Raw genomic sequence first — 57,671 nt, forward strand, 5'->3', positions numbered from 1 at the left:
GGATATCAAGAGATGGCATTGCTTCATCAAGGCTGTCCATTTCCACAAATTCAATGTTGTTGGCTTTTAACACATCTTCACGGATGTATTCAGGTACTCGCAGTTCCGGGGGAGAAATCAAGATGAATTTAATGTTTTTGTAACGTACAAGAGCATTAATCAGAGAGTGAACCGTGCGGCCGAATTTCAAATCACCGCAGAGGCCGATGGTCAGATCATTTAAGCGGCCTTTTAAAGAACGTATGGAAAGAAGATCAGTCAGAGTCTGGGTCGGATGCTGGTGGCCTCCGTCTCCGGCATTGATTACCGGTATGCTGGAATGGTTAGCCGCTACCAGCGGAGCCCCTTCCTTGGGATGTCTCATGGCACAAATGTCTGCGTAGCAGGAAATGACCCGAATGGTGTCAGCAACACTTTCTCCTTTTGCGGCAGAACTGGAGTCGGCAGAAGAAAAGCCTAGTACACTGCCGCCCAGATTCAACATGGCAGCCTCGAAACTCAAACGAGTTCTTGTACTTGGCTCATAAAATAATGTCGCTAATTTTTTTCCATCGCATACATGAGAATATTTTGGAAGATTTTCTTCGATATCTTTGGCCAGATTTAAGAGCTGCCCTGTCTCTTCCACACTAAAGTCTAACGGGTTAAGTAAATGTCTCATAAGAATCTCCTTTATCCACTAAATTAAGGTTTAAAATTCTATCCCATCTACTATACAGTATTAGTTAAAATATTTCAACACTTTTTTAAAAATTATGGTATAATTTAGGCCTGAAACTTTTTTCCAGAAGTTGGATGGAAACCCCTGTAAGGAATATTTAAGGAAGTGTAAGAAAATAAAGAATGACCGATGGAAATGTCTTGTTGTATAATGTGTATGCAAAGTCAAGTGTCTCGTGGTAAGCTGCAGGATATTTGATCTTTGCAGCAGTTGCCAGTTGCAGGCGTGCTTACATTCCTGTGCCTGGCTCATTGCTTGCAAAAATAAAGAAAGGAGGTGTCTGTTTTGGCGGAAGGAAAGACACCTATGATTCAGGTCAAGAATCTTTATAAGGTGTACAAAGTGGGAAACACAAAGGTCTATGCGTTAAATGGCGTGGACTTTACTATATATAAAGGGGAATTCTGTGCGATCGTAGGCCCCTCCGGTTCCGGTAAATCCACTCTCTTAAATATGTTGGCCGGCCTTGAGAAGCCATCAAAGGGAGAGATTGTCATCGGCGGGAACCATATAGAAAAGCTTTCGGAAAATCAGCTGGTATCATTCCGCAGAAAGCATGTGGGTTTTATTTTCCAGTCCTATAATCTTTTAAAGACCATGAATGCAGTAGAGAATGTGGCCTTGCCTCTGTCATTTCGGGGTGTGCCAAAGAAAACAAGGAATGAAAAGGCAAAGGAGTACATAAAACTGGTAGGGCTTGAGAAGCAGATGAAGCATATGGCTAACGAGATGTCGGGAGGTCAGCAGCAGAGGGTCGGCATTGCAAGAGCTTTGGCAGTAGATCCTAAGATCATCTTTGCGGATGAGCCCACTGGTAACCTGGATTCCAAGACTACCAGGGAAATTTTAAGCTTAATGCAGAAAATCGTGAGGGAGCAGAATCAGACCCTGGTCATGGTTACTCATGATAATTATATTGCAAAGTTTGCAGACAGACAATTCCATATAGTAGATGGAAAAATCTTTAAAATTGAAGAACAGCATCATGAGTATACGAAGGAGGATATGGGAAATGAAGAAGGGTAGGAAAGGATTTTTATGGCTGCTTGTGGCCTTTATAATTATTTCTGCTGTGCCGGGGCAGGCTTTTGCATGGCAGGGGGATGATCGCTGGATTGATGTCAGCAAGACCCCAACCGGAAAAACAGGGCAGAGCATGACCATTCATATGGTTTTGACAGAACGGGATGGCATTGATCACAAAAATGTGGCAATCCGCTTTGAAGAAGGACTGGCAAATCAGGAAAGCGATGCAAAAGAAAACGGAGAAGAATATTCAGGAAGTATTTTCCCTTTTGAGATTACTTCCGGCATCTTTGACAATAAAAAGATAGGCAATTTAAAAAGTGATAGTACTAAAAACGTATCTCTTACCGCAATGGTGCGCAGAGACATTCCAGACGGATATTATTCAGTACCTATAGAGATTGTAGCAAACGCAACGGTAAAAAACGACGGTTCGCCTATTGCTCATGGAAAAATCAACATCTGGATCACAAAATCCGCTTCAACCACGGAATCCGGGAAAGACGAAGGAACTATCCAATTTGAGCTGGGAGAAAACCAGAACACGCCTTTTGGCATTTATCCAGATACCATGAATTTCAATATAAATGTCCGGAATTCCTCCAAGATTACGGCTTTTGATGTAGACATCCGGATGGGTCTGAGCCAGGACAGCACCAAGTTCCCTTTTGATATTAATGATGGAAACTACACCCGGCATTATGACCGGCTTGGCGGGGGCGAGACCGTGGAGATTCCCTACAGCATGAATATCCGCAAAGATGTTTACAGCGGATACTATCCCATCGCCTTTATCATCGAATACCGTGACAGCACAGATGGAGACATCCACAAAGCAGAAGAGACCTTCTATGTCAAGGTTCAGAATAAAGACAAGGAAGAAGAGACCGGTGATTTCAATGCCAATGACAGGACAAAGGCAAGAATTATTGTGGATGGCTTCCAGACGAATCCGGAGACCGTCTATGCCGGGGACGAATTTGAAATGATCCTTCACATGAAGAACGCATCCGAAAATGTTGCGGCAAGTAATATCCTCTTTAACCTGGAATCTGAAAAAGTTACGGACAGTGCGGTATTTACCATGGATTCCGGTTCCTCCTCCATTGTTGTGAATTCTCTTGCCGCGGGCCAGACTACAGATATAAAGGTGAAGCTTCGGGCAGGAGCCTGGGTTGATCAAAGAACCTATGCCATCACCATCAATGAAAAGTATGACAGCCCTGAGTTTAAAAATGCGGAAGAAAAGGTGACGGTGAACATTCCTGTCAAGCAGGTCTCCCGGCTGAACACGGGGACAATTGAGATAATGCCGGATTCCATTTCCGTGGGTTCAGAGACAAATGTGATGTTTCCCATTAATAACACGGGAAAGGTTCTCCTCTATAACGTAATGGTGGCCTTTGTGGGAGATTCCATCCAGCAGACCAACAGCTATGTAGGAAATATAAAGCCGGGAGAGTCCGGAAATGTGGATGCCATGATCTCAGGAACAACTCCATCTACAGATGATGGGAAGGTCAAGGTTTTGATCACCTATGAAGATGAAAATGGGATAGTCAGCGATCCCATTGAAAAAGAGATATCTTTAACGGTAACAGAACAGGAGGACTTGGATTCCGGAATGGATGGTATGGGAGATTTTCCGGCAGGAACAGAGCCGGAAGGCTCGTCCAAATACGGAAAAATCGTTATTCCGGCGGTGATTGCTGTTTTGCTTATAGGAACCATTGGTACTGTAATTGTGCTTAAAAAGCGAAAAAAGAAAAAAGAAGCAGAAGCATTAGAAGCAGATACATTAGAGGCAGATACATTGGAAGCAGAAACATTAGAAGCAGATGTATTAGAAGCAGATGTATTAGAACCGGAAGCATTAGAACCAGAAGAGGAAAAAAACAATGAGATTTAGCGATTTGCTTTCCATGAGTGTAAATAACTTAAGACGCAGGAAGCTAAGGACATTTTTAACGGTTCTGGGAGTTTTGATCGGTACGGCTTCCATTGTTGTCATGGTGTCCTTGGGGATCGGTTTTAATGAACTTACTATGGAACAGATCGCTTCCTATGGAAGCCTTACGGAAATTTCCGTATATTCCAACGCTATGTGGGGAGGAAATGACAGCAGCAAGGATCCTAATTACATGACAGATGATGTGATCTCACAGTTTGGGCGGATCGAGCATGTTACCACAGCTTCTCCCCTTTTGGAGACCAATGTTTTGATGACCCAGGGTGCTTATCGGGGATACATCAACCTTATTGGCGTTTCCCAGGAGTATATGAATAAAATTCCGTTAAAGGAAGGCAACATCCCGGAGTCGGGAAAAAGAGACCTCCAGATGGTTGTGGGAAATATGGTCGCCAGGAATTTCAGCAATCCCAAAAGCAATCGTTACGACTATTATGATGATCCCTCCAGCATTCCTGACATTGATTTTATAAATAGGCCCCTGTTTGTGATTTTTGATATGGATGCCTACTATCAGTCACAGGGCGGGGGGACAGGTGATGGAGGCGCATCGGTTAAACCTCCTAAAAAGTATCTTATTCCAACGGCCGGACTGGTGGCAGGAGGGCCGGAGGAATGGAATAGTTACAGCTACAACGTTTATGTGGATATAGATGCCTTAAAATCCCAGTTGAAACAGATTTTTAAAAAGAAAGCCATTCCCAATCAGCCTACCAATAAAAAGGGGAAGCCCTATAACTATTTTATTTACCAGCAGGCGGTTGTGGAAGTGGATGATATGAACAATGTAATGTCAGTACAAAAAGCCATTTCAGATATGGGCTTTCAGGCCAACAGCAATATGGAGTGGCTGGAACAGTCCCAGAAACAGGCCAAGATGGTTCAGGCTCTTCTGGGAGGGATCGGAGCCGTATCCCTGTTTGTAGCTGCCATCGGCATTGCCAATACCATGATGATGTCCATTTATGAAAGAACAAAAGAGATCGGAATCCTTAAGGTTCTGGGCTGCGATATGAATAATATCAGAAACATGTTTCTTCTGGAATCCGGCTTTATAGGCTTTTTAGGGGGAATCACAGGGATTCTGTTCAGCTACGGGGTTTCATTCCTGATTAATAAGTTCCTTTCAGGCAGTTTTATGCAGGGCATGCCCGGCGATCTTTCAAGGATCCCTCCATGGCTTTCCCTGGCGGCCGTGGGCTTTGCTGTTTTTGTAGGAATGGCCGCAGGATTTTTCCCTGCCTTAAGAGCCATGAAGCTGAGTCCTCTTGCAGCCATAAGAAATGAATAGCTGTTTTTAAAAAGAGGGCTTGCATTTCTCCGGAGAATATTATATGATGATGTACAAGGTACGTGCGACTGGCGGATGAGTGGAGTTTTACCACGGGGAGCACGATACGAAAAAGCCGACCGCCTGGGTGCCCTATGGGATGCCCAGGCGGTTTTTTACGTGAATAACCAGCCAAATGAGCATGTTTTCATTCAGAAAGGAGACCAGATCTCATGAATTTGATTTCTTTACAAGACGATTTAAGGAGCAATTCCTATCCGGGAAGAGGTATTATAATGGGAAAAACACCGGATGGAACAAAGGCGGTTGCCGCTTATTTCATTATGGGGAGAAGCGAAAACAGCCGCAACCGTGTATTCGTAGAGGAGGGGGAAGGAATCCGTACCCAGGCCTTTGACCCTTCAAAGGTCACGGACCCAAGCCTTATTATTTATGCTCCTGTGCGGGTTATGGGGAATAAGACCATTGTGACAAACGGAGATCAGACCGATACCATTTATCAGGGAATGGATATACAACTGACCTTTGAACAGTCCTTGCGATGCAGGGAATTTGAACCGGATAGTCCCAATTACACGCCCCGTATTTCCGGGATTATGCATATAGAAGACGGACGCTTCAATTACGCTATGTCCATCATAAAGAGCAATCATGGGAATCCGGACGCCTGCAACCGCTATACCTTTGCTTATGACAATCCGGCACCAGGAGAAGCCCATTTCATTCATACCTATATGCATGATGGAAATCCCTTACCAAGCTTTGAAGGGGAGCCAAAGCTGGCGGATACCCTTGATGATCTGGATGAATTTACTTCCATGATATGGGAAAGCCTCCATAAGGAGAATAAGATCTCTCTCTTTGTAAGATATATTGACATAGAATCCGGAGCTTGTGAGACCCGGATCGTAAATAAAAATCAATGACAGGAGTACAGAAGATGAATGAGCTGGAATTAAAATATGGCTGTAACCCCAATCAAAAGCCCTCAAGGATTTTTATGCCAGACGGGAAAGAACTTCCAATCCAGGTTTTAAGCGGCAGACCGGGATATATCAATTTCCTGGATGCCTTTCATGGCTGGCAGCTTGTAAAGGAGCTAAAGGAAGCGACTGGCCTTCCGGCAGCAACCTCCTTTAAACACGTGTCCCCGGCCGGTGCAGCAGTGGGACTGCCTCTTGACCCGGTACTTGCACAGATTTACCGGGTAGAGGATATGGAAGACCTTTCTCCCCTGGCCTGTGCCTATGCAAGGGCAAGAGGCGCTGACCGTATGTCCTCCTTCGGGGACTTTATTTCCCTGTCAGATATCTGTGATGCGGATACTGCAAGGATTATCAAACGGGAAGTATCAGACGGCGTCATTGCTCCAGGATATGAGCCGGAAGCACTGGAAATCTTAAAGTCCAAGAAAAACGGCAATTATAACATCATCTGTATTGACCCGGATTACCAGCCGGAGGCTCTTGAGAGAAAACAGGTTTTTGGAATCATGTTTGAGCAGGGAAGAAATGAAGGGAAAATTGATGAGGAGCTTTTAAAGAATGTTGTGACAAAGAACAGGGAAATCCCCCAATCAGCAAAAATTGACTTAATCATTTCCCTTATTACTTTAAAATACACCCAATCCAACTCTGTCTGCTTTGCAAAGGGCGGACAGGCCATTGGAATCGGAGCAGGTCAGCAGTCCCGCATCCACTGCACCAGACTGGCAGGAAATAAGGCGGATAACTGGTTTCTTCGTCAGGCACCTAAAGTCCTTGACCTTTCTTTTGTAGACGGCATTGGCCGTGCAGACCGGGACAATGCCATTGACGTCTACATCGGAGAAGATTGTATGGATGTAATTGAAGACGGCAGATGGGAAAATATTTTCAAGATAAAACCAACCGTATTTACAGCAGAAGAAAAGCGGGCATGGCTTAGCCGGCTGACAGAGGTTTCTCTGGGATCTGATGCCTTCTTTCCATTTGGTGATAACATTGACCGGGCTTACAGAAGCGGTGTGAAGTACGTTGCCCAGCCAGGCGGATCAGTTCGGGATGACCAGGTAATTGAAACCTGTGACCAATACGGAATGACCATGGCTTTTACCGGAATCCGTCTGTTCCATCATTAAGCGCAAAAGGGAAATCCAGGATAAATGTGGCCTGTATTGCTTGTTTTACGGTGAAAAAGGAAAATAAGTACCAGCCTATATTTTTTGTAAAAGCACTTTAGAGAGAAGGGCGGCATAAAATAAGAGTAAGTAAGTTTAAGGTGGCTTTCTTTGAAAACTTTTCCCAAACCTTTAACTGCGCGAGAAGAACGAGAGTGTCTGGAACGATACCAGGAAGGGGATCGGGAGGCGAGAGCCACACTCATCGAGCGGAATATGCGCCTGGTAGCACATGTGGCAAAAAAATATCAGAATACGGATTACGATATGGAAGACCTTCTTTCCGTAGGAACCATTGGACTTATTAAAGCCGTCAATACCTTTCATCCAGACAGAGGCTCCAGACTGGCCACTTATGCGGCCAAATGTGTGGAGAATGGTATCCTATCATAACGGCTCCAAAGGTGCCAAAATCAAGGGAACCGGTGTATGCCTGTAACAGCAGGGCGTGCACCGGTTCCTGTTGTGTTGTAACCTTTCCGCCAATATTCCTCCCCGGTAAAGAATATTTGATTATGTCCAACATATATATTGATAAATAACTAATTTAGAGAAGGAGGCAAGGATATGGTGAAATTAGTTGCTATTGGCAACCGGTTTATGAAGGATGATGCCATAGCAATCAGAGCCGCCGAGATATTGGAAGACCATCTGAAATGCCAGGATATTCATGTAATCATTGGTGAAACTGATTTTCAAAGCTGCTTTTATTTACTGGATAAGGATGACTTTGTTTTTATACTTGATGCATTTTCCTCAGGGGCGGAGCCTGGAAGTATTCATATGTTCCGTCTGGAAGATGTGATGTCACAGCCTTCTTTATTCTCCATGCACCATGATTTGAGCATGGTGGAACTCATGAAGCTATATGGCAGTCAGTTTAAGGGCTATCTGCTGGGCATTGAAGTCTTTGAAATCGGGTTTGACCAGGAGCTGAGCACTGTTTTAAGGGATAAGCTGCCCCGGATCTGCAGAGTAATCGAATGCGCAATTAAAAAAATCATATCGGAGGAAGTCACTTATGCAGGGAAAATTCCATTGCGAGAATTTTGAAACTGACAATTACCGTACATACAAACAGCCATATAAGTGAGGACAGCATTCGTGAACAATTTTCGGAAAGAAAGAATACCCTTATTGGAGACTGGACAAACATATTGGTCAATAAGCGAGAAATAGAACCACTTACTGCAATTATCGACAGTATTGACGGCGAAAAATTCCAATGAGAAAGGCCTGATTTCTATCCGGCAAAATATAACAATTATTCTGTATTTTATTTTGGGAGGTTTTTTCATGGAATTAAATCTGTTTTTGGATTATATCGGGAACTGCGTCAGGCACATTAACGAGGATGTAGAAAGGCTTCACTCCAAACAGTACAACGATAGCGTTGTATTAGACCATTTGAGCAGTGAAGTGATCATGCTGGAAAGTCATATCAAATATTTCACTCAGTCAAACCGACTGGCCATGGAAGAGATAGAATATCCGTATCAGACCAGCTATGTAAATCAGACTCAGGTGGAAGCTCCTCCAAGATATTTTACACTGGAAGAATTATCACAGTATAATGGAAAGAACGGAGCTCCGGCTTATGTTGCGGTAAATGGAGTGGTGTATGATGTGACAAATAATTCCGTCTGGAGAGGAGACAGCCACTTTGGCCTTAATCCTGGAAATAATTTATCAATAGATTTTGCAACATGCCATCCAGGAGCAATGGTTTTAACCAGATTGCCCATAGTCGGTTATTTAGCCACAGAGTAAAGCTGGTGATGAATTTGGATTGTTCAGGCTTTCAATGTCCTTATGAGGAAAGCAGGTTAAAAACAATGGAAAGTCTTGTGAACCGGGTAAAGGATGATATCGTAAGTGGTGTACGCCAAAAACGGAATCTTGTCTGGCTTGAATTAAATGGCTGCTCCGGAAATACCATCTCCCTTCTTAACGGCCAAAATCCGGATTTCCAGTATCTGCTGACTCAAATGACCAATTTTATATACAGCAACAGCCTGATGAATCAGGCAGGAAACAAGGCTATGGATCAGTTGTTTGATGTATTAGGCAGTGATTATATCCTGGCTGTGGAAGGAGCGGTCTCTTTAAAGGACAATGGTTCTTACCACATCATTGGCCGGTATGACGGCAGGGAGATTACAGGATATGAGGCAGTTAAAAGACTGGGAGAAAATGCGGCTCATGTGATTGCCGTGGGAGCCTGCGCTTCCCATGGAGGCGTGTCGGCGGCAAGACCAAATCCAACCCAGTGTGCGGGAATACAGGATGTCTTGCAGAAAAAGGTGATTAAATTAACGGGATGTCCTTGTCATCCGGACTGGTTTATGGGCACTTTGGCTTATCTGATATTATATGGGGAGCCTCCTCTTGACAGCAGGGACCGTCCCCTGATGTTTTACAGCATTACCATTCATGACAGATGCCCGAGAAGGTCTTATTTTGACAGCGGCATCTTTGCCACAAAGCTTGGGCAGGAGACCTGCATGTACATGATGGGCTGCAAGGGCCCGATTACCCAGATCGACTGTCCAATCCGCCAATGGAACGGGCATGTTAACTGGCCCATAGGTGATGATTCGCCCTGTATTGGCTGTGCCCAGTTTGGATTTCCTGATGCAATGGAGCCTTTTATTACTTATGACACCATGGGAGGGGAGTAAATATGGCGGATAGAATAACCATAAATCCTGTTACCCGTATCAGCGGTTTCATGGAAATTGATGCTGATATCGGAGAACAATCGGTGGTGGATGCGAAAATGAGAGGCTTGATGTTCCGGGGGTTTGAAAAAATGCTCCAGGGAAGAAGTCCTTTTGACGCCGTTTATTTTACGCAGCGTATCTGTGGAATCTGTTCGACCGCTCATTCCATAGCCTCTGCCCTTGCCCTGGAAGAAGCGTTGAATATTGTCCCCTCTGAACAGGGAAGGTATCTAAGAGATTTGCTTCATGCATGTGAGTTCCTGCAAAATCATTTAAGGCATTTTTATCAGTTTACCCTTCCGGACTTTGTAAAGCTTCCTGAGGATTATCCTCTGTTTAAGGCAGATCATAATGATTACAGGCTTCCAAAGGACATAAACGATAAAATGGTAAACGATTACTTTGAATCCCTTCAGTTCAGCCGGGATGCTCATCAGATGCTAGCCATACTGGGAGGAAAAGCTCCTCATAATCACGGAATATTCATCGGAGGGATCACGTCGCCGGTCTCGGCAGATAAGATTATCAGCATAAAATCCATTTTATATAACACAGGAAAGTTTATTGATGAAAAAATGTTGCCTGACGTATACGCAATCGGAACCTATTATCCGGAGTACTATCATATGGGCGGAGGCTACGGCAACTTATTGTCCTATGGGAGCTTTAACAATTATAAGAATTTAGGAACTCTCTATGTGGACCCTCTGGTTTATTCAAATGGCCAGACAGCCCCCTTTGATCCTGCTCTCATCACTCAGGAAGATGAATATGCATGGTTTAACGAAAATAATGAACCGGACAGAAATAAGCCCCAGGCATATTCCTGGATAAAAGCGCCGAGATACAATAATATTCCCTATGAGGTAGGGCCGTTAGCGAGACAGTGGCTCTCCGGCGAATACAAAAACGGGATCTCTGCCATGGACCGGACCATTGCAAGAGTGCTGGAAGCTAAGAAAATTGTGGAAATTATGCAGACTCTTATAGATAATCTGACTCCCGGAGTATCCATGCAGAAGGAATATACGATTCCTGTTCAGGCATCGGGAAAGGGACTGGTGGATACGACACGGGGGGCTCTTGGCCATTGGCTGTACATTGAAAACAGTGTAATAGCCTTTTACCAGATCATAACCCCGTCTGCGTGGAATCTGTCAACACAAACAAATGGGATGAAGGGAACAGGGGAACAGGCTCTGATCGGGTCGCCTGTAAAAGATGTAACGGCGCCTGTGGAAATCGGCAGGATCATACGGTCTTTTGATCCCTGCGTGTCCTGCGCCACTCATGTTTACTCAGACGGGAAGCATATGAATACAATTCAGGTTGTGTAAAGCTCTTCTATAAGAGCCTGTTTTTGATCATTGGGGCAGGGTAGCTGCTGGATATATTGAAGGACTGCCTGGCTATGCAGGATGGCGGATTTTTTTTCCAATTCTTTTCTGCCTTCTTCTGTTTTGGGATGATATACGATCATATTCATGACAAGGACCTGATATAGACTGTTATTATAATGTATGATGCCTCCCATGTCCCGTATGTTTGGGAATAAGAGGGCAAAATCAGGCGTCTGCCTTAATAAGGAGGAAGGTTTGGGTGGAACCCGGGAAAGAGCGGTTTGCGATTTATTCAAGAAAGTCAAAATTTACCGGAAAGGGAGAAAGCATCGGCAACCAGATCGAGCTGTGCAGGCAATACATTTCTGCACATTATGGAGGGTGTTTCGCTGACAGCGCCTGCGTATATGAGGATGAGGGGTTTTCCGGAGGAAACCTGGAGCGGCCTCAGTTTAAAGTCATGATGCAGGAGGCAAAAAAGAAGAAATTTACAGCGGTGGTATGCTACCGTCTTGACCGGATAAGCCGTAATATCGGTGATTTTGCAAATCTGATTGAAGAGCTTAATGAGCTTCATATTTCCTTTATCTCCATAAAAGAGCAATTTGACACCTCCTCCCCCATGGGGCGGGCCATGATGTACATTGCTTCTGTCTTTTCCCAGCTAGAGAGAGAAACAATAGCGGAACGAATCCGTGATAACATGCTTGAGCTTTCTAAAAGCGGAAGATGGCTGGGAGGAAATACACCTACGGGTTATACGTCGGAGAGCGTGTCTTCTGTGACCATAGACGGTAAGGTGAAAAAGGCTTTTAAGCTTAAGCTGATTCCGGAAGAAGCAAAGCTGGTCAAGCTGATTTACGAGAAATTCTTAGAAACCGGATCGCTGACCCAGACAGAAACCTATTTGCTCCAAAATGGTCACAGGACAAAATACGGCCGCCTGTTCAGCCGTTTTGCAATAAAGGGAATACTGACCAATCCGGTCTATATGATTGCAGATCAGGAAGCCTATGAATATTTGCGGAAAAAAAAGGTGGATCTGTTTGCAGAAAAAGAAGTTTTTGACGGAAGCCACGGAGTGATAGCATATAACCGCACTCTTCAAAGGGCAGGAAAAACCCACGAGATGAAAGATATGGAAGAGTGGATCGTGGCGGTCGGAAAGCATAAGGGAGTGGTTTCAGGTTCCATGTGGGTCAATGTTCAGCAGCTGTTGGACCAAAATAAGTCAAAAAATTACCGGAAGCCCCGCAGCAATGTGGCATTGCTGTCCGGAATTCTCTTTTGCGGCGGCTGCGGCGATTACATGCGGCCAAAGCTGTCCGGCCGGTACAATGACAAGGGAGAGCAGATCTATTCCTATTTATGCACCATGAAGGAAAAAAGCCGTATGAAATGCTGTGGGATGAAGAATGTAAATGGAAATATGCTGGATCAGATGGTACTGGAGGAAATCAAAAAAATATCTGAGGATACCGGTGAATTTCAAAAGCAGCTGTGCCGTAGCAAAAAAGAAGTGGAAGAGAGCAGGCAGGAAGTGGAATGGGATATATCCCGTTTAAAGGAGGAACTTAAGAATACCGAAGGAGAGATAGCCGGACTGGTGGCTTCCCTTGGAAAAGCCGGAGGTACCGGAGCGGAGGAATATATCATTCAGCAGATTGACGGACTCCATAAAAGAAAAGGGGAAATAGAGAGACGGCTGGGGGAACTTTCCCTTGACCCGGGAAATCAGAAGCTTTCCGGTCAGGAGCTTCAGCTGTTAAAGCAGACCCTGTCTTCCTTTCAGAATGTAATCGATCTTATGGATGTCCGGCAAAAGCGTGCGGCGGTCCGCACTTTTGTAGATAAGGTCATATGGGATGGGGAGAATGTCCATCTGTACTTATTTGGCTCAAAGGAGCCTGAATTGCCGGAGCCGCAAGGTGACTATAGCAAATGAAATCCTCATGCTTCTTCGTGCAAATAAGAAATATTCAAAAGAGGTTTCTCTATTTGAACCCATCGGCGTAGACAAGGATGGAGAGACTGTGAGTCTGGTAGATGTCATTGAAATGGAAAATAAGGAGACATTGGAAACCATTATTTTAAAACAGGATATTAAGGAGCTGTATGAGGCCTTTGACAGCTGCCTTAAGGAAAATGAAAAAACCATAATCAGAATGCGGTACGGGCTGCATGGAGGAAAGGAATATACGCAGCGGGAGATAGCGGATGTAATGGGAATATCCAGGTCCTACGTATCCCGGCTGGAAAAAAAAGCTTTGGAGCGGCTGAGAGACGAACTTAGAAAAAATAGTATCTAAGAATGAAATTATAAAAAATATGTAAAATGAATAAAATTTCATTGACTTTTTAGAAAAAAACTGGTATAGTTCAAATAAGGATATATTAAGTGGATTGTTACTGGAAAGCAGGCAAAACCAATTTTGATCATGGAAAATGGAATTCTTTTTTCGTGATTAAAGTTGGTTTTTTATTTTATAGGATGGGACATTGTATGAAAATTGACAAAATAATCAATAACAATATTGTCAGTGCTCTGGAGCCGGATGGAAAAGAAATTATAGTCATGGGCAGGGGGATCGGATTCGGCATGAAGCCGGGGAAGGAAATCCCGGAAGGCGCAGTTGAAAAGGTATTCCGTCTGGACAGCCAGAACAATGTTGACAAATTTAAAGAATTGCTGGTGAACCTTCCCCTTGAGCACATCCAGGTTTCTGCGGAAATCATAAATTACGCAAAAAGCGTATTAAACAGGACTCTTAATCAAAACATATACATAACGCTGACAGATCACATCAATTTTGCCATTCACCGATTTAAGCAGAAAATGAAATTCTCAAACCCTCTGCTTAATGAGATAAAGACCTTTTACAAAGAGGAGTACCTGATCGGTGAATATGCCATAGCATTAATTGACCGCAGGATAGGGATATCCCTTCCTGTTGATGAGGCAGGGTTCATTGCGTTTCATATCGTCAATGCGGAATTCAATACCGCCATGCGCGATACCATTGATATCACGAACCTGATTCAGAATACGGTAGGGATAGTGAAAGATTATTTTTCAATGGAGCCTGATGAAATGTCCTTAAACTATCAGCGGTTTGTTACCCATTTAAGATTTCTGGCACAAAGAATCGTTACAAAGGAGCTGTTGAACAGCGGAAATGGTGAATTTAACCATCTGATATCCCAGATGTATCCGGAGGAATACCGGTGCAGTTTAAAAATCAAGGATTATATAATGGAAACCTACCATCACGATGTAACGGAAGAAGAAACCGCATATCTGGCGGTTCACATCAAGAGAATGAGGCTGTAGAAGAAAGGAGAATCACTATATGTTTGATTCATTAAAGAAAATTTTCGGAGGAGGCGGTGAAAAAGAGAGAGAGAAGATTCTGGCCCCGGTTGAAGGAACGGTAGTACCCTTAAGCGAAGTGAATGATCCCACATTCAGCCAGGAGATACTTGGAAAGGGAGTTGCCATTGTTCCGGCAAAAGGAAGAGTTGTGGCTCCGGCCGACGGAATCCTGACAGTGGTATTTGAGACAAAGCATGCTGTCAGCATTACGACCCCGGAAGGTGCTGAGATTATTGTCCATGTAGGGCTTGATACGGTCAATTTAAAAGGGGAGCATTATACTGCATACAAAAAACAGGGAGACAAAGTGAAAGCAGGGGAGCTTCTTTTGGAATTTGATATGGAAGCCATAAAGGAAGCCGGATATGAAGTGATTACGCCGGTAATCGTTTGCAATACGCCGAATTATCCGGATATGGTATGCCATACAGGAATGCAGGTAAAGGAACTGGAACCAATCATTGAACTGTAGGTATCAAAATGAGGGAGTATTTGTATGAAATAAAAGATCCCCTGGGACTTCATGCAAGGCCGTCTTCCGTGATCTTCATGGAAGCCAGGAAGTATTCATGCAGCATTGAAGCCCAGTGGGAATCAGACAAAGCGGATTGTAAAAGCCTTTTGGCAATCATGGGGCTTGGAGCCAAAAGAGGCAGCATCATCCGGTTCCGGTTTGACGGAGAGGATGAGGATGCGGCCGTGACTGGGCTTCGCACCGTTTTGGAAGAAATGTGATCTGAGCCTGCCTGGCAGCAGGAATGGATAAAAAATGTCCGATAGGACAAAAAGAAAGGGGTTTCTTTATTATGATGAAGTATTTGCAAAAACTAGGTAAGTCCTTGATGCTTCCGGTGGCATGTTTGCCTGCGGCGGGCATCCTGATGGGGATCGGTTACTGGTTCGACCCCACCGGCTGGGGCGCAAACAGTGCTTTCGCTGCCTTTTTAATCAAGGCAGGGGGCGCCATCATTGATAACATGGCAATTCTGTTTGCTATCGGTATTGGCGTTGGTATGGCAGATGACCATGAGGGTACTGCAGCTCTGGCGGCCATTGTTTCCTGGCTGATGATTCAGACGATTCTTTCGCCTGGAGTGGTTGCCATGCTGAAAGGAATTGATGTAAGCGAAGTAAATCCTGCTTTTGGCAAGATTGGAAACCAGTTTATCGGTATCTTATCCGGTATCATCGGTTCCAGCTGCTATAACAGGTTTAAAAATACCAAGCTTCCGGATGCGCTGGCATTTTTCAGCGGCAAACGGTCTGTAGCAATTGTCACCGCTCTTGCCTCTTTGGTGGCCTGCCTTGTTTTATTCTTCATATGGCCGGTTGTATATTCCGGATTGGTTATATTTGGTAAAGGCATCCTGGGACTGGGCGCTATTGGAGCCGGTATCTATGGTTTCTTCAACCGTCTTCTGATTCCGGTAGGTCTCCATCACGCACTGAACTCCGTATTCTGGTTTGACGTTGCAGGGGTGAACGACCTTGGTAATTTCTGGTCAGGAAATGGTGTTCTGGGCCAGACAGGTCAGTACATGACAGGCTTTTTCCCGGTTATGATGTTCGGTCTTCCAGCCGCAGCTTTGGCTATGTATCATACCGCAAAGCCTGGTAAAAAGAAAAATGCATATGGTTTATTGCTTGCAGCAGCAGTATGTTCCTTCTTTACAGGCGTAACAGAGCCTCTGGAATTTGCTTTCATGTTCCTTGCTCCAGGCCTTTATTTGATCCATGCGCTTTTAACCGGTATTTCCTTAGCGATCTGCTCCCTGCTTCCCGTACGTGCAGGCTTTAACTTCAGTGCAGGTTTCGTTGACTGGGTCTTGAGCTTTAAGGCACCGATGGCTGTAAATCCACTGTTTATTATCCCGCTGGGTCTTGTTTATGCGGCTGTTTACTACGTGGTATTCCGCCTTGCAATCAAAATGTTTAACTTTAAGACTCCGGGACGGGAAGATGATGATCTGGATGAAAACACAGTTACTCTTTCCAATAACAACTATACCGCTGTAGCTGCCATCATTCTGGAAGGACTTGGCGGTAAGGATAATATCACCAGCATTGATAACTGCATTACAAGATTAAGACTGGAGATCAAGGATTATACTCTTGTAGATGAAAAGAAGATCAAATCCTCAGGTGTTGCCGGTATTATCAGGCCAGGCAAGACCAGCGTACAGGTTATTGTAGGACCTCAGGTACAGTTTGTTGCAGATGAATTTAAGAAGCTTTGCCAGTAATGAACAGGCAAAAAGCAGGGACAGATCATTGTCCCTGCTTTTTGTCCTTGAATGAGGCCTAAAAAATCCGGCTGCCTTTGGGGTCCCAAACAGGACTTGAATGAATATATTAAAATAAAAAGGTAAGATTCCGGGATATGCGTGATATATTAATTCTTGTGCTGGCACTTAGCACCGACACCTTTGTTGCCAGCATTGCTTATGGGGCAAACCGCCTGAAGATTTCCTGCGGAAAGGTTATTGCAGTGAATATGATCTGCAGCGGCTGTCTGGGGGCTGCTCTTATATTTGGAAGCGTGATCAGCGGATTGGTGCCGGAAGGTTTTGCAAAGGGGGCGGCATTTTCCTGCCTGTTTCTCCTGGGGGTGATAAAGCTTCTGGACTATACCATAAAAAAATATATTAACAGCCATGTGAATGTTCACAAGAATCTGACATTTTCTATTTCCGGTCTGAGTATCATCATAAATATTTACGGGAATCCTCTGGCTGCAGACTGGGATGATTCCAAGTCCCTGTCCTGGAAGGAAACCGTAATGTTTTCCCTGGCAATGTCTCTGGACAGTCTGATAGCCGGGGCTTTATCCGGATTTTTGATGATACCTCCGGGACTTACGACCCTTTGCGCCCTGGTTGTGGGGACTGCCGTCATGTATATCGGCCTGTTTCTGGGACATAAGCTTGCTGCGTTAAAGGGCTGGGATTTGTCCTGGCTCAGCGGCATACTGTTTTTGTTCCTTGCATTTGGAAAATTATGATGATCTGATTTAAAAATGGGGTACACTCTTTTAAATGGGTTGCACCCCATTTTTAAATGCGGTATAATCGTTATCAAAAAACAGGAGTAATCATTTATGCAGTTTACCATACCTCATTATTATAATAAATTCCGCTGTGTAGCCGGAGAGTGCCCGGATACCTGCTGTGCAGGCTGGGCCATCATGATCGATGATCTTACAAAAAGACGATACCAAATGCGAAAGGATGCTTTTGGCAGAAGGCTTAACCATTGGATTGACTGGAAAAATGGCTCCTTTAAGCAGTGCGGCGGCCGGTGCGCGTTTCTTAATAAGGACAATCTTTGCGATATCTATAAGGAGGCCGGCCCGGGAATGCTTTGCAAAACCTGCCGGGATTATCCAAGGCATATAGAAGAATTCGAGGGAGTCAGGGAAATCTCCTTATCTTTATCCTGTGAGGAAGCTGCAGGATTGATTCTTGGCTGTGAAGAACCTGTCCGATTTCTCACGAAAGAGGATGAAAGGGAGGAGTCCTATCCTGATTTTGACTTCCTTTTATTTACAAAGCTTATGGATGCAAGGGATCTGATTTTATCCTTCCTGCAGAACCGGGACTTGGACTGCCGGCTGCGCATTGCCATGGCACTGGGTTTTTCCCATGACATGCAAAGGAGGATCAATGAGGAAAAGCTGTATGAGCTGGATGAATTGATGAAACGGTATCAGGGGCTGTCCGGAGTTCAAATCGTGGAAAAGAAGATGGCTGTCCGCAGGATAGAAGACAGGATCCGTTATAAAAAGATAAAGAACTGGTTTTCTCTGTTTGGAAAGCTTGAAGTACTTAACGAGAGCTGGCCCCAATATATGGAAAATCTTAAAAGAATACTGTTTGACGCCGGTGCAGAAAGCTATGAGGAGAATAGAAAAGCCTTTCACCGGTATTTGATGGAAGAGGAGGGCCGTAAGCGCCAATGGGAGCAGTGGAGCGAACAGCTTATGGTGTACTTTATCTTTACCTATTTCTGCGGGGCTGTTTATGACGAACAGCCTTATGTAAAGGCAAAGCTTGCCGCAGTGAACACCCTTCTCATTCAGGAAATGGCTCAGGCAGTTTTTAAAAGGAATGAAGGCAGGCTGGATTTTAAGGAATTTGTACATCTGGCCCACCGGTTTTCCAGAGAGGTGGAGCATTCGGATGTGAATCTCAATACGCTGGAGGAAATATTCAGGACTGATAAACGCTTTGGTCTGGGAGAGATCCTTGGACTGCTATAGGAAATAGGGAGATAAAACGGAGATTGCCGAAGTGATTCAGGTTTTTATGGCCTGAGTCATTCCGGCAGTCTTTTTTATTTTGCTATTTTACCAGTTTTAATACTGGATCCTGTTCCTTTACGCCATCAAGGGCAAGAGACTGTACCTCCCGGTAGTTGGCCGTATTGGTGATGAGCACCGGCGTCACCACCGGATAGCCTTCTTCCTTAATCTTGTCAATATCAAATTCCACCAGCAAATCGCCGGCATTTACCTTGTCACCCACCTGGACATAAGTCTTATAATGTTTTCCTCCAAGCTGGACGGTATCCAGTCCTATGTGGATCAAAACCTCTGCTCCGTTTTCCGAAGTGACGGCAATGGCGTGTTTTGTATCAAATACAACAGAAACCGTTCCTTTTATAGGAGCTACGGCACGTCCTTTTGATGGTTCAATGGCAATTCCCTTTCCAAGCATTCCGGAAGAGAACACGCTGTCGCTTACAGATTCCAGAGGGATTGCGGTGCCTTCTATGGGAGAGCATACGATTTCTTCCAAAACTGCTTTTTCCTCAGCCGCTGCCTTTTCCTGTACTGTTTCCTTTTGGGCAGGAGAGCTGTCAGGTACGTGACCGGCTGCCTCATCTTCTTCATTGTGTCCTCCATCTAAAAGATAATCTTCCAGATTGGATTTAATGACAGTCACCCGGGGACCGTAGATTACCTGAATACCGTTTCCCTTTTTAACAACGCCGGCAGCGCCGCTTTGCTTCAGCAAGTCTTCCTGAACCTTACCAGGGTCATGTACTGTGATGCGCAGCCTGGTAGCGCAGCAATCCACATCACTGATATTGACGCTTCCTCCCAGTCCTTTCACAATAAGGGCTGAAGTTGCATCTTTTTCGGAACCGGAATCTTCCCCTTTGGATTCTTTGGAAGCATTGTAATCGGCTCTGGTGTAAAGCTTTGTTTCCTGGTCATCGTCTTCACGGCCAGGGGTCTTTAAATTTAATTTTGTGATCATGAACTTAAACAGGAAATAGTACACGATAAAGTAGACAATACCTACAAAAACAATGTTGATCCAGTTGGTTTTGGCATTTCCCTGTAATATTCCGAATAAGAACATATCAATAAAACCGCCTGAAAAGGTCATGCCTACGCCCACATTTAACATATGCATCAGCATGTAGGCTGCACCTGCAAAAACACAGTGGATTCCATAAAGGATCGGTGCAACGAAAAGAAAAGTGAATTCAATTGGCTCCGTAATGCCGGTCAGCATGGAAGTCAGTGCAGCTGACAGCAAAAGCCCGCCTACCAGCTTTCTTTTCTCCGGCTTTGCCGTATGATACATTGCAAGGGCAGCGCCTGGAAGGCCAAATATCATTAAGGGGAACTTGCCGGACATAAACCTGGTCGCGGACACACTGAAGTGACTGATTCCCTTTGTGCCTAATTCCGCAAAGAAAATATTCTGGGCGCCTTCCACCATTCGGCCTCCGACTTCTGCAGTTCCACCGACTGCTGTCTGCCAGAAAGGAAGATAGAACACATGGTGCAGGCCAAAGGGAATCAAGGCCCGTTCCATAATGCCGTATAACATGGTTCCGCCGTATCCGGAGCCTCTTACCAGATCCCCCACTGCATAGATTCCCTTCTGAACCGGAGGCCAGAGATAGAACATCAGGATACCTGCCAGCATATAGGTTACAGCAGAAATAATGGGCACAAACCGGGTTCCGCCGAAAAAGGACAGGACCTGGGGCAGTTGTATCTTATAGTAGCGGTTATGCAGGGCAGCCACACCAAGGCCCACGATAATACCTCCGAATACACCCATTTGCAATGAGTTGATTCCAAGAACAGATGCCGTTGATCCAGGCAGCATGTTTTCGGAACCGCCGCGTATGGTGATCATGGCTCCAATGGAAGCGTGCATGATAAAAAAGGCAATAGCACCTGCCAGTGCGGCTACTTCCTTTTCTTTTTTAGCCATTCCAATGGCTACTCCGATTGCAAATATTAAAGGCAGGTTTCCGAATACAATATCCCCTGCGGCTTTTAATACCGTAAGAAAAGCATAAATAAAAGTTCCCTGACCCATGACCTTGGTCAAATCATAGGTTTCCAGCATGGTCTCATTTGTAAAGGAACCGCCTATCCCTAAAAACAACCCTGCCACCGGCAAAATTGCAATGGGCAGCATAAATGATCTTCCAACACGCTGTAAAACACCAAATATCTTATCTTTCATACGCATCCCTCCATCTTCAATGTATTTAATAAAAAAAATCTCCGCATAAGGCAGATATGATCAGCCGGCTTATCTTTTTAGTGGGATAAGGCCATTGATCCAAAATCCCGGAAAGCAAAAGAGAGGGGATTTCTCATATCTATTATACACCCAAAATCTGTCCTTTTAAACAGATAATTTCATGTTTTTAACTAAGATATCAAAAAAGTCTTTGACTGCTTACAGGAAATTCGAGAAAACAGAAGCAAATAAAACAGTACAGAGCCCGGAAGTTGCAATGGCCAGGCTGCTCATGGCCCCTTCGATTTCTCCCATTTCTATGGCTTTTGTGGTCCCGACGGCATGGGAAGCAGCACCAATGGCAATGCCCTTGGCAATGGGTTCCGTGATTTTAAATACCCTGCATACGGCCTCCGCAATGATGCTTCCCTGGATGCCTGTGATAATGATGCTGGCAACCGTAATGGTCACATATCCTCTCATTTCCTCTGAAATGCCCATCGCAATGGCGGTTGTAATGGATTTTGGCAAAAAAGTCACGTACTCTTGGTGATTTAAACCAAAGATCAGGGCCAGCAGCAATACGCTGCTCATTGTGGTGAGAACTCCGGTCAGTGTTCCGGCTATGATGGCCTTAGAGTGTTTCTTAAGAAGTTCCAGCTGGCGGTAAAGGGGAACTGCAAGGCAAATGGTGGCCGGAGTGAGAAGATAGCTGATGTATTTGGCGCTTTTGTTGTAAACCTCATAATCAATGTGAAATGCGGATAAAAATGCCATAACAACACAAATGGAGATTAAAAGGGGATTGAAGACAGCCCATTTGAACCTTTTCTTCAAACGAAGTCCCACTTCATAGCCTAAAAGGCTTAGAACCGCGCCAAAAAACAAAAAATCACTTACTGTATTACTCATCTTTTTCTGCCTTTCTATTGCTGTCGTTTTCGATGAAAAACTGGGTTACTTTTCCGGTGATCACCATGACGATGACTGTGGAAACCAGGGTAATGACCAGAAAAGGGATCAAAATAGGCCGAAGGACTCCCCAGGAATCCAAAAGTCCGACGGCCGCCGGAATAAACATCAATGGCATAATGTCTATCAGAAATGTGCTGGCCTCCTCAACCGCCTCCAATGGAATCCATCTTTTCCTTAATCCGATCAGCATGATCAACAGGCCATAGATACTTGCGGGCACCGGAAGGGGAACAAGCAGATGGATAATTTCTCCCGCCAGAGATATAAAAAGAATAATGCTAAATTGTCTGATGTATTTCATTACAAGGCCTCCTACGTTTCCTTCCTGAATTTCAACTATGGTATATCCTAAACTTAAATACATGGCTTGTCAAATGTTTTTATTGCCATAATTTATTTTTTATTGGCAAATTTAACGTTGCAAGGTATAATAAGAGCATGAATAGAAAAGGAGCAAAAAAGCATAATGCCTGGCATAGAATTTGATATTTTATATTTTTTACAATCAATACATACTCCCTGGCTGGATGTGTTTATGAAGCAAATAACCGGTCTGGGAGATCACGGGATTTTCTGGATACTCACCGGTGTTATTCTACTGTGTTTTAAAAAGACAAGAGTCATGGGTCTTTGTGTTATTTTATCCCTGGCAGCCGGCTTATTGGTGGGAAATGCATTCTTAAAGAACATGATTGCCAGAGAAAGGCCCTGTTGGATCGATAACAGCATCCCCCTATTAATTAACAATCCCAGAGATTATTCCTTCCCCTCCGGGCATACCCTGGCTTCCTTTGAAGGAGCGGTAAGCATCTGGCTTTATAACCGGAAATGGGGAACTGCAGCTCTGGTTCTGGCGGCACTCATCGGTTTTTCCAGAATGTACTTATTTGTCCATTTTCCCACTGATGTACTGGGAGGGCTGGTACTTGGCGTCCTGATCGCTGTTTTGGTCCACTTCTTGGTAGAGAGAAAAATTTCTGAAAAAAATACTTGCTTTCCAGGGAATCTATGATATACTGATTGCGTTACAAATACAATATTATAAGTCGCAGAGTAGACCCGTGTGCGTTAAGTGCCGGCTGAACAGGGAGTTGTCAGCCGGACGAAAAGATTTTCTTGCGGTACGCCGGTCGCATCCCGCTGCATCAGAAGATAGCCATATTATCTCCGGTTGTAGTTTGAGGTCTGCAAAGGAGGTATTTTTTATGAAAAAATTCGTCACTTTGTTCACCGATTCTTACAGAGAGCTGAAGTCTGTAAGGACCATTACCACCTCAGCCATGTTTGGCGCAGTAGCAATTGTTTTGGGTATGTTTTCCATTAACATGGGAAATTACATCCGGATCGGTTTTTCTTCCATTCCCAACGGAATCGTTTCATATCTGTTTGGTCCGGTAGTAGGAGGCCTGTTTTCCGGAAGCCTGGATGTGCTTAAATATTTATTAAAGCCTACAGGCGCATTTTTTCCGGGACTGACTCTGGTAACCGTTTTGGCAGGTATCATGTATGGCTGCATGTATTACAGAAAGCCTGTCACCTTAAGAAGGGTTCTGGTTTCCAAGCTTCTGGTCATGCTGGTCTGCAACGTGATTCTCAATACTATGTGTCTTTCTATTCTGTACGGAAAGGGCTTTATGGTGCTTCTTCCTGCAAGGGCACTGAAAAACCTGGTCATGTGGCCAATTGACTCCATGATTTTTTATACCATGGCAAAAGCGCTGGATACCATGGGGGTCTTTAGAACAATCCGTAAGACCCAGACTGCGGGAATAAAATAAAAATTAAGGCCTGTGGCGTCAATAATGACCGCACAGGCCTTTTTTAATGAAATTCTCAGACAGTACCTTTCTTTCATAATCGGAAGGAAGGGGTATAAAGCAGCCATTTTTATGGAAACTTGCGTTGCAAGTTCCGGTAAGCTATATTATAATCTTAAGTGTTTGCATGATATGGCAATGCCGGATCAGAATAATCAGATTAAGAAGGAATGATGGAAAAATGGAAAAAAAGATAAAGGCCATTTTTTTTGATATTGATGGTACGCTTCGGGATTTTCAGACAAAACGGATTCCTGACAGCGCAAAAGAGGCACTTATGGAAGCCAGAAGGGCAGGAATCCTTCTGTTTATTGCAACGGGGCGCCATAAGCTTGAAATGGAACAGGAAGACCTTCTGGAGGGGATCCTCTTTGACGGCTATGTGACGTTAAACGGCCAGTATTGTTATTGCGGGGACAGGATCATTTATGATCTGCCCATAAATCCTGACGAAGTGGAACGGACCTTGGCGTTTTTGGAGGAGGAGCCATTTCCCTGTATGTTTATGGAAGGGGACCGGATGTACATCAATATGGTGAATCATGCGGTGGAAAAGGTCCAGATGGATATCGGAACCAGGCTTCCTCCGGTTTTAAATGTGGAACGGGCCAGAAACCAGCGTATTTACCAGATAATACCTTACGTATCATACGACATGGAACAGAAGCTAAAGAACCATCTTTGCGGCTGCGAATTCATACGGTGGCACGACGAGATGGGCTGTGATGTGGTTCCTGCAGGCGGAAGCAAGTGGAACGGGATTATGAAGATGGCAGAGCATTACGGTTTTTCTGCCCATGAGATGGCTGCCGTTGGTGACGGCAATAACGATATTTCCATGATATCCGGTGCAGGTCTGGGAATTGCGATGGGAAATGCCTCTGATGAGGTAAAGGGCGCTGCCGGATACATTACGGATTCGATAGAAACAGACGGCCTAAAAAAGGCTGTCTTCCATATATTAGACTATAATTCATTAGGAGGAATGACCAATGAGTGAAGCAAATTGTACTCATAATTGTAATACCTGTCAGGAGAATTGTGGCAGCCGGGAGGAACAGGTAAGCTTTTTAGAGCCACTTAACCCTGCCAGTACAGTAAAAAAGGTAATCGGCGTTGTAAGCGGAAAGGGCGGTGTAGGCAAGTCCCTGGTAACTTCCATGATGGCGGTAGGCATGAACGGGAAAGGCTATAAAACGGCCATTCTGGATGCGGACATCACCGGCCCCTCCATCCCAAAGGCATTTGGCCTTTCGGATTATGGTGTGGGCATGATGCCCAATGGCCTTATGATCCCTGCAACCACTGCAACGGGAATTGAAGTGATGTCGGCGAACCTGATTCTGGATCATGAGACGGATCCGGTCATCTGGAGAGGTCCTGTCATTGCGGGCGCAGTCAAGCAGTTCTGGCAGGAAGCCCTTTGGGATGGCATTGACTACATGTTCGTGGACATGCCTCCGGGAACCGGAGATGTGCCCTTAACCGTGTTCCAGTCCCTTCCTGTGGACGGAATTATCATTGTGACCTCTCCTCAGGAGCTGGTTACCATGATTGTTGAAAAAGCGGTAAATATGGCGAAAAAGATGAATATACCCATTCTTGGACTGGTTGAGAATATGAGTTACTTAATTTGCCCGGATTGCGGCAAGAAGATTTCTGTGTTTGGAGAAAGCCGCGTTGATGAAGCGGCAAAAGCCAATGGACTTACCGTTCTGGCTAAAATCCCCATTGATCCCCGGATCGCTGCCGCAGTGGATGGCGGTACGGTCGAGTATTTAGAGGCAGCCTGGCTTGAAGGGGCAGTTTCAGCAGCAGAAAAAGCTTAAGGTAATATACGTTATGATACGTTACGAGGGATAAGAATGAATATTAATATGAACCCCAATAGTGAATTGAACCAGTCCATTGTGAATGTTCCCAATCTGGTTCAGGTTCCAGACCCGCTTTTAAAGCAGGCATACCAGTTTCAGGAAGCTATGATGATGTATACCTGTGCCATTCGGGAGATCAAGACAAAGCTGGAGGTTTTAAATGACGAGCTGTCAGTAAGAAACTCCAGAAACCCCATTGAAATGGTTAAATCCAGAGTAAAAAAGCCCATAAGCATTGTGGAAAAACTGCAGCGCAGAGGGCTGCCGGTTTCCCTGGAATCCATGATGGACAATCTGGATGATGTGGCAGGAATCCGCGTAATCTGCTCCTTCCTTGATGATATTTATGCGGTGGCAGATATGCTGGCCCGCCAGGATGATGTGCATATCATTGCCATAAAGGATTATATCTGCCATCCCAAAAAAAACGGGTACCGCAGCTACCATATGATCGTAGAGATCCCCGTATTCTTTTCCGACCAGAAAAAATGGATGAGGGCAGAGGTCCAGATCCGCACCATTGCAATGGATTTCTGGGCCAGCCTGGATCACCAATTGAAATATAAAAAAGAAGTGGAAGAATATTCCCAGGAAATCAGTACAGAACTGCGGGAATGCGCGGATGTGATCGCACAGACCGATGAAAGGATGCTTAATATCAGAAAGAGGATTGAGGATCATGGAGTTACAATTTCCAAATAAATAATTGAAGGGAGTAATTGGGTAAAAAACCACAATTGCTCCCTTTTCTAAGTTTTGTTTAAATGCTGCCGGGAAGAAATGGGAAGGCTGACAGTAAAAACGGTTCCTGTTTCAAGGCTGCTGGTCAGGCTGATTTTCCCCCTGTGGTGGTCAATAATGGTCTTTGCAATGGAAAGGCCAAGTCCATAGCCTCCTTCCTTGCGTACTCTTGACTCATCTGTCCGGTAAAACCGTTCAAAGACATGGGCCTGGTCTTTTTCAGGAATGGGAGTTCCCGTATTTTGAACGGTCAGGACGGCATTATGGGAAGATTTCTTTAAGCGGACAGATACGGATCCGTTTTTTCCTGCGTATTTGCAGGCATTGTCTAAGAGAATGGTGATTACCTGCTTTAGCTGTGGTTCAAAGCCTTCCAGGATAATGCCCTGGTCAATCTCATTTTCCAGCTTCACCTTATTTTCAAAGGCAATGGATTCAAAAAGCAGGACTCCGTTTAATACCATGTCACTGAAATCCAGGGCAGCCTTTGCAGCCTGGGAGGCCTGGACGGCTCCGGTATCGGACCGGGCCAGAAAAAGCAGCTCTTCCACAAGCTGTTTCATGCGTTCTGCTTCTTCCTTTGTGTTGTCCAGCCATTTCTGCTGGTCCATGATGGTGCATTCCCTATGATGAGAGAGGATCTGCAAATTAGCCAGGATTACAGTAAGAGGTGTTTTTAGTTCATGGGATGCATCGGCAATAAACTGGTTTTGCAACCGCCATGCATTTTCCACAGGCCTTAAAGCCAGGCGGGAAAGGAAAATACTAAGGATCAAAAAAAGAAAAACCGCCACAAGAAAGACAAGCAGACAATTGATCAGCAGGGTCTTTAAATTATTCCGTTCATATCTTTGGTCTGCAAATACTATTTTCGTGCCCTCCGTGGAGGGAACCTTAAGGTAACGGAGGGAATAGTCCTTAAGTTCCCCCTGGAGAGAATCCTCCGCCTTTGTCAGCTCTACCAGAGTGGTAGCCAGGTCCTTAGTAATGGTTATGTTGTTTTCCCTTATATTTTCTATGGAGTTGCGGCTGTTTACGGTCACTACGAAAGCCGGGACAAGAGATGGCAGATTTTTTGGAGGCCTGCGGCCAAATTCCACTTTATCCGGCAGCCGGTCCGGCAGGTTTCGGTCAACGGCCTGATAAAGAGCCATGACGGTCTGCCGTTCCACACGCTTAAAGTTGGCGTAGTAAAATATGCCAAGAACAGCGGAAAGAATGCTTATCACAAAAGCCATGTTAATCAAAACAAATCTTCTTCTTAATTTTTTTATCATAACCTTTCCTCCAGGCGGTATCCGACCTTGCGGAGGGTGTTTATTTCTACCTTTGATCCCACAAAATACAGTTTTTTTCGTAAAAAGGAAATATAAGCCTCCACATTGTTATCCTCTGCGTCAGAATCACTGCCCCATACCCTTGAGATGAGGGCTTCCTTTGAAACGATTCTGCCTGAATTGCCTATAAGGATTTTTAACACCTCAAATTCCTTATATCCAAGATGAATGGATTTGGAGCCGCAGCATAAATCATTGACAGACAAACTAAGGGTTAAGTCTCCGAATTTCATTTCTTCTACGATCACTTCTCCCTGACGGCGGGATAGGGCCCTGATGCGGGCTAACAGCTCTTCAGGAATAAACGGCTTTGTCATATAGTCATCAGCCCCCCGGTCAAGTCCGGTTACCTTATCCTGAATGTCATCCCGTGCGGTCAGCATGAGAACAGGAGTCTGTATGCGGGCATCTCTCAGTTTTTTTACCACATGAAAGCCGTTTTCTCCCGGAAGCATTACATCTAAAACAATGACGTCATATTCCCCGGAAAGACCGCAGGATAAGCCGTCAGTTCCATTATACACAATATCAGCCTGGTAATGCTGCTCCTTCATAATCTGTCCCAAAGCATCGGCCAGTCTTACTTCGTCTTCTACAATCAGTACCTTCATGGTTAGATTCTCCCATAACTATTATTATGAACCTGTTATCATCTATTATAAGTTGAGATTGCTTATTAAGCAATCCTGCATTTTATGCGGGCAATGAGGAAATACCCGCAAAGCGTTTTTTTCTTAGTTGTATCAATCATAATGGATTAAGCTTAAAATATGCTGAAATCTCATGGTAAGAGACTGCTTTGGTTAAGGGATTTCAGGTTAATTTCAGCTTACTATCACAAAACCGACATATGAGCCTGTTAAAATAAGCATCAGATTTGAATAATGAGAGGAGAAACTGGATGAACAGACGGAGAATAGCGGCTTCCCTGGCTTTTGCAATGGCGGCGACGGCAGTCAGTCCTATGATAACGGAGGCATCAAGTAATTTTGATTTAAGGAAAAAGGTAATCGGAGTCTCGGGAATCATGAGTGTTGGGAATCCGGATCTGTCAGTAACGCGGGGGGAATTTGCCGGTATGCTGGTAAATGCCTCTTCCTATCGAAGCACGGCCGGCAAAACCAGCAACACTTCCGTATTTGCCGATGTGCCAAGAAACCATGAATATGCGGCCCAGATCCGGATTGCAGCGGAACAGGGGTGGATGAACGGATATCTGGGCGGAAATTTCAAACCAGACGAATCCATAACACTTCAGGAGGCGGTAAAAGGAGTTCTGGGACTTTTAGGATATGTAAATTCTGATTTTACCGGTGACCAGTCCGGTTCCAGGCTTTCCAAATATCATTTTCTGGAATTAGATGAGAATCTGAATAAAGAGGCTTTGGAAATCTTAAATAAATCGGATTGTATCAATCTGTTTTATAATTTGTTAAAAACAGATACAAAGTCTGGAACCATGTTTGGAAAAAGCTTGAACTGCGAATTGACAAGTGATGGTGAGATCGATCCGTTTACAATGGTCGACAACAGCATCAAGGGACCGAAAATTGCAAAAAGCAAGAGCAGACTCAACTCTATTTTACCTTTTAAGCTTAGTGATGCCAATATTTATCTTGACGGAGAACCTGTTACAAATTCCAGTGATGCAATTGATGTTTCCCTGGAAAGCTCAGATGGAGTCCTGGTATATTATCATACGATTTCTAAAACCGTGTGGCTTTATACCGTTGGAAATGAAAATGAAAACGGACGTTCCGCCGTATTTGGAGAAATTACCAACGTGGTCTATGATTCTGCGGATTTAATGACGCCGGGAGCAATCATACTGGATGACGGCAACACCTATGAGCTTACCAGCACTGAGATGAAGTTTGCATTTTCTTCCTATGGGGACTTAAGGGTAGGAGATACCGTGAATCTGGTCTACACCCTGTCTGTAGACAAGGATGGAAATGAAACCCGGACTGTCATTGATTATATAGAATAGAAGATTAACAGGAGAAGCCGGAATGAAAAAAATCATTCAGAAATTATTTTCAAAAGAAAAAAGAAAAGGCCGGATAAAGGGAAAAAAAGTTTTGGTTTTTCTGATCATAATCCTTGCGGTGCTGGCCGGAGTCATGGCGGCCGCAGGCTTTAAAAAGTCAAAGGCAGCATCAGCCACTGCAAAGAGCATAAGAACTGCAAAGGTAACAAAGCAGGATATCGTTTCTGAGCTATCCTCCTCCGGAACCATTTCTCCCCAGAATACCTATGACATAACCTCTTTGATTGAAGGAGAAGTCATTGCAGCTGATTTTGAAGAGGGAGATGAGGTGGAAAAGGGACAGATCCTCTATCAGATCGACACCTCATCCATGGAATCAGAGATGACATCTGTAAACAACTCCCTTTCAAGAGCCCAGGAAAATTATGAAGCAGCATTGGATGATTATAATTCTGCCTTAGGTGATTACAGCGGAAACACCTATAAATCTACTGAGAGCGGGTACATAAAGTCTCTTTCCATTAAGGAAGGGGATAAGGTGGGAAACAATACGGAAATTGCTTCCATCTACGATGATAAGACCATGAAAATCAAGCTTCCGTTCCTTTCCGGGGAGGCTTCCCAGATAACGACAGGACAGGAGGCGGGTTTAACTCTTACTGATACAGGAGAACAGATCCAGGGTGTGGTCACTTCCGTCAGCAATATGGATGTAACCTTAACAGGCGGACGCATCGTCCGTTATGTCACCATTGAAGTGACAAATCCAGGCGGTCTTACCACGGAAACCCCGGCTACGGCCACGGTCGGTGATTATGTGTGCAGTATGGAAGCGGCCTTTGAGCCGAAGCTTGAGACGACCATAAAAGCAGACCTATCTTCCGGCGTAGAGGTTGGAACTCTGCTGGTTCATGAAGGGGACTATGTAACAAAGGGAACTCCGCTTTTTACAATGGAAAGCAAGTCTGCGGATAAGCTGCTCCGCACTTATAAAGATACTTTGGAAAAGGCCCAGGAAGCTTTAGAAGGAGCAAAAAGCAAGCTGGAGAGCACTCAGAATACTTATGATAATTACACCATCACTGCTCCCATATCCGGAAAGGTCATTACAAAAAACGTGAAGGCAGGAGATAAGATCACCAAAAGCTCCAGCGGAAGTACAACTCTGGCAGTCATATACGATATGTCAGGCTATACCTTTAAAATGTCTGTGGATGAATTGGATGTCAAGTCCGTTAAAGTGGGTCAGGAGGTAATTATTACGGCGGATGCCGTAGCCGGTAAAACCTTTTCCGGCACAGTTACAAATGTAAGCCTGGAAAGCTCTGCCTCCAACGGCGTTACCACTTATCCGGTTACTGTCACCTTAAATGACGGCATGGATGAGCTTCTCCCCGGAATGAACGTAGACGGAGTGATCATTCTGGATAAAGCCAGCGATGTCCTTGCCGTACCGGCTGATGCGCTGATGCGGGGAAATCAGGTTTATGTAAAGGATGAAACGGTGAAGGAGGCTAAGGGGAACATTCCCGCAGGTTTTAGAGCCACAGAAGTTACCACAGGCCTGATCAATGATGATTATGTGGAAATCACCGGCGGACTGGAAGAGAATCAGGAGGTTTACGTTGCACAATCCACTGTAGGCTCCTCAACAAATATCATGATACCGGGAACCATGGGCGGTATAAATGTATCCCCAGGAGGTTCCGGCGGTGGAAACCGGAGCATAGGAAGCGGCGGTTCCGGCAGTGGAAGCCGGAGTACAGGTAACGGCGGCGGTTCAGGAAGCGGAGGCCGCGGTGCAGGCAGCGGCGGTTTCCAGCCCTGACAGCCGTAAGGAGGTTATATAACGTGGAAAATACCTTGATTGAATTAAAGGATATCTATAAAGTATATCAAATGGGAGAGGAAGAGGTCCGTGCAAACAACGGAGTATCCTTAACCATTTGCCGCGGGGAATTCGTGGCGATTGTAGGAAAGTCGGGAAGCGGAAAATCTACGCTTATGAATATCATAGGTGCACTGGATGTTCCCACCTCAGGAGAATATCTTCTGGGCAGTGAGGATGTGGGCAGGATGTCGGATAACCAGCTGGCAGGGATACGGAATAAGATGATCGGCTTTATCTTCCAGCAGTATAATCTGCTTCCCAGACTGAATCTTCTTGAAAATGTGGAACTGCCCCTGTTATATGCAGGGGCAGGGGCCAATGAACGGAACAAACGGGCTATGGCCTCTCTGGAGCGGGTAGGTCTGGCGGAAAAGTGGAAAAATTTTCCTAACCAGCTTTCCGGAGGCCAGCAGCAGAGGGCTTCCATTGCAAGGGCACTGGCAGGAGATCCCTCCCTTATTCTGGCTGATGAACCTACTGGAGCCCTGGATTCAAAAACCAGCCGGGAAGTCCTTAATTTCTTAAAAAAGCTGAACGATGAAGGGAATACCATTGTCATGATCACCCATGACAGGGCCATTGCCCGGGAAGCCAGGCGGGTGATCCGGGTACACGATGGTAAGATTAATTTCGATGGAGACGTAAATGAATATTCTGCAATCCTTTAAAATGGCTTTAAAGAGCATCTGGAGCAATAAGATGCGTTCCTTTCTCACCATGCTTGGAATCATTATCGGCGTGGCATCGGTCATTATTCTGGTAAGCCTTGTAAACGGGCAAATGTCCTATATGACGGAACGTTTTGCCAGCATGGGCACCAACCAGATCAATGTGAACGTAACCAATCTTTCATCCAGGTCCATAACCGTGGATCAGATGTATGAATTTTATAAAGACAACAGAAATCTTTTTTCTCAGATGACGCCAAAGGTTTCTTTATCCTCTACCTTAAAAAACGGAACGGAATCACTGACCAATACTTCCGTATCCGGCGTCAGCGAGGAATATTTGGAAATGAAGGATCAGACCCTGGATTCAGGACGGTTCCTCCAGTATTCCGATATCCTGTCCAGGCAAAAAGTTTGTGTTGCAGGCTATTATGTGGCCTGGGAATTATACGGAGGAGCAGAAAAAGCCATTGGCCAGTCCATAAAAATAAACGGGTATGCCTACAGGATCGTTGGCGTGGTTTCCAGGCAGGATGAGGCTGAGCTTGAGGCCGGGGGTTCGGACGACGTATTGTACCTTCCCTACAGCAGTGCAGCCAAAATGAACAACACTGCGGACATAAACAGCTATGTCTTTGCCACCGCTGATATAGACCATACCGCAGAGGCCAAGGAGGCCATTAACACCTTTCTTTATGGGACCTTTAAGGATGAGGACTTATACCGGATTACTGCAATGAGTGAGCTTTTAGACTCCTTAAATTCCATGATTTCCATGATGTCCATGATGCTTGGCGGAATCGCCGGGATCTCTCTTTTAGTTGCAGGAGTGGGTGTCATGAACATCATGCTGGTGTCGGTAACGGAACGCACCAGGGAAATAGGGATCAGGAAGGCGTTGGGAGCAAAAAAACACAACATCATGCAGCAGTTTGTTATAGAAGCCGCAGTTACCAGCTCTCTTGGCGGGGTAGTGGGTATCCTGGCAGGCTCTGTGGCAACCACAGTCATTGGAACTGCCATGGGTATGAATGCAACCCCAACACCGGCTGCCGTCATGGTATCCTTTAGCGTATCCGTTGGAATCGGCCTTTTGTTCGGCTATATGCCTGCCAGAAGAGCTGCTGATTTAAACCCCATTGATGCTCTGCGCAGCGAGTAAAAAACCAACAATTTCTTGCAAATCTATCATATTGGTGATACTATTTGCATAGTTACCAAAGGAGTAGCTCATATTTGGGCTGCTCCTTTTGCGTAGAGTAAATTAGTGGAGCATGAGAAAGGGAAGAATTATGAAGGTTGTTGATATGCACTGTGATACCATTTCAGAGCTTTTTTACCGGAAGGAAGAAGGAAAGGTCTTTTCCGTCTTAAAAAATGACTGCCATATTGATTTGGAGCGAATGAAAAAAGGAGATTACTGCTTACAGAACTTTGCCCTGTTTACAAATCTCGCCAGGCAGGAACAGCCGTTTGAATATTGTATGAAGCTTGTTGACCTCTTTTATATTGAGCTGGAAAAATATGAGGATATGATTGGTATTGTAAAAAGCTACAGGGACATTGAAGAAAACCGGAAAAATGGGAGAATGTCTGCCATGCTGACCATAGAGGAAGGAGGCGTCTGCCAGGGAGAACCGGCGTTCTTAAGGAATTTTTACCGGCTGGGAGTCCGTATGGCGACCCTTACCTGGAACTATAAAAATGAGCTGGGACATCCCAACCGGATCTGGGAGGAAAACGGAGAGGCCTTTTTTGAACCGGAAACGGAGCATGGGCTTACGGAAAAAGGAATTGAATTTGTCCGGGAGATGGAAAGACTGGGAATCGTCATTGATGTGTCCCATTTGTCAGATGCCGGGATAGAAGACGTGTTCCGGTATACGGAAAAGCCGTTTGTGGCCAGCCATTCCAATGCCAGGGCCATTGCCTCCAATCCCAGAAACTTAACGGATGATATGATAAAAAAACTTTCAGAACGGGGCGGCGTCACCGGAATCAATTATTGCGCCGATTTTCTTCATGACTGGAAAAAGGGAGAAGGAGTCTTAAGCAGGGTGGAAGATATGGTTTCCCATATGAAGCATATAAAGAAGGTTGGAGGAATCCAGTGTATTGGGCTTGGATCGGATTTTGATGGAATCGGAGGGGATTTAGAGCTTAAATCTCCGGAAGACTTACCCCTTTTGGAAGCTTATATGAAAAAAGAGGGATTTTCAGAAAGGGAAATTGAGGCAGTCTTTTATGGGAATGTCCTTCGGGTTTATAAAGAAATTTTACATTAAGACAAAATTTTACATAAATTTTACATTTACGTGCATATTTTTTTACATAGACTTGATATAGTGTTTACAATAATGTACTATCATGAAAAACTTGGAGGATGCTATGTCAATTACAGAAATACAAATGCTATTTAAATTCATCGGGGGACTGGGGATGTTCCTTTATGGAATGGACGCCATGGCCGACGGACTCCAAAAATCAGCAGGCCATAAAATGCAGCAGCTTTTAGGAGTCCTGACCAGCAACCGGCTCATGGGTGTGCTTTTAGGAACCGGAATTACCGCCATCATCCAGAGCAGCTCAGCCACCACAGTCATGGTGGTAGGATTTGTAAATGCCGGGATCATCAATCTGGAGCAGGCCGTTGGCATCATTATGGGCGCCAACATCGGAACAACCGTTACCAGCTGGATCGTATCCATGAGTGAATGGGGAGAGATGATGAAGCCCGAGTTTTTTGCTCCGGCCCTGGTAGGTGTGGGCGCTGTTTTAAGCCTCTTTACCGGAAGCGGAAAGAAAAAACAGATTGGTGAGATCCTGGTAGGCTTTGGTGTGCTGTTTATTGGGCTTACGTTCATGTCAGATTCCATCACTCCTTACAGGAACGCCCCTATTTTCAGCCAGGCATTTTCCATTATGGGAAGAAATCCACTTCTTGGAATATTAGCAGGACTTGTTGTTACCGGCATCATCCAAAGCTCCTCAGCCTCCGTAGGAATTTTGCAGACTCTGGCTCTCAACGGAATCGTAAACTGGCAGTCAGCGATTTTTATCACCTTAGGGCAGAATATCGGTACCTGTGTAACCGCTCTGCTTTCCAGTGTGGGAGCTAACAAAACGGCCAAACGCGCCGCTGTCATTCATCTTCTTTTTAATGTGGTCGGTGCTGTTATTTTCGGCTGTATCATGTTTGTAGTGTTTAAGTTGAATCCGGTTTTTGCGGCTTCACGAATCAGCAGTGTGGGAATATCCATCTTCCATACCATATTTAATGTGAGCAATACCATTATTTTATTCCCCTTTGCCGGTCTTCTGGTAAAGGCCTCAGGCTTCTTTGTACGGGAGAATAAAAAGGAAGCTCCAATGGATCCTGATACCCAGATGAAGCGCCATCTGGATGAGAGAATTTTAGAGACTCCTTCTTTTGCCATTGAAAATGTAAATCATGAAGTTGTGAGCATGGGAAATGCTGCCATGGAAAACTTAGACTTAGCGGCTGCCGCTATTCTTGGCAACAACAGGGCAGAAGCAAAGCTTGTGGAAAAAATGGAACAGAAGATCAATGATTATGAAAAGATGCTCACAGATTATCTGATAAAAATCAACAACCAGTCCTTAAACGAGGAGCAGCATCTTCTGGTTAAAAACTTATTTTATACGATCAGCGATTTTGAGCGGGTCAGTGATCACTGTGAGAACTTATCCGAACTGGCAATGGAAAAAGCCAACCGGAACATTATTTTTTCAAAGGAAGCTGAAAATGAAATCAAGGAAATGATTAAGGAGGTTCGTTCCTCTCTGGAGCATGCCATAAAAGCCAGGGAGACTGGAGACATGTCAGAGGTCCGTGCAGTGATCCAAAGTGAAGAACGTGTGGACAGCCTGGAAGAGGAATTAAGAGAACGCCATATCGAACGATTATCCGCACAAACCTGTAAGCCGGAAAACGGAGTCATCTTTTTAGATGCCTTAAGCAATCTGGAACGTATTTCTGACCATGCTCATAATATTGCAGGTTACGTGAGGGATGAAATGTAGCAGAAAACGGAACGTCCTGCGGGTAGGAAAGAGGAAAGGAGAATGTATGGAGCGTATCTATGTAATTGAAGACGACGACAACATCAGGGACTTAATTAAAATTGCCCTGGAAGGTTTTGGTTATGAAGTATCTGCATTTGAGATGGCGGAGGAAGCCTTAAGGCATATTGAGTCAGACAAGCCGGCCCTGGCGGTGTTTGATCTGATGCTTCCCGGTATGGACGGACTGACAGCCATTCGCAGGATTCGGAAAAATGAGTCTTTAAAGGATATTCCAGTTCTTATTCTGACCGCAAAAGACAGAGAGTTTGATAAGGTGGCCGGACTTGACGGCGGAGCCGACGACTATATGACAAAGCCCTTTGGAGTCATGGAGCTGGCCGCCAGGATCCGAAGTCTTTTGCGGCGCAGCACCAGAGGACAGGCTGACTCAAACGAACTGAATCAATATTGCTTAAGCTTAAATAAAAAGACAAGAGAGGTCCATTGTGACGGTGTCAAGGTTGAACTGACGTTAAAGGAGTTTGAGCTTTTGCAGTATTTGATGGAGAACCATAATAAGGTCGTCACCAGAGATGAGCTTTTAAATCATATCTGGGGGTATGATTACGATGGGGAGACCAGGACCCTGGATATGCATATCCGTACACTCCGGCAAAAGCTGGGAGAAAACGGCGGTTCCTGCATCAAGACGATCCGCGGCGTAGGCTATCGTTTTATTAAGACGGAAGAGTAGGGAAATTTATAGTCTGGCTATATGCCGCATAATGAGGGAATCTATGAGAAGCGTGATCTTTAAAAAATTTATCCAGATCATTTTAGTAGTGCTGATACTCAGCTGCTCTGTTTTTTATATTGCCTCCAGCAGTGCATTGCTTAAAAATTCCAGAAAAGATATGACATACACCTTAAGAGCCATGGATGAGATCCTGGATTATTCCGGCGATCTTGCCGGAGAAATAGGAGGCATTAAGCAGTCACTGGGAGAGAATGAAAGCCGTTTTACAATTATACGCATGGATGGAAGCATTGTGGCCGATACTGGAAATGTACCGGCCGCCCCCCTGGATAATCATTTGGACAGGGAAGAAGTGAAAGAAGCTCTTTCAGAGGGAACCGGCACGGCCAGGCGCTATTCCGAGACCCTTAAGGAAAATATGCTTTACGTGGCAATCCGCTCCTCACGGGCGGATTATATTCTTCGTATGGCAATTCCATATTCCGGCATGAAAGAATATCTGATGCTGTTATTGCCTTCGATCTGGCTCAGCTTTCTGGTGGCCATTATGTATTCCGCATTTTCGGCGGACAGCTTTTCAAAATCCATTACAAGACCGTTAAAGGAAATTTCCCAGGAAATGTTAAAAGTAAATGGGGATTATACAGACCTTTCCTTTGAAACCTATCAGTATCCGGAGATTAATATTATAGCGGAAACAACCAGGTCAATGTCTAAAAATATAAAAGAATATTTAAACCAGATTGAGCTGGAAAAGCAGATCCGCCAGGAATTTTTCAGCAATGCTTCCCATGAGCTGAAAACTCCCATCACATCGGTTCAAGGGTATGCGGAGCTTTTAGAAAGCGGGATCATTCAGGATGAAGAACAAAAGATGGATTTTATAAGGCGGATCAAAAAGGAAGCGGTCAATATGAATCACCTCATCAATGACATCCTGATGATTTCCCGGCTTGAGGCAAAGGAAGCAGAGGTCTTAAAAAGTGATGTGCGCCTGTCCATTCTTTTAGATGATATCGTCGAATCTTTAAAACCGCTGGTTGCATCTCATGAAGTCATCATCCATGTAGACTGCAAGCCTCTTTGTATTTATGCCAATGGACAGCAGATGAAGGAGCTTTTTGGAAATCTTATAAGCAATGCGGTCAAATATAACAAACCCGGCGGCCAGGTATGGGTCACAGTGACAGAAGAGGACCACAATGTGATAATCCGTGTTAAAGATAATGGGATGGGTATCCCAAAAGAATCTTTAAACCGTATTTTTGAGCGGTTTTACCGTGTGGACAAGGGGCGTAGCAAAAAACAGGGCGGGACCGGCCTGGGACTTTCTATCGTAAAGCACATCGTAAATTTTTATCATGGTACCATTACCGTCCGTTCAGAGCTTGATGTGGGAACGGAATTTGTTGTAAAGATTCCAATTCAGGAAAAAATGTGTTAATATTGATTCAGCAAATGATAGGAGGTGTACAGATATGGGAAGTTTTGTTTTAACCTGCTGTTCTACAGTAGATATGAAGAAGGAATTTTTTGAACAGCGCCAAATTCCCTATGTGTGTTTTCACTATACAATGGATGGCGTCACCTATCCGGATGATTTAGGACAGAGTATTCCCTTTCCTGAGTTTTATAGCCGGATCGCCAAAGGTGCGGCCCCTGTGACTTCCCAGGTAAATGTGGAAGAATATTGTGATTTTTTTGAACCATTTTTAAAGGAAGGCAAGGATATTCTGCACCTCACCCTTTCCTCCGGCATTTCAGGAACCTACAATTCTGCCTGCGTGGCCAGGGAAGAAATGAGCTCTAAGTATCCGGAAAGAAAAATCGTCATTGTGGATTCCCTTGGGGCTTCTGCCGGCTATGGACTTCTGACCGATGCAGTGGCCGACTTAAGGGATAAGGGTGTTTCCCTGGAAGAAGCAAGTGAATGGGTGGAGAATAACAAGCTATTTGTGCATCACTGGTTCTTCTCCACGGATTTAACCAGTTTTAAGCGGGGAGGCAGGATCTCAGCCACATCCGCAATGCTTGGTACTGTGCTTAATATCTGCCCTCTTATGAGTGTTGACGGCAAGGGGCATCTGGTCCCCAGGCAGAAGATCCGTACCAAGAAGAAAGCAATCCATGAGATTGTAAACACAATGGAAGCCCATGCGGACGGCGGAAGGGATTACAGCGGGAAATGCTTTATCTCTTATTCCGCCTGTGAAAATGATGCCAGGGAAGTAGCGGCCCTGGTGGAAGAGCGCTTCCCAAGGCTTTCTGAAAAGGTGCTGTTAAACAGCATTGGTGCTGTCATCGGTTCCCATACAGGTCCTGGTACTGTGGCATTATTTTTCTGGGGTGACAAAAGAATGGATTAGTTTTTCTCCCGGAGAGTATTTTCCTGATAATGAGGATGCTCTCCGGGATTTTCTTTTACATAAACACCAAAGTGTGATAAGATAAAGGCTGAATGCAGGAAAAAGGAGAGCTCTTATGAAAGTTAAAAATTCAGCACATGTGGCAGCGTTATACGGAATGCTGATTGCACTGGCCTTTGTTCTCAGCTTTGTAGAAACTCTGATTCCCATTTCTCTTGGAATACCGGGAGTAAAGCTGGGACTTGCCAATCTGGTCACAATTGTGGGGCTCTATACGGTAGGGACAGGCGGAACGGTTTTTATTTCACTTTTGAGGATCATTCTCACCGGATTTACCTTTGGAAACTTATTTGCCATGGTCTACAGCCTGGGAGGCTGGAGCTTAAGCCTTCTTCTAATGGTTCTTTGCAAGAGAAAAAACTGGATGGGTACAACGGGAATCAGTATTCTGGGAGGTGTGGGTCATAACATCGGACAGGTTTGCGTGGCAGCCCTTGTGGTCAAACAGGCAGGAGTGTTCTTTTATCTTCCCATGCTTCTGGTAGCAGGTACGGCCGCAGGACTTATCATAGGGATCCTAGGCGGCATGATCATTAGCCGGATCAATAATTATATTAAAAAAATGCAATAAAAACAAAATATAGTATATTGTTTTGCTCCTTTTAGAAAGGTATAATTGGATAGGTATATAAGGAGAAAAGAAACCAGGAGGGACACCACAATGATGTATGAGGCAATTAAGAAACTGGTACAATATGGACTTAACACAGGCTTGATCGAGGAAACGGACCGTTTTTATGCCCTTAACCAGATCCTTGATGTAATGATGATGGACGAATATGAGGAGCAGCCAGGAGAATGGGACCATATTGATCTGGAAGCTGTTTTAAAGGAATTGCTGGATTATGCCTGCCAGGCCGGAATAATAGAAGAAGACAGCGTTACATACCGGGACTTGTTTGATACAAAGCTGATGAATTGTCTGATGCCAAGGCCGGGTGAAGTAGAAAAGACGTTCTGGAATCTGTATCAGAGTCAGTCACCTGAGACTGCAACCGGATATTATTATAAACTGAGCCAGGATTCTGATTATATCAGGCGTTATCGGATCAAAAAGGACATGCGGTGGGTGACACCTACTAAATACGGCGATCTGGACATTACGGTGAATTTATCAAAGCCTGAGAAGGATCCAAAGGCCATTGCCGCCGCAAAGCTTGTGAAACAAAGCGGTTATCCCAAATGCCAGCTTTGCATGGAAAATGAGGGTTATGCGGGAAGGACAAACCATCCGGCCAGAAATAACCACAGGATCATCCGTCTTAAAATCAACAACGGTGAGTGGGGGTTTCAGTATTCCCCCTATGTTTATTATAACGAACACTGTATCGTTTTCAACGGCCGGCACATCCCCATGAAGATAGAGAGAGACACCTTTGTAAAGCTGTTTGATTTTGTAAAGCTGTTCCCACACTATTTTCTTGGTTCCAATGCGGATCTGCCCATTGTAGGAGGATCCATCCTTTCCCACGACCATTTCCAGGGGGGGAATTATGATTTTGCCATGGCTAAGGCTCCTTTGGAGAACTGTTTCCAGATGGAAGGCTTTGAAGGAGTGGAAGCCGGAATCGTGAAATGGCCCATGTCCGTACTGCGAACCAGGAGCAAGAACCCAGAGGACTTAATTGCCCTTGGGACAAAGGTTCTGGGTGCCTGGAGAGCTTATACGGATGAGGAAGCCTTTATCTTTGCGGAAACGGAGGGGGAGCCTCATAACACCATCACCCCAATTGCCAGAATGCGGGATGGTGTATATGAGCTTGATCTGGTCTTAAGAAACAATATCACCACAGAAGAATTCCCTCTTGGTGTTTATCACCCTCATCAGGAGCTTCATCACATCAAAAAAGAGAATATCGGCTTAATTGAGGTCATGGGATTGGCGGTCCTGCCTTCCAGACTAAAGGAAGAGCTGAATCTGCTGGCCAGGTGCATTGTGGAAGGAAAAGATATAAGAGATGATAAAACCATTGAGAAGCACGCGGACTGGGCGGAGGGTTTTCTTGGAAAATATGAAAACGTGACAAAAGAAAACGTGGATGATATTTTAAAAAAGGAGGTTGGCCTGGTATTTGAGCGGGTCCTGGAGGATTCGGGCGTTTACAAATGTGATGAACAGGGACGAAACGGGTTTAAACGGTTCCTTGCCAGTGTGGGATTTAAACCTTGTTCACAATAGAAAGGCTGTGAGCCCATCAGATGGATTGGTGTTTGTAATTACCGCCCCTTTGAGGTATAGTCGAGTTGTAGTGGAAGGAAATATTAAATTCACTCAATAATTGGACTAAACCGGCTAAAGGAAGCCGGAGGGGAGCAGATAAACAGTCATGAAGCAGATAGAAAACAAAACACTGAGAACGCTTACAGAGTATGGACTGATCACGTTCAGCATCTGGATTATGGTGGTGGGAATCTATTTTTTCAAATTCCCCAATAATTTTGCATTCGGAGGTGTCACAGGGTTTGCAACAGTTTTCAGTGCATTAACCCATTGGTCGGCCAGTGAGTTTACAAACATTGTGAACACCGTATTGCTGGTGCTTGGCTTTCTCTTCCTGGGACGGAGCTTTGGGATCAAAACGGTTTACGCCACTATCCTGATGTCCGTATTTCTATATTTTTTGGAACGGCTGTATCCTATTACAAAACCTCTTACGAAGGAACCGCTTTTGGAACTGATTTTTGCCATTCTTTTGCCAAGCGTTGGCACTGCCATCCTTTTTAACACGGGAGCTTCCAGCGGAGGAACGGACATTATTGCCATGATACTGAAACGGTACACCAGCCTTAACATAGGAACCGTGCTTTTACTGGTGGATTTGGCAGGGGTCATCCTGGCCTACTTTGTATTCGGACCGGAGACCGGACTGTTCTCTTCTCTAGGTCTATTGGCTAAATCTCTTATCATCGGTGATGTCATTGAGAATATCAACTTATGCAAATGCTTTAGCATCATCTGCGATGATCCGGTGCCCATTTGCGATTATATCATACACGGACTTAACAGGAGCGCTACGGTTTACGAGGCACAGGGCGCTTTCAGCCATCATAAAAAGACAGTGATCCTGACAACCATGAAACGTTCCCAGGCACTTAAGCTTAAAAAGTATATACGTACTGTGGAACCATCAGCATTTATACTGATATCCAATTCCAGTGAAATTATAGGAAATGGATTTCTGGCAAATTAATCAAGACCGGAGAATTTAAATTCTCCGGTCTTTTTGGCGAACAGAGCAGGAATAGCGGCTTCTGTTATCGTCATTTTTTACAAAAATGCACTTTAGCGCTTTAAAAACACATAAAATTAAAGTAATAAAATTGACGGCTTGTCTTTTTTGTAGTATGATACGAATTAAGTTCCAAAAAGGACGAAATTTTGGAAGGAAGAGGAGAGAAGATTATGAAAAAATCAGCAAAAGTTTTATCACTGGTTCTTGCCGGCGCTATGATGATGTCCTTATCAGCTTGCGGCAGCAAAACATCGGATCCGGCAACCTCTGCGGCGGAAAAGACAGGCGAAGCGGCAGAATCCACGGCAGAAAAGACGGAAGATGGAAAGCAGTTTAAAATCGGGGTTCTCCAGCTTGTGCAGCATGCAGCCTTAGATGCAACCAATAAGGGCTTTATCCAGGCACTTGATGATGCAGGTCTTAACTATACCGTTGACCAGCAGAATGCCTCCGGTGACCAGCCTACGTGCCAGACCATTGCCAGCAAGCTGGTCAATGACAAAGATGATTTGATCCTTGCCATCGCAACACCGGCAGCTCAGGCTGTGGCAGGAGCTACAAGCGATATACCGATTCTGATGACAGCGGTCACTGATCCGGCAGCCTCAGATTTGGTTGAAAGCAACGATAATCCAGGCGGAAACGTAAGCGGAACCTCTGATTTAACTCCTGTGAAAGAGCAGATATCCCTGTTAAAGCAGATTCTCCCTGATGCAAAAAACGTTGGAATCCTTTTCTGTTCCGCAGAATCCAACTCTGAGATTCAGGCCAAGATGGCAAAAGAAGCAATTGAAGCAGAAGGCATGACAGCAGTGGAGTACACCGTGTCCAGCTCCAACGAGATCCAGACGGTGGTTACCTCCATGGTAGGCAAGATCGATGCCCTCTATGTTCCCACTGATAATACCATTGCTGCAGGTATGGCAACCGTCAGCATGGTAGCCAATGAAAACGGCATTCCGGTGATTTGTGGGGAAGAAGGCATGGTAAAGGCTGGCGGTCTTGCTACATACGGCATTGATTATTATGAACTGGGTTACTTAACCGGTCAGCAGGCAGTGAAGATCTTAAAAGAGGGTGCGGATATCTCCAAGATGCCCATTGAATACCTTCCTTTAGATAAGTGCAAGCTGACTGTCAATGAGGAAACTGCAAAGACTCTTGGGATTGATGTTTCCGGCCTTGAATAAACAGAATGAAACAGGAATGAACGGCAGGCATGGCCATTTGACTGGCCCGCCTGCCATCCATAGATGCTTTACATAAAGGATGGGGATTTCATTTTTTATGTAAGGCATTTATGCCTATGAACGCCCTTCGGGCATACCTTTACACCCGGTAAAGCGGGGTGGGCTCTGCCCAAAATACATGGGCAGGAAATATGAAATGAGAAAATATGCGGAGGAATGATTGATGAGTGGTTTGCTGGTATCCCTTCAGGATGCAGTTGTTCAGGGGGTTTTATGGGGGATTATGGTTTTAGGGGTTTACATTACCTACAAACTGTTGGATATTGCCGATTTGACGGTAGATGGAAGCTTTGCCATGGGCGGCTGTGTATGCGCTGTTATGATACTGAATTTTCATGCAGATCCCTGGGTTGCCTTAGGGGTTGCGGTGGTGGCCGGGATGTCAGCCGGAGCAGTGACCGGAATGCTCCATACGATCTTTGAGATACCGGCAATTCTGGCAGGAATCCTGACGCAGATCGGGCTTTGGTCCATTAATCTCCGGATCATGGGTGGAAAGAGTAATGTGCCGCTTTTAAAGACAGATACGATTATGTCTAAATTCATAGCTGTAACCGGATTAAGCAAGCAGGCCGCCGCCATGATCATCGGAATCGGGCTGGCAATCCTTATGATTTCCCTTCTTTACTGGTTCTTTGGGACGGAAATCGGCAGCGCCATGCGCGCTACAGGCAATAATCAGGCCATGATCCGCGCCCAGGGCGTCAATACGAACTGGACAAAGCTTCTGGCACTTACCATCAGCAACGGGCTTGTGGGACTTTCCGGAGGGCTGGTCTGTCAAAGCCAGAAATATGCGGATATCGGTATGGGGACCGGTGCCATTGTCATCGGCCTTGCCGCTATTGTCATTGGTGATGTACTGATGGGAAAGCTGCGCTCCTTTGCAAGCAAGCTTACCTCTGCAGTAGTTGGTTCTGTCATATATTTTGTGATCCGTGCCGTGGTTTTGAGAATGGGCATGAATGCCAATGATATGAAGCTGCTGTCGGCTGTGATCGTTGCAGTGGCGCTTTGCGTACCGGTTATGGCGAATAAATGGCGCATCAGAAAATCTTATACAGAAGGAGGAGAATAACTGTGCTGGATATTAAAAATGTGAGAAAAACATTTAATATAAACACCATCAATGAAAAAAAGGCATTGAATGGCATTGACCTCCATCTGAGCGAAGGTGATTTTGTCACTGTGATCGGCGGGAACGGAGCGGGAAAGTCCACGATGTTGAATATGATAGCAGGAGTGTATCCGATTGATTCCGGAAAGATCCAGATTGATGGGATCAATATTTCCAGGGATCCGGAGTACAAAAGAGCCAAGTATATCGGCAGGGTATTCCAGGATCCTATGCTGGGAACTGCCGCCGGAATGGAAATACAGGAAAATATGGCGCTGGCTTATCGGCGGGGCCAGGGAAGAAGCCTTGCCTGGGGAATCAAAACCAGTGAAAAAGCCTATTATCATGAGGCGCTTAATAAACTGGGACTGGGACTTCAGGACCGTATGACCAATAAGGTAGGACTTCTTTCCGGAGGTCAGAGACAGGCACTTACCCTGCTGATGGCAACTCTGAAAAAACCAAAACTCCTTCTCCTTGATGAACATACCGCTGCACTTGACCCCAAAACTGCCAAAAAGGTTCTGGAAATCACCCAGGAGATTGTAAGAGAACAAAATCTCACTACGCTTATGATCACTCATAACATGAAGGATGCCATCCAGATTGGCAACCGGCTTGTCATGATGCATGAAGGCCGCATCATTTATGATGTATCAGGGGAAGAAAAAAAGAAACTGGAAGTAGAGGACCTTCTTAAGAAATTTGAAGAGGCAAGCGGTGAGGAATTTTCAAACGACAGAATGATTCTGGCGAAATAACCATTGAACATATGGGACAGGGACCTTTGTAAGGGTTTCCTGTCCTTTGCTATTTGCTTTAGTGACAGGAAGCTTATTTTTTCAAATTTGCATTACTCGAATGTAACTTATTTAATATTTGTAACATAATCTTAATAATTTTTTGCTGGACCTATATCGCAAAGTATGACATTTTATGCTATACTTAGACAGATATGCTCATAGTCTGAATCGGCTTTCCAATAGAATACAGAAAGATGGAGAGAAAGTACAGGATGGAAAACAACAACGAGAAAAAAGATTATATAATCCGTTTGGATAAGGCCAGAAAAAAACGTAGTAAGAATGATTATAAGAAACTTTTGGTACTGGGAGGCGCGTCGGTTCTTTGTGTGGCAGCCATTTCAGCGTTGGGAATCGCAGTAAAGAATCACATCTTTGCAAAACCGGCAGGGCTTGCTACCGCATCTGAGGCTTATGCAATAAAAATGGAGGAATCAGCAGGCTTGAACGCAGAAGCTGAGTCCAAGGCCCAGGCAGCAAAGGAAAAAGAAGAAAAAGAAAAGGTAGTAAATTCTTACAATAATTTAGGAATCATCCAGGTATCAGGATATTTAAACGTGAGAAAAGCACCGGGTACTGAGGAGGATGTAATCGGAAAGCTCCAGGGAGACAGTGCCTGTGATATCCTGGAAAAGACAGATTCCGGCTGGTACAAAATATCTTCCGGCGGAATTGAAGGATATATAAATTCCGAATTTGTTTTAACAGGGGAAGATGCAAAAAAGAAAGCAATGGATCTGGTAAAGCTGAGAGCTGTTGTTCAGACCGACAGCATGAACATCAGGAAAGAACCATCCACCAGTTCGGATGTGGTGGGACAGGCTCTTTTAAATGAGCGGTATGAGGTATTAGGACAGACAGATGGCTGGGTGCAGGTTCCTTCCGGGTATTTATCAGCGGATTATGTTGAACTGGAGTATGGACTGAATGAGGCGAGAAAACTGGATTTAAAGGCTATGATATTCAACCTCTATAAGAATATCGGTATTTCCGACGTGGATAATTATTTGAACGTGAGAGAAGAACCTAACGAAAAAGGCAAGGTCATTGCAAAGATGCCAAGCAAAGCCGCGGGAAATATTTTAGAGAAAACAGATGACGGATGGTATAAGATTCAGTCCGGTAAGATTACGGGCTATGTGAAGTCCGATTATATCCTGACAGGACAGGCGGCAAAGGATGAGGCCCTGCAGGTGGCAGAGCTTATGGCCATCGTCGACACGGATATGTTAAACGCCAGGTCCGAACCTTCTACTGACTCAAAGATATGGACCCAGATATCCAACAACGAACGGTATCCTGTTTTAAAGCAGATTGACGGCTGGATACAGATCGAGCTGGAGGAAAACAGCAGCGCCTATGTATCCACAGATTTCGTTGATGTCCGGTATGCTCTTCCTGAGGCAATCAAATTTTCTCCTCTGGAGGAAAAAGCCAATGCACAGGCATCATTAAGGACCCAGATCGTCAATTATGCCCTGCAGTTTTTGGGAAATCCATATGTTTGGGGCGGAACCAGCCTGACCAAAGGGGCGGACTGTTCCGGATTTACCATGTCTGTTTACGCTAATTTTGGCATTAGACTGCCTCATTATTCCGGTTCTCAGGCCGGTATGGGAAAAGCAGTGAAGTCAGGGGAAATGAAACCTGGTGATCTGATCTTTTATGCAGACAGCAGAGGAACCATAAACCATGTTGCCATGTATATCGGCAACGGGCAGATCGTACATGCGGCCAGCAGGCGGAGCGGCATTAAAATTTCTACATGGAATTACCGCACACCGGTAAAGATACGAAATATGATCGGTGATTAACTTAAGACTCCCGGATTGAAATTTAATTGATGTTCTGATTAAATTTCAATTCGGGAGTTTTTTTGCTTTTAAATTTTTCTCTTGTTTACAAATTCTGGAAAAAGGATTATAATAAGTACAACCGTTATATTTCTAAAAATATAACGGAAAGGCGGGATCCGGTATGAAAACAGGTGCGGTCATTTTTGCGGCGGGGCATAAAAGTGCCACCAGTACATTTAAACCATTGATGCCTATTGGCGGTACAACCGTTATTAGACGAATAATCATGACGTTAAAGAGGTCCGGTGTAGATCCGATCGTGGTCATAACCGGAAAAGATGCAAAGGAATTGGAAAAACACATTTCCAAGCTAAGAGTGATATGCCTCAGAAATGAGAATTATGAAAATACCCAGATGTTTGACAGCATTTGTACAGGCCTCAATTACATTGAGGATCTGTGCGGCCGGGTTCTTATTCTTCCGGCAAAATTCCCCATGCTTCTGCCGGAAACCATTAAAAAAGTTATGAACAGCAGCCAGCTGGCCGCTTGTCCGGTCTTTGACGGCCGCAGAGGCCATCCGATTATGATCAGCAAGGAGCTGATCCCCTCCATCCTGTCATACAATGGAAGACAAGGGCTGCGGGGAGCTTTTAAGCAGCTGGAAGCAGATGTCTTAATTGAAGAAATCCCAGTTGATGATAAAGGAATCATAGAGTCCATGGAAACGGATGAGGCCTATGGAGAAAGCCGTGATACGGGACAGGCATCCATGCACCCCACTGCAAATCTGTTTCTGGAATGTGACGAGATTTTTTTTGGGCCGGGGATTGCCCAGTTTTTGGTGCTGATTGAGCATAACGGTTCCATGCAGACGGCTTGCAGGCAGATGAACATGTCTTACAGCAAAGGTTGGAAAATCATAAAAGAGGCAGAAAAGCAGCTTGGATATCCTCTTTTGATCACCCGGTCAGGCGGAGCAGAGGGAGGATTTTCCCAGCTCACACCTAAAACAAAGGATTTTCTGAACCGGTTCTTAAGCATGGAAAAAGAATTAAATGAAAAAACAGAAGAACTGTTTATGAAATATTTTGAGGGGGTATTGAAATGAGAAAGCTGTTTAAAACGGTTCTGGATACACTGGAAAAAGGCGAAGACGGAGTGTTAGTAACCATTATTGCAAGTTCTGGTTCCACTCCCAGAGGCGCAGGGTCCCATATGCTGGTAAGACGGGACGGGACCACGGAAGGAACCATCGGAGGCGGAGCGGTGGAATACCGGTCCATCCAAAGATCACAAAAAGCGATTGAGGAAAAGGCATCCTATCTGCACAGCTTTGTACTGGGGAAGGAGCAGGTAGCTGATCTGGGAATGATCTGCGGTGGTGATGTGGTGGTTTACTTCCAGTATCTGGATCATGAAAATCAGGAATTTAAGGACTTATGCAGGAAGATAGAAGAAGCCTATGACAAAGATGAAGACAGCTGGCTTATTATGGATATTACCAACGAAACCACATGGGGGCTTGACATCTACAGCAAATCAGCGGGATTTACAGGAATAAAGGGAATTGACGAAGAGGATAGAAAACTTCTCCTTCAACATAAAGCGGTTCAAAAAGACTTCGGTGAGCGTAAGTATTACAGCGAGCCTCTGGTCCGGGCCGGGGGCGTCTATATTTTCGGAGGCGGACATGTGGCACAGGAATTGGTCCCTGTTCTGGCACACGTAGGTTTCCGGTGTACCGTTTTTGATGACCGGCCGGAATTTGCCAATGAAAAGCTGTTTCCTCAGGCAGAGAAGACCATTGTAGGGGATTATGAAAGGATTTTTGACGACCTTGAATTAAGGGAATGTGATTATGTCTGCGTCATGACCAGGGGACACCAGTCGGATTACGTTGTTCAAAGACAGGTCCTTACGAAAAATGCCTGCTATGTCGGTGTAATTGGCAGCCGCAGGAAACTGGAAACTTTAGCCGAAAAGCTTATGGCAGACGGCGTTACCAGAGAACAGATCGACAGCTGTCACAGCCCCATCGGCCTGGAAATCTATGCGGAAACACCTGCTGAAATCGCCATCAGCGTGGCAGGAGAACTGATTGCTGTCAGAGCTCTGCGGGAAGGGCGAAAAAAATAATGGGGAAATTTCTGTTTTTAAAAGGTGATTCCGGAGAAGGAAAGACAACCTTGCTTTTTGAATGCTTAGAACCCTGGCACCGGATGATTGGAGGGTTTTATTCCCAGCGTTTGTTAAGTGAAGATGGAAAGACCATGGGATTTCGTATGGTCCCGGCAGAGGAAGAATGGGTTCCTGCGGCTGCCTATAAAAAAGGAATGACCAATGTTTTTATTGAATGGGCTGAAAATGGATTTCAAAAAAATCTTCAGTTTTTTGAAACACATGGGATAGAAATTCTGCGTTCGTCCGCTCAAAGCGGGCTTTGCCTTCTGGATGAAATAGGCGGGGTGGAGCTTTTTGCGCCGGAATTTATGGAGGAAGTTCTTTGCTGTATTGACAGTCAGGTACCCTGTATCGGAGTTTTGAAAAGCCAGAAAAATCTGGAGGCCATGAGAACCAGAGTTCCCACAGAGCCGGATCCGGACAAGCTTCTTCGTGATTTGGAAGAAAAGCTTGGAAAACGGTCAAATGGACGAATTCTAACATTTGATCGCGAAAAAAAAGAATACATTCGGGCGGAAATTATGGAATTTTTGAGAGAATGTACGGAAAAGGAAGGAAAGGAAACGCATGGTAGAAAGGGACTGGATTTATAAAAGACGTTTTGGAATCATAGTGCTCTTATTTATTGTCTGCTTTTTGGGTTCCTTTTTGCTTGGACGATACCCGGTATACCCGGACACGCTCTTAAAGATCCTTCTTTCAGCAATTTTTCCCATAAAGACCACCTGGCCTGCCCAGGCAGAGACTGTTGTTTTTCAGGTCCGTCTTCCAAGAGTTTTTATGGCAGCATTGATCGGAGGAGGATTGTCCTGTGCAGGCGCCGCTTATCAGGGGATTTTTAAAAACCCCATGGTTTCGCCGGACGTTCTGGGTGCATCCTCTGGCGCAGGATTAGGTGCTGCCCTGGGATTGTTTTTTTCACTGGGATATAACGGAGTAACAATCAACGCCTTTCTTTTTGGTCTTGGTGCCGTAGGGATTGTCTGTCTTGTCAGCAGCCGGGTAAAGTATAATCCTGTACTGGGACTTGTGCTGTCCGGTATGATGGTAAGCTCCCTTGCTTCCGCAGCAGTTTCTTTTTTAAAACTGGTGGCGGATCCGACCAATACCCTACCTGTCATTACCTATTGGCTTATGGGAAGCCTGGCATCCATCCGGCAGAAGGACGTTATGTTTGCCGCACCATGGATCCTGATGGGAATCCTTCCGATTTATCTTCTCCGGTGGCGGATCAATGTTTTAAGTCTTGGTGAAGATGAAGCGAGGAGCATGGGGATCAATGCCGGGAGGCTCCGTTTTATCATTGTAGTCAGCGCAACTTTAATTACCTCAGCAGCAGTTTCGGTCAGCGGGCATATCGGCTGGGTGGGACTGGTAATCCCTCATTTTGCCAGAATGCTGGTAGGAAGCGATTACCGCAGGCTATTGCCGGCCTCTCTGCTTATGGGGGGCAGTTTTCTGTTGATCGTGGATAATTTTGCAAGGCTTTTGGCTACCAGTGAGATCCCCATCGGCATTTTGACTGCATTTGTTGGTGCTCCGTTCTTTTTGTATCTTATTTTGCGGGAAGGAAACCGGTTATAGAGGAGGGGAGATATGGAGCTGACAGTTAAAAATCTGGAATTCGGCTATCACTGTTTTCCGGTATTAAAGGGGATCGATTTTTCATTCAACAAGGGAGAGTTGGTCTGCGTTCTTGGAAAAAACGGTGCAGGAAAGAGTACGCTTTTTCGCTGCATATTAGGTCTATTAAAGGGATACAAGGGAGAGATTCTGATCGATGGAAGAGAACGCCGGCACTTTTCAGAACGGGAATTGGCCGGAAGGATCGCCTATATACCCCAGAACCACGATACTGCATTTTCTTTTTCGGTTCTGGATATGGTGCTCATGGGAACAACTGCCTCCCTGCCCCGTTTTGCGGGTCCGGGGCAAAAAGAAAAGGACAGGGCATTGAATGCTCTGAAGCTTTTAAAGATCGACGGTCTTAAGGACCGTATATTCGGACAGATCAGCGGCGGAGAACAGCAGCTTGTGCTGATTGCAAGGGCCATCGCCCAGGAGGCAAAAATACTTGTTATGGATGAACCCTGTTCCAGCTTAGATTACGGCAACCAGATCCGTGTCATGGAGGAACTGCGGAACTTGTCAGAAAAAGGATATCTGATTGTGCAATCAACCCATAATCCGGAGCATGTCTTTCATTTTGCCCATAAAGCACTGGTGATGATGGATGGAAAGATAACGGCTTTGGGTGAGCCGGAGAAGATCTTGACAAAAGAACTTTTGGAAGGCGTATACAAGGTGCCCATTGAGATCTATGAAGATTTAAAAAGCGGAAAAAAGGTGTGTATGCCTGGGGGAAGGTGATGAGTATGTGGGAAATATATGATCGTCTGATAGAACCAATACCAGATGACGTAAAGATAGAAGATTATTTTGTCGGAATCCAGTGGACTTCAGTGACTGTCTGCGGATATACTGGCGGAGCAGCGACAAATCAGCTTCAGACCATTCCAAGAAGTAAAAAAAACATTCTGGACATGTCATGGAAGGAAGCTGCAGGGCTGATAAAATCATGGAATTTTACAGAGGCCAGCATAGGTGCAGCAGCGGTAAATGCTTATTATAATCAGCCGGACCGGATCAGCAGGCTGGAAAGGGAAGGCGTAATCAGACAGTTGTCTGAGGAAGATGCTTTTATGGCTTATGGTGAGGATATCAAAGGAAAAAAGGTGGCCACCATTGGACATTTCTGCTTTGCTGAGAAATATTTGAAAGAAGCAGAATCCTGCGTGATCCTGGAGCGCAGCCCAATGGATGGGGATTATCCGGACAGTGCCTGTGAATATGTACTTTCAGATAGAGACTATGTTTTTGTCACTGGATTTACCCTGGTTAATAAAACCCTTCCAAGACTTTTAGAGTTGTCGAGGAATGCTAAAGTCATATTAGTGGGGCCCAGTGTGGCTCTCGCACCTGCCCTTTTTGATTTTGGCGTGTGGGAGCTGGCAGGTACTCTTATTACAGATAAAAAGCTTACAGAGGAATTTGTGAAAAAAGGAGAGCACAAGGCGGTAATCCGTTCCGGTCTGCCGGTAAGGCTTTCCAAAAAATAAATATAAGCCGCAAAAGCGGCGGAAAAGGGAGATTATATGAAAAAAACGAGAAAAGGGCTGGTACTGGCCGCATTCCTTGCTGTTGCGGTACTGGCAAATGGCTGCCAGAAAGAAAGAGGTAAGGAGGTTCCTGCCAGCCAGGCAGAGTCAACTGCGCCTGTAAATGCAGAAACTCAGGCAGAAACAGAAAAGGCGGGCGAAACAGGGGGGCAGTCAGACACCAGAGTGTTTACGGATTCAGCAGGAAGAGAAGTTACGCTGCCAAAGGAAATTAACAAGATTGCTCCTTCCGGGCCTTTGGCACAGATTGTGCTTTATACCATTTGTCCGGATAAGCTGTCCGGACTTGCTTCTGATTTTTCTGAAGGTGCAAAACAGTATATTGATGAGAAATATTGGGGACTTCCCAAATTCGGCCAGTTTTATGGGAAGAATGCAAACCTTAACATGGAGGCACTTATTGCAGAAAGTCCGGATGTAATCATTGATATCGGAGAAGCGAAAAAAACCGTAAAAGAGGATATGGATGCCCTTCAGGAACAGCTAAACATGCCAGTCATCTTTATCGAGGCAGATTTAGATACCATGAGTTCTGCTTATGAAAAGCTGGGAGAGCTTACCGGAGAAACTGATCAGGCAAAAAAACTGGCGGACTATTGCAATAACATACTGAAAAAATCCGAAACAGCCAAGGAGCAGATAGCAGAAAAGAAATCGGTTTATTATGCTGCTGGAGACGATGGTCTTCATACCAATGCAGAGGGTTCCATTCATGCCCGGGTCATCGAACAGATCGGAGCGGAAAATGCAGCCAAGGTTGAAAAGGTATCAAGCGGCGGCGGAAGTGAAGTATCCTTTGAACAGCTTCTTCTGTGGCAGCCGGATATTATCATTGCAGATTCTGAGGCCCTGTACCAAACCATAACAACAGATAAGGTCTGGGCAGAATTAAATGCAGTGAAAGAGGGGAAGGTTTATCAGATCCCTTCCGTTCCATATAGCTTTATGAGCAGTCCGCCTTCTGTTAACCGGATGATCGGGATTCTGTGGCTGGGCAATCTTGTATATCCGGAGCAGTATGATGTTGATATAAAACAGGAAGTAAAGGATTTCTACGAACTGTTTTATCATGTAGCTCTTGAGGGTTCACAGTTGGAAAAAATCTTAAAATAAAAAATATATCCCCCGGACGCGGATCTGGCTTTTACGCCAGCTCCACGTCCGGGGGATTATTATAGTCAGGTGAATATTCGCAATGATCAATGGTGCAGCCCCTCTGCCGCCCTGCCTGATCCGGTTAAAATTACTGCTGTTTATTTTTATTTCTATTATAGTTGATCAGACATCCGGCCTTTACGATTTCCCGTTCTTCCGGGGTCATTTCAGCAATGTGCAGTTCTATCTCATGAATCGGATTTCCTTCTTTATTTTTTACCACATAGGCTGGAATATGCTTCATATCCCCGTCAAGGGCAGTGCGGATTCCAGGCACATAGATAAAATCTCCTATTTCAAAATCGGGTTGTTCATCAAGGAGGAAGGGAAGCATTCCCCAGTTCATAACATTGGAACGGTAGCGTTTGGTGGCATACTCTTTTGCAATATTAGCAAGGCCGCCCAATACTCTCTGGCAGCTGGCTGCCTGCTCACGGGCAGAGCCATCCCCTGGCTTTACTGCGTAGACCATGCTTCCGATGGCTGTTTCTTCTGCCTTTAATTCCGGCTGGTTTAAGTAAGTGGTCAGGGCCTTAAATGCAGCTTCCAGTGACTGATCAGCCTCTAAGGGAGAAGTTCCGGCTTTTCTTGCCTGTTCCAGCTCATTTACCTTCTTTGAACGTCCCACATATTCCGGATCGCGGCGGGATAAAGTAAATTCCGCAAGGCCGAGAGGATTGGAACGGTAGGAAGAGGTTTCTCCGGAAGGGATCAGTTCATCCGTGGTAGTGACCGGATCCATGATCTTTGAACATACCCGTAACAGGATGTTTTCCGTCAGGGCACTCATAGCCGGCCAGTCTTTGATGTTTGGCCCGTAAATCAGGGGAACCTCCGGCTGAGCCTTTCCGAATCCCTGGTACACCCGTCTTTCGTAGGAAGATAGATCAAATTCATAGGCAGGAACCTGGTAATCCTCTCCATAGCCTTCTGCGGAGGTGAGATAGCCGCCGTTTGCCGCCGTTGCCGCAATGGAGCGGGCATCCATAAGGGCGACACAGGAAATCTGTCCGCTGCCCGGCTTGGAGCCTTCCCGGTTGGGGAAGTTTCTTGTGGTATGGCGGATGCTTAAGGAATTGTTGGAAGGCGTATCTCCTGCGCCAAAGCATGGGCCGCAGAAGGCCGTCCTGACAGTAGCGCCGGCTGCCATCAGTTCGGAGATCGCTCCTTTTTTCACCAGATCCATATAAACAGGCTGGGAGGAAGGGTATACGGATAAATTGAAGATGTCATTTCCGCAGTCCTTGCCGGTCAGAATATGGGCTGCAGCCATGACGTTGGAGTAGTTGCCTCCGGCGCAGCCTGCGATCACTCCCTGCTGGACCATCAGCTTTCCATCTACGATCTTTTCAGTCAGGGAAAGGCTTGCCTTGGAGCTTCCCACAATGCGTGCTGCTTCCTTTTCCACAGTCCGGAGAATGTCCCCAAGGTTTTCATTTAATTCATCGATCTCATAGGTGTTGCTTGGATGGAAGGGCAGTGCGATCATTGGCCTTATGGTGCTTAGGTCCACATAAACCACCCCGTCGTAGTAGGCCACTTCCCCGGGATTTAACTCCTTGTAAGCCTCCCCCCGTCCATGGAGGTTCAAATAGGACTTTGTATCCTCATCGGTTCTCCAGATAGAGGAAAGGCAGGTAGTTTCCGTTGTCATGACATCCACGCCGTTCCGATAGTCCGTATCCATGGAAGATACCCCGGGCCCTACGAATTCCATGATCTTGTTTTTTACATAGCCACTTTTAAAGACCGCTCCGATAATGGCCAGGGCCACATCGTGAGGACCCACAGAAGGAGCAGGGCTTCCCGTAAGATAAATAGCCACAACGTCTGGATATGCCACATCATAGGTATCACAAAGAAGCTGTTTTACCAGTTCTCCGCCTCCTTCTCCGATGGCCATGGTCCCCAAAGCTCCATACCGGGTATGGCTGTCAGAGCCAAGGATCATGCGCCCGCAGCCGGCCATCATCTCCCTCATGTACTGATGGATGACCGCAATATGTGGCGGAACAAAGATCCCGCCGTATTTTTTTGCAGCGGAAAGCCCGAATACGTGGTCATCCTCGTTAATGGTGCCGCCGACTGCGCATAAGGAGTTATGGCAGTTGGTCATAATGTATGGAATAGGAAATTCTTCAAGCCCTGATGCACGGGCTGTCTGGATAATTCCTACAAATGTAATATCATGGGAGGCCATGGAATCAAACCGGAGCTTTAAATGATCCATGTTATCAGAAGTATTGTGCTCTTTTAGAATGGAGTAGGCGATGGTACCCTTTTTTGCCTCAGTCTTATCTGCAGCTTTTCCTGTAAGGGCGGCCATTTTTAATGTTTCCTGTTCCGGAACCAGCCTGGTTCCATGAACAAGATAGGCCCCGCCGTCATACAATTTTACCATATGCTATCTTTCCTCTCTTTTTTTGTAGGAAACAGTTTCTCCTACGTATTTTGTCGCCGGACGCATGATTCTTCCATCATACAGCTTGTTTTCGATATTATGCGCCAGCCAGCCTGCCATACGTGAGCAGACAAACAGAGGCGTATACATATCTTCCGGTATCTGTAACATATTATAAGCGAAACCACTATAGAAGTCTACATTGTTTGACAGTGGTTTTCCGTTGACCGCCAGACAAGCTTTGGCCACCTTTTCAAACTTTGTAAGGAACTCATATTCATCTTCCCTGTTTTTCTGTTTGGCAAGCTTTTCGCAGCAGACCTTTAACAGATCCGCCCTGGGATCGGAAACCGTATAAACTGCGTGGCCAAGTCCGTATACAAGGCCGGTATTATCATAGAAATCCTTTGAAAGGATCTTGTGGATCACTGCCTTCATCTGGGCTTCCGTTGCTTTTAAGCCGATTTCCTTTTCAATGGCCTTGATCATTTCACTGCAGCATATATTGGCACCGCCGTGCTTTGGTCCCTTTAAGGAGCCGATCGAAGCGGAGATGGCCGAATAAATATCGGTTCCTGTGGAAGATATGACTACATTGGTAAAGGTGGAATTGTTTCCGCCGCCATGGTCTGCATGGATCATCAGCATCACATCCAAAAGATCAGCTTCCTGCGCGGTAAAAATCCCGTCTTTTCGCAGCATGTATAGAATGTTTTCTGCCATGGAATATTCCGGCTTTGGATAATGTATGATCAGACTGCCTCTGTCATAGTAATGGACCTTGCTCTGATATGCATAGACGGAAAGAGAAGGAAGCTTTGCCAGGATGTTGATTCCCTTTAAAAGAGTATCATAGGGGTCCACATTATCCGGCTCCTCATCATAATCGTAAAGAGCCAGGATGCTTTGCTGAAGGCTGTTCATCAAATTACGGGAAGGGGTGCGGAGCATATTTT

Annotated in this window: 53 protein-coding genes, 2 pseudogenes and 2 riboswitches (2 of these 57 running past the window's edge); of the genes and pseudogenes, 46 read left to right on the forward strand and 9 right to left on the reverse strand. The window is 45.2% G+C overall.

The features are described from left to right. Positions 1 to 661, reverse strand: the 5' portion of a protein-coding gene (gene pyrB / locus ABFV83_RS06020; protein WP_349948016.1) for an aspartate carbamoyltransferase. 263 nt of this gene lie to the left of the window's left edge; only the first 661 of its 924 coding nucleotides appear in the window; the start codon lies at positions 659 to 661; its stop codon lies off the left edge, out of view. Positions 662 to 1,027: 366 nt separating this feature from the next. Here pyrB and ABFV83_RS06025 point away from each other — a divergent pair, with 366 nt between their 5' ends. The 10 genes and pseudogenes from ABFV83_RS06025 to ABFV83_RS06070 all read left to right on the forward strand — a co-directional run bounded on the left by ABFV83_RS06025 (position 1,028) and on the right by ABFV83_RS06070 (position 11,225). After that, positions 1,028 to 1,747 carry an ABC transporter ATP-binding protein gene (locus tag ABFV83_RS06025; RefSeq protein WP_349948873.1) on the forward strand — a complete coding sequence of 240 codons (720 nt, stop codon included), beginning with the start codon at positions 1,028 to 1,030 and terminating at the stop codon, positions 1,745 to 1,747. Continuing rightward, on the forward strand, positions 1,734 to 3,656 hold the full coding sequence (locus tag ABFV83_RS06030; RefSeq protein ID WP_349948017.1) for a hypothetical protein: 1,923 nt from the start codon (positions 1,734 to 1,736) through the stop codon (positions 3,654 to 3,656). Before ABFV83_RS06025 ends, ABFV83_RS06030 begins: the two co-directional genes overlap by 14 nt. Next, positions 3,646 to 5,007: an ABC transporter permease gene (locus ABFV83_RS06035; protein ID WP_349948018.1), complete on the forward strand. Its 1,362-nt coding sequence runs from the start codon at positions 3,646 to 3,648 to the stop codon at positions 5,005 to 5,007. The genes ABFV83_RS06030 and ABFV83_RS06035 overlap by 11 nt, the downstream gene beginning before the upstream one ends. A gap of 54 nt (positions 5,008 to 5,061) precedes the next feature. Next, positions 5,062 to 5,143: riboswitch (ZMP/ZTP riboswitch) on the forward strand. A 76-nt stretch (positions 5,144 to 5,219) separates the two neighbouring features. Beyond that, positions 5,220 to 5,933, forward strand: coding sequence for an IMP cyclohydrolase (locus tag ABFV83_RS06040; RefSeq protein WP_349948019.1), 714 nt, complete (start codon positions 5,220 to 5,222; stop codon positions 5,931 to 5,933). Positions 5,934 to 5,947: 14 nt separating this feature from the next. Next, a complete protein-coding gene (locus ABFV83_RS06045) occupies positions 5,948 to 7,126 on the forward strand; it encodes a phosphoribosylaminoimidazolecarboxamide formyltransferase (protein WP_349948020.1) in 1,179 nt (392 codons plus the stop codon). A gap of 150 nt (positions 7,127 to 7,276) precedes the next feature. Beyond that, positions 7,277 to 7,552, forward strand: a pseudogene (locus ABFV83_RS06050) (sigma-70 family RNA polymerase sigma factor); the annotation flags it as partial. A gap of 180 nt (positions 7,553 to 7,732) precedes the next feature. After that, entirely contained in the window at positions 7,733 to 8,218 is a 486-nt protein-coding gene (locus ABFV83_RS06055; RefSeq protein ID WP_349948021.1) for a hydrogenase maturation protease, read from the forward strand. Between the two features lie 243 nt (positions 8,219 to 8,461). After that, positions 8,462 to 8,935: a cytochrome b5 domain-containing protein gene (locus ABFV83_RS06060; protein WP_349948022.1), complete on the forward strand. Its 474-nt coding sequence runs from the start codon at positions 8,462 to 8,464 to the stop codon at positions 8,933 to 8,935. A gap of 65 nt (positions 8,936 to 9,000) precedes the next feature. Then, positions 9,001 to 9,846, forward strand: a complete 846-nt coding sequence (locus ABFV83_RS06065; RefSeq protein WP_349948023.1) for a hydrogenase small subunit — start codon at positions 9,001 to 9,003, stop codon at positions 9,844 to 9,846. A 2-nt stretch (positions 9,847 to 9,848) separates the two neighbouring features. After that, positions 9,849 to 11,225: a nickel-dependent hydrogenase large subunit gene (locus ABFV83_RS06070; RefSeq protein ID WP_349948024.1), complete on the forward strand. Its 1,377-nt coding sequence runs from the start codon at positions 9,849 to 9,851 to the stop codon at positions 11,223 to 11,225. Here ABFV83_RS06070 and ABFV83_RS06075 read toward each other — a convergent pair. Then, positions 11,213 to 11,374 carry a hypothetical protein gene (locus ABFV83_RS06075; RefSeq protein ID WP_349948025.1) on the reverse strand — a complete coding sequence of 54 codons (162 nt, stop codon included), beginning with the start codon at positions 11,372 to 11,374 and terminating at the stop codon, positions 11,213 to 11,215. The genes ABFV83_RS06070 and ABFV83_RS06075 overlap by 13 nt on opposite strands. 113 nt (positions 11,375 to 11,487) lie before the next feature. Here ABFV83_RS06075 and ABFV83_RS06080 point away from each other — a divergent pair, with 113 nt between their 5' ends. The 8 genes and pseudogenes from ABFV83_RS06080 to fliB all read left to right on the forward strand — a co-directional run bounded on the left by ABFV83_RS06080 (position 11,488) and on the right by fliB (position 18,859). Beyond that, positions 11,488 to 13,173: a recombinase family protein gene (locus ABFV83_RS06080; protein WP_349948026.1), complete on the forward strand. Its 1,686-nt coding sequence runs from the start codon at positions 11,488 to 11,490 to the stop codon at positions 13,171 to 13,173. Then, a pseudogene (locus ABFV83_RS06085) lies at positions 13,169 to 13,537 on the forward strand (sigma-70 family RNA polymerase sigma factor); the annotation flags it as partial. The gene ABFV83_RS06080 and the pseudogene ABFV83_RS06085, both read left to right, overlap by 5 nt. Before the next feature lie 194 nt (positions 13,538 to 13,731). Then, entirely contained in the window at positions 13,732 to 14,559 is an 828-nt protein-coding gene (gene licT, locus ABFV83_RS06090) for a BglG family transcription antiterminator LicT (RefSeq protein ID WP_054737845.1), read from the forward strand. A 19-nt stretch (positions 14,560 to 14,578) separates the two neighbouring features. Beyond that, entirely contained in the window at positions 14,579 to 15,073 is a 495-nt protein-coding gene (locus ABFV83_RS06095) for a PTS glucose transporter subunit IIA (RefSeq protein ID WP_349948027.1), read from the forward strand. Between the two features lie 20 nt (positions 15,074 to 15,093). Beyond that, positions 15,094 to 15,336, forward strand: coding sequence for an HPr family phosphocarrier protein (locus ABFV83_RS06100; protein ID WP_349948028.1), 243 nt, complete (start codon positions 15,094 to 15,096; stop codon positions 15,334 to 15,336). Positions 15,337 to 15,407: 71 nt separating this feature from the next. Further along, positions 15,408 to 16,844, forward strand: coding sequence for an N-acetylglucosamine-specific PTS transporter subunit IIBC (nagE, locus tag ABFV83_RS06105; RefSeq protein WP_349948029.1), 1,437 nt, complete (start codon positions 15,408 to 15,410; stop codon positions 16,842 to 16,844). A gap of 137 nt (positions 16,845 to 16,981) precedes the next feature. Continuing rightward, complete coding sequence (locus tag ABFV83_RS06110) at positions 16,982 to 17,602, forward strand: manganese efflux pump (protein ID WP_349948030.1); 621 nt, start codon at positions 16,982 to 16,984, stop codon at positions 17,600 to 17,602. A 96-nt stretch (positions 17,603 to 17,698) separates the two neighbouring features. Next, positions 17,699 to 18,859, forward strand: coding sequence for a flagellin lysine-N-methylase (fliB, locus tag ABFV83_RS06115; protein WP_349948031.1), 1,161 nt, complete (start codon positions 17,699 to 17,701; stop codon positions 18,857 to 18,859). Between the two features lie 82 nt (positions 18,860 to 18,941). On the opposite strand, the gene ABFV83_RS06120 is transcribed toward fliB, so the two are convergent. From ABFV83_RS06120 to ABFV83_RS06130, 3 genes are all read right to left on the reverse strand, one after another. Beyond that, entirely contained in the window at positions 18,942 to 21,095 is a 2,154-nt protein-coding gene (locus tag ABFV83_RS06120; protein ID WP_349948032.1) for a glucose PTS transporter subunit IIA, read from the reverse strand. A 219-nt stretch (positions 21,096 to 21,314) separates the two neighbouring features. Further along, complete coding sequence (locus ABFV83_RS06125) at positions 21,315 to 22,007, reverse strand: LrgB family protein (protein WP_349948033.1); 693 nt, start codon at positions 22,005 to 22,007, stop codon at positions 21,315 to 21,317. Then, positions 22,000 to 22,371: a CidA/LrgA family protein gene (locus ABFV83_RS06130; protein ID WP_349948034.1), complete on the reverse strand. Its 372-nt coding sequence runs from the start codon at positions 22,369 to 22,371 to the stop codon at positions 22,000 to 22,002. Before ABFV83_RS06130 ends, ABFV83_RS06125 begins: the two co-directional genes overlap by 8 nt. A gap of 165 nt (positions 22,372 to 22,536) precedes the next feature. Here ABFV83_RS06130 and ABFV83_RS06135 point away from each other — a divergent pair, with 165 nt between their 5' ends. The 5 genes from ABFV83_RS06135 to ABFV83_RS06155 all read left to right on the forward strand — a co-directional run bounded on the left by ABFV83_RS06135 (position 22,537) and on the right by ABFV83_RS06155 (position 26,463). Continuing rightward, on the forward strand, positions 22,537 to 23,082 hold the full coding sequence (locus tag ABFV83_RS06135) for a phosphatase PAP2 family protein (RefSeq protein WP_349948035.1): 546 nt from the start codon (positions 22,537 to 22,539) through the stop codon (positions 23,080 to 23,082). A gap of 35 nt (positions 23,083 to 23,117) precedes the next feature. Further along, positions 23,118 to 23,215: riboswitch (THF riboswitch) on the forward strand. A 60-nt stretch (positions 23,216 to 23,275) separates the two neighbouring features. Continuing rightward, the gene (locus ABFV83_RS06140; RefSeq protein WP_349948036.1) at positions 23,276 to 23,848 is read left to right on the forward strand and encodes a folate family ECF transporter S component; all 573 of its coding nucleotides are present in this window, start codon (positions 23,276 to 23,278) and stop codon (positions 23,846 to 23,848) included. A 220-nt stretch (positions 23,849 to 24,068) separates the two neighbouring features. Beyond that, complete coding sequence (locus tag ABFV83_RS06145) at positions 24,069 to 24,887, forward strand: Cof-type HAD-IIB family hydrolase (protein WP_349948037.1); 819 nt, start codon at positions 24,069 to 24,071, stop codon at positions 24,885 to 24,887. Continuing rightward, a complete protein-coding gene (locus ABFV83_RS06150) occupies positions 24,880 to 25,716 on the forward strand; it encodes an Mrp/NBP35 family ATP-binding protein (protein ID WP_349948038.1) in 837 nt (278 codons plus the stop codon). The genes ABFV83_RS06145 and ABFV83_RS06150 overlap by 8 nt, the downstream gene beginning before the upstream one ends. 36 nt (positions 25,717 to 25,752) lie before the next feature. Continuing rightward, on the forward strand, positions 25,753 to 26,463 hold the full coding sequence (locus ABFV83_RS06155) for a GTP pyrophosphokinase family protein (protein ID WP_349948039.1): 711 nt from the start codon (positions 25,753 to 25,755) through the stop codon (positions 26,461 to 26,463). A 47-nt stretch (positions 26,464 to 26,510) separates the two neighbouring features. Here the strand turns inward: ABFV83_RS06155 and ABFV83_RS06160 are convergent, their stop codons facing one another. Then, complete coding sequence (locus ABFV83_RS06160) at positions 26,511 to 27,779, reverse strand: HAMP domain-containing sensor histidine kinase (RefSeq protein ID WP_349948040.1); 1,269 nt, start codon at positions 27,777 to 27,779, stop codon at positions 26,511 to 26,513. Then, the gene (locus tag ABFV83_RS06165; RefSeq protein WP_349948041.1) at positions 27,776 to 28,450 is read right to left on the reverse strand and encodes a response regulator transcription factor; all 675 of its coding nucleotides are present in this window, start codon (positions 28,448 to 28,450) and stop codon (positions 27,776 to 27,778) included. Before ABFV83_RS06165 ends, ABFV83_RS06160 begins: the two co-directional genes overlap by 4 nt. Before the next feature lie 290 nt (positions 28,451 to 28,740). Here ABFV83_RS06165 and ABFV83_RS06170 point away from each other — a divergent pair, with 290 nt between their 5' ends. From ABFV83_RS06170 to ABFV83_RS06280, 23 genes are all read left to right on the forward strand, one after another. Next, on the forward strand, positions 28,741 to 29,829 hold the full coding sequence (locus ABFV83_RS06170; RefSeq protein ID WP_349948042.1) for an S-layer homology domain-containing protein: 1,089 nt from the start codon (positions 28,741 to 28,743) through the stop codon (positions 29,827 to 29,829). Positions 29,830 to 29,851: 22 nt separating this feature from the next. Then, complete coding sequence (locus ABFV83_RS06175; protein WP_349948043.1) at positions 29,852 to 31,657, forward strand: HlyD family efflux transporter periplasmic adaptor subunit; 1,806 nt, start codon at positions 29,852 to 29,854, stop codon at positions 31,655 to 31,657. 71 nt (positions 31,658 to 31,728) lie between these two features. Further along, a complete protein-coding gene (locus tag ABFV83_RS06180; RefSeq protein ID WP_349948874.1) occupies positions 31,729 to 32,388 on the forward strand; it encodes an ABC transporter ATP-binding protein in 660 nt (219 codons plus the stop codon). Further along, positions 32,372 to 33,550 carry an ABC transporter permease gene (locus tag ABFV83_RS06185; RefSeq protein WP_349948875.1) on the forward strand — a complete coding sequence of 393 codons (1,179 nt, stop codon included), beginning with the start codon at positions 32,372 to 32,374 and terminating at the stop codon, positions 33,548 to 33,550. The genes ABFV83_RS06180 and ABFV83_RS06185 overlap by 17 nt, the downstream gene beginning before the upstream one ends. Positions 33,551 to 33,680: 130 nt before the next feature. After that, positions 33,681 to 34,673 carry a dipeptidase gene (locus ABFV83_RS06190; RefSeq protein WP_349948044.1) on the forward strand — a complete coding sequence of 331 codons (993 nt, stop codon included), beginning with the start codon at positions 33,681 to 33,683 and terminating at the stop codon, positions 34,671 to 34,673. 103 nt (positions 34,674 to 34,776) lie between these two features. Continuing rightward, the gene (locus tag ABFV83_RS06195) at positions 34,777 to 36,432 is read left to right on the forward strand and encodes a Na/Pi cotransporter family protein (RefSeq protein WP_349948045.1); all 1,656 of its coding nucleotides are present in this window, start codon (positions 34,777 to 34,779) and stop codon (positions 36,430 to 36,432) included. Positions 36,433 to 36,478: 46 nt separating this feature from the next. Next, positions 36,479 to 37,168, forward strand: a complete 690-nt coding sequence (locus ABFV83_RS06200; RefSeq protein WP_349948046.1) for a response regulator transcription factor — start codon at positions 36,479 to 36,481, stop codon at positions 37,166 to 37,168. Between the two features lie 43 nt (positions 37,169 to 37,211). Further along, positions 37,212 to 38,615 (forward strand): ATP-binding protein, encoded by a 1,404-nt coding sequence (locus ABFV83_RS06205; protein ID WP_349948047.1) that lies wholly within the window; start codon positions 37,212 to 37,214, stop codon positions 38,613 to 38,615. A gap of 34 nt (positions 38,616 to 38,649) precedes the next feature. Next, on the forward strand, positions 38,650 to 39,537 hold the full coding sequence (locus ABFV83_RS06210; protein ID WP_349948048.1) for a DegV family protein: 888 nt from the start codon (positions 38,650 to 38,652) through the stop codon (positions 39,535 to 39,537). A gap of 115 nt (positions 39,538 to 39,652) precedes the next feature. Then, entirely contained in the window at positions 39,653 to 40,168 is a 516-nt protein-coding gene (locus ABFV83_RS06215; protein ID WP_349948049.1) for a Gx transporter family protein, read from the forward strand. 90 nt (positions 40,169 to 40,258) lie between these two features. Beyond that, a complete protein-coding gene (gene galT, locus ABFV83_RS06220; RefSeq protein ID WP_349948050.1) occupies positions 40,259 to 41,776 on the forward strand; it encodes a UDP-glucose--hexose-1-phosphate uridylyltransferase in 1,518 nt (505 codons plus the stop codon). A gap of 148 nt (positions 41,777 to 41,924) precedes the next feature. Then, the gene (locus tag ABFV83_RS06225; protein ID WP_349948051.1) at positions 41,925 to 42,788 is read left to right on the forward strand and encodes a YitT family protein; all 864 of its coding nucleotides are present in this window, start codon (positions 41,925 to 41,927) and stop codon (positions 42,786 to 42,788) included. A 212-nt stretch (positions 42,789 to 43,000) separates the two neighbouring features. Then, the gene (locus ABFV83_RS06230; RefSeq protein WP_349948052.1) at positions 43,001 to 44,020 is read left to right on the forward strand and encodes an ABC transporter substrate-binding protein; all 1,020 of its coding nucleotides are present in this window, start codon (positions 43,001 to 43,003) and stop codon (positions 44,018 to 44,020) included. Positions 44,021 to 44,243: 223 nt separating this feature from the next. Then, on the forward strand, positions 44,244 to 45,158 hold the full coding sequence (locus tag ABFV83_RS06235) for an ABC transporter permease (protein ID WP_349948053.1): 915 nt from the start codon (positions 44,244 to 44,246) through the stop codon (positions 45,156 to 45,158). Between the two features lie 2 nt (positions 45,159 to 45,160). Continuing rightward, entirely contained in the window at positions 45,161 to 45,958 is a 798-nt protein-coding gene (locus ABFV83_RS06240) for an ATP-binding cassette domain-containing protein (protein ID WP_349948054.1), read from the forward strand. A 254-nt stretch (positions 45,959 to 46,212) separates the two neighbouring features. Then, a complete protein-coding gene (locus ABFV83_RS06245) occupies positions 46,213 to 47,814 on the forward strand; it encodes an SH3 domain-containing protein (RefSeq protein WP_349948055.1) in 1,602 nt (533 codons plus the stop codon). A 163-nt stretch (positions 47,815 to 47,977) separates the two neighbouring features. Next, the gene (locus ABFV83_RS06250) at positions 47,978 to 48,907 is read left to right on the forward strand and encodes an NTP transferase domain-containing protein (RefSeq protein WP_349948056.1); all 930 of its coding nucleotides are present in this window, start codon (positions 47,978 to 47,980) and stop codon (positions 48,905 to 48,907) included. Next, entirely contained in the window at positions 48,904 to 49,935 is a 1,032-nt protein-coding gene (locus ABFV83_RS06255) for an XdhC family protein (RefSeq protein ID WP_349948057.1), read from the forward strand. The genes ABFV83_RS06250 and ABFV83_RS06255 overlap by 4 nt, the downstream gene beginning before the upstream one ends. After that, positions 49,935 to 50,573: a nucleoside-triphosphatase gene (locus ABFV83_RS06260; RefSeq protein ID WP_349948058.1), complete on the forward strand. Its 639-nt coding sequence runs from the start codon at positions 49,935 to 49,937 to the stop codon at positions 50,571 to 50,573. Before ABFV83_RS06255 ends, ABFV83_RS06260 begins: the two co-directional genes overlap by 1 nt. Next, on the forward strand, positions 50,548 to 51,564 hold the full coding sequence (locus ABFV83_RS06265) for an iron ABC transporter permease (RefSeq protein WP_349948059.1): 1,017 nt from the start codon (positions 50,548 to 50,550) through the stop codon (positions 51,562 to 51,564). The genes ABFV83_RS06260 and ABFV83_RS06265 overlap by 26 nt, the downstream gene beginning before the upstream one ends. Before the next feature lie 12 nt (positions 51,565 to 51,576). After that, a complete protein-coding gene (locus ABFV83_RS06270; RefSeq protein WP_349948060.1) occupies positions 51,577 to 52,350 on the forward strand; it encodes an ABC transporter ATP-binding protein in 774 nt (257 codons plus the stop codon). Between the two features lie 5 nt (positions 52,351 to 52,355). Then, complete coding sequence (locus ABFV83_RS06275; RefSeq protein ID WP_349948061.1) at positions 52,356 to 53,099, forward strand: DUF364 domain-containing protein; 744 nt, start codon at positions 52,356 to 52,358, stop codon at positions 53,097 to 53,099. Between the two features lie 36 nt (positions 53,100 to 53,135). Beyond that, on the forward strand, positions 53,136 to 54,272 hold the full coding sequence (locus tag ABFV83_RS06280; protein WP_349948062.1) for an ABC transporter substrate-binding protein: 1,137 nt from the start codon (positions 53,136 to 53,138) through the stop codon (positions 54,270 to 54,272). Positions 54,273 to 54,402: 130 nt separating this feature from the next. Here ABFV83_RS06280 and ABFV83_RS06285 read toward each other — a convergent pair whose 3' ends face one another. Both ABFV83_RS06285 and ABFV83_RS06290 read right to left on the reverse strand, forming a co-directional pair. Next, positions 54,403 to 56,715 (reverse strand): hydratase, encoded by a 2,313-nt coding sequence (locus ABFV83_RS06285; RefSeq protein WP_349948063.1) that lies wholly within the window; start codon positions 56,713 to 56,715, stop codon positions 54,403 to 54,405. 3 nt (positions 56,716 to 56,718) lie between these two features. Then, positions 56,719 to 57,671, reverse strand: partial view of a citrate synthase gene (locus tag ABFV83_RS06290; RefSeq protein ID WP_349948064.1) — the 3' portion only. The gene runs 379 nt beyond the window's last position; the window shows 953 of its 1,332 coding nt (coding positions 380–1,332); the start codon falls outside the window, past its right edge; the stop codon is at positions 56,719 to 56,721.

The organism is Lacrimispora sp. BS-2, assembly GCF_040207125.1.
Taxonomy (GTDB): Bacteria; Bacillota; Clostridia; order Lachnospirales; family Lachnospiraceae; genus Lacrimispora.

What these genes read in the sequence shown, in the direction of transcription:
- ABFV83_RS06155 (WP_349948039.1), top strand. Translation starts at nt 25,753, where the DNA reads ATGAATATTAATATGAACCCCAATAGTGAATTGAACCAGTCCATTGTG.
- ABFV83_RS06070 (WP_349948024.1), top strand. Translation starts at nt 9,849, where the DNA reads ATGGCGGATAGAATAACCATAAATCCTGTTACCCGTATCAGCGGTTTC.
- ABFV83_RS06265 (WP_349948059.1), top strand. Translation starts at nt 50,548, where the DNA reads ATGGTAGAAAGGGACTGGATTTATAAAAGACGTTTTGGAATCATAGTG.
- ABFV83_RS06150 (WP_349948038.1), top strand. Translation starts at nt 24,880, where the DNA reads ATGAGTGAAGCAAATTGTACTCATAATTGTAATACCTGTCAGGAGAAT.
- ABFV83_RS06245 (WP_349948055.1), top strand. Translation starts at nt 46,213, where the DNA reads ATGGAAAACAACAACGAGAAAAAAGATTATATAATCCGTTTGGATAAG.
- ABFV83_RS06255 (WP_349948057.1), top strand. Translation starts at nt 48,904, where the DNA reads ATGAGAAAGCTGTTTAAAACGGTTCTGGATACACTGGAAAAAGGCGAA.
- ABFV83_RS06235 (WP_349948053.1), top strand. Translation starts at nt 44,244, where the DNA reads ATGAGTGGTTTGCTGGTATCCCTTCAGGATGCAGTTGTTCAGGGGGTT.
- ABFV83_RS06120 (WP_349948032.1), bottom strand. Translation starts at nt 21,095, where the DNA reads ATGAAAGATAAGATATTTGGTGTTTTACAGCGTGTTGGAAGATCATTT.
- licT (WP_054737845.1), top strand. Translation starts at nt 13,732, where the DNA reads ATGAAAATTGACAAAATAATCAATAACAATATTGTCAGTGCTCTGGAG.
- ABFV83_RS06165 (WP_349948041.1), bottom strand. Translation starts at nt 28,450, where the DNA reads ATGAAGGTACTGATTGTAGAAGACGAAGTAAGACTGGCCGATGCTTTG.
- ABFV83_RS06190 (WP_349948044.1), top strand. Translation starts at nt 33,681, where the DNA reads ATGAAGGTTGTTGATATGCACTGTGATACCATTTCAGAGCTTTTTTAC.
- ABFV83_RS06260 (WP_349948058.1), top strand. Translation starts at nt 49,935, where the DNA reads ATGGGGAAATTTCTGTTTTTAAAAGGTGATTCCGGAGAAGGAAAGACA.
- ABFV83_RS06210 (WP_349948048.1), top strand. Translation starts at nt 38,650, where the DNA reads ATGGGAAGTTTTGTTTTAACCTGCTGTTCTACAGTAGATATGAAGAAG.
- ABFV83_RS06035 (WP_349948018.1), top strand. Translation starts at nt 3,646, where the DNA reads ATGAGATTTAGCGATTTGCTTTCCATGAGTGTAAATAACTTAAGACGC.
- ABFV83_RS06280 (WP_349948062.1), top strand. Translation starts at nt 53,136, where the DNA reads ATGAAAAAAACGAGAAAAGGGCTGGTACTGGCCGCATTCCTTGCTGTT.
- ABFV83_RS06160 (WP_349948040.1), bottom strand. Translation starts at nt 27,779, where the DNA reads ATGATAAAAAAATTAAGAAGAAGATTTGTTTTGATTAACATGGCTTTT.
- ABFV83_RS06225 (WP_349948051.1), top strand. Translation starts at nt 41,925, where the DNA reads ATGAAGCAGATAGAAAACAAAACACTGAGAACGCTTACAGAGTATGGA.
- ABFV83_RS06125 (WP_349948033.1), bottom strand. Translation starts at nt 22,007, where the DNA reads ATGAGTAATACAGTAAGTGATTTTTTGTTTTTTGGCGCGGTTCTAAGC.
- fliB (WP_349948031.1), top strand. Translation starts at nt 17,699, where the DNA reads ATGCAGTTTACCATACCTCATTATTATAATAAATTCCGCTGTGTAGCC.
- ABFV83_RS06180 (WP_349948874.1), top strand. Translation starts at nt 31,729, where the DNA reads ATGGGAGAGGAAGAGGTCCGTGCAAACAACGGAGTATCCTTAACCATT.
- ABFV83_RS06230 (WP_349948052.1), top strand. Translation starts at nt 43,001, where the DNA reads ATGAAAAAATCAGCAAAAGTTTTATCACTGGTTCTTGCCGGCGCTATG.
- ABFV83_RS06250 (WP_349948056.1), top strand. Translation starts at nt 47,978, where the DNA reads ATGAAAACAGGTGCGGTCATTTTTGCGGCGGGGCATAAAAGTGCCACC.
- ABFV83_RS06170 (WP_349948042.1), top strand. Translation starts at nt 28,741, where the DNA reads ATGAACAGACGGAGAATAGCGGCTTCCCTGGCTTTTGCAATGGCGGCG.
- ABFV83_RS06045 (WP_349948020.1), top strand. Translation starts at nt 5,948, where the DNA reads ATGAATGAGCTGGAATTAAAATATGGCTGTAACCCCAATCAAAAGCCC.
- ABFV83_RS06145 (WP_349948037.1), top strand. Translation starts at nt 24,069, where the DNA reads ATGGAAAAAAAGATAAAGGCCATTTTTTTTGATATTGATGGTACGCTT.
- ABFV83_RS06060 (WP_349948022.1), top strand. Translation starts at nt 8,462, where the DNA reads ATGGAATTAAATCTGTTTTTGGATTATATCGGGAACTGCGTCAGGCAC.
- ABFV83_RS06205 (WP_349948047.1), top strand. Translation starts at nt 37,212, where the DNA reads ATGAGAAGCGTGATCTTTAAAAAATTTATCCAGATCATTTTAGTAGTG.
- ABFV83_RS06075 (WP_349948025.1), bottom strand. Translation starts at nt 11,374, where the DNA reads ATGAATATGATCGTATATCATCCCAAAACAGAAGAAGGCAGAAAAGAA.
- ABFV83_RS06285 (WP_349948063.1), bottom strand. Translation starts at nt 56,715, where the DNA reads ATGGTAAAATTGTATGACGGCGGGGCCTATCTTGTTCATGGAACCAGG.
- ABFV83_RS06195 (WP_349948045.1), top strand. Translation starts at nt 34,777, where the DNA reads ATGTCAATTACAGAAATACAAATGCTATTTAAATTCATCGGGGGACTG.
- ABFV83_RS06130 (WP_349948034.1), bottom strand. Translation starts at nt 22,371, where the DNA reads ATGAAATACATCAGACAATTTAGCATTATTCTTTTTATATCTCTGGCG.
- ABFV83_RS06055 (WP_349948021.1), top strand. Translation starts at nt 7,733, where the DNA reads ATGGTGAAATTAGTTGCTATTGGCAACCGGTTTATGAAGGATGATGCC.
- ABFV83_RS06140 (WP_349948036.1), top strand. Translation starts at nt 23,276, where the DNA reads ATGAAAAAATTCGTCACTTTGTTCACCGATTCTTACAGAGAGCTGAAG.
- ABFV83_RS06065 (WP_349948023.1), top strand. Translation starts at nt 9,001, where the DNA reads ATGGAAAGTCTTGTGAACCGGGTAAAGGATGATATCGTAAGTGGTGTA.
- ABFV83_RS06040 (WP_349948019.1), top strand. Translation starts at nt 5,220, where the DNA reads ATGAATTTGATTTCTTTACAAGACGATTTAAGGAGCAATTCCTATCCG.
- nagE (WP_349948029.1), top strand. Translation starts at nt 15,408, where the DNA reads ATGATGAAGTATTTGCAAAAACTAGGTAAGTCCTTGATGCTTCCGGTG.
- galT (WP_349948050.1), top strand. Translation starts at nt 40,259, where the DNA reads ATGATGTATGAGGCAATTAAGAAACTGGTACAATATGGACTTAACACA.
- ABFV83_RS06275 (WP_349948061.1), top strand. Translation starts at nt 52,356, where the DNA reads ATGTGGGAAATATATGATCGTCTGATAGAACCAATACCAGATGACGTA.
- ABFV83_RS06215 (WP_349948049.1), top strand. Translation starts at nt 39,653, where the DNA reads ATGAAAGTTAAAAATTCAGCACATGTGGCAGCGTTATACGGAATGCTG.
- ABFV83_RS06030 (WP_349948017.1), top strand. Translation starts at nt 1,734, where the DNA reads ATGAAGAAGGGTAGGAAAGGATTTTTATGGCTGCTTGTGGCCTTTATA.
- ABFV83_RS06135 (WP_349948035.1), top strand. Translation starts at nt 22,537, where the DNA reads ATGCCTGGCATAGAATTTGATATTTTATATTTTTTACAATCAATACAT.
- ABFV83_RS06110 (WP_349948030.1), top strand. Translation starts at nt 16,982, where the DNA reads ATGCGTGATATATTAATTCTTGTGCTGGCACTTAGCACCGACACCTTT.
- ABFV83_RS06095 (WP_349948027.1), top strand. Translation starts at nt 14,579, where the DNA reads ATGTTTGATTCATTAAAGAAAATTTTCGGAGGAGGCGGTGAAAAAGAG.
- ABFV83_RS06025 (WP_349948873.1), top strand. Translation starts at nt 1,028, where the DNA reads ATGATTCAGGTCAAGAATCTTTATAAGGTGTACAAAGTGGGAAACACA.
- ABFV83_RS06175 (WP_349948043.1), top strand. Translation starts at nt 29,852, where the DNA reads ATGAAAAAAATCATTCAGAAATTATTTTCAAAAGAAAAAAGAAAAGGC.
- ABFV83_RS06200 (WP_349948046.1), top strand. Translation starts at nt 36,479, where the DNA reads ATGGAGCGTATCTATGTAATTGAAGACGACGACAACATCAGGGACTTA.
- ABFV83_RS06270 (WP_349948060.1), top strand. Translation starts at nt 51,577, where the DNA reads ATGGAGCTGACAGTTAAAAATCTGGAATTCGGCTATCACTGTTTTCCG.